This window comes from Pseudomonas sp. GW821-FHT02B10, from assembly GCF_059421865.1.
This window is the reverse complement of the sequence record NZ_JBWKVU010000006.1, coordinates 112,400-170,070: the sequence shown is the minus strand read 5'-3', so window position 1 is coordinate 170,070 and position 57,671 is coordinate 112,400. Positions and strand designations below refer to the sequence as shown.

Here is a 57,671-nt window from a genome sequence, read left to right as displayed (position 1 = left end):
GCGGTTGAACCGCTCGACCAAGGCTCGAGGCCCGGAAGAGATGTTTGGGCGTTCATCCTCACTCACTTCGCAAACCCAGGCAGGCTTAGGCTGCTGGTCCGAAGGTATCTGCTGAACAGAGGTGACCGGCACATTCAGACGCACGTTAAAACTCCATAGACAGCATTCGACAATGCCAGCCCAGACAAGCCGGCAAGAGGCCGACCGAGGAAAATGGCGCACCGTCTCGCCCCACCTGACACAATTGCAACCGTACAGCGACCCGCACCGTCATTGATCTTCGAATCGACGAAGATCAACTAAAATCAGTCAGGGATCAGCCGAATTTGGCGGGTGGGACACTGGCAATCATCAGCGAGACGTTCGCGCCTGCGCCATACCCTCGATTCTGGTGAACAAGGAAAATGCAATGAGTTCTTGTTTCATCAGTTCATCTTCTGAAACTAGATCACCAAATGCCTGTCCGAAGCGTCGATTCTACGAATTGCATCACATTTTGCAAGGCAAGGTGATGAATCATGGCGTTGCCTAATGCAAAGATTTATCGTTAAGTTCTTGATTCTAAATGGGAATTGAGCGATGCAAATTTCAAGTTTGGGTCCAGCCATCAGGCGTTACCGCAAGGTAGCGGGGCTTACTCAGGCTGAACTAGGCGAAAAAACCGGTTTTGACCCTAAAACCATCAGCCGCTTCGAAACCGGCACCTACACCCCCAGTGTGGAAGCCCTGTTCCTGCTGGCCGATGTACTCGGGGTGAAGCTGAAAGCCTTTTTCGCAGATCTGGGCGACGAAGACGAACAGCGGGCGTATCTGTTCGGTGTCATTCACAAAGCCACCCCGAAGGACCTGGGAAAGCTGATAGCAGCGGTAGACCTGGCCTTGTCCAAGCCTTAGAGCCGAGCAACACGCAGAGGAGGCAGCCCTATCGAAGCCGATAGCCTGCCTCCTCTTCATTTCCCCCAGATGACTCCTGACAGGAACTGACAGCGGCGCCCCTTAAGCTGGCATGCGCAGCCCAACCTCTCCAGGAGTCCAGATGATCGCTACCAGCACTTACCTTCTGCTTTACGTCGACAGCCCCGCCACCAGCGCCAACTTTTACAGCCGCCTGCTGGACAGGCCACCGGTCGAGCTGTCGCCGACCTTTGCCCTGTTCATTCTTGATTCGGGGCTCAAGCTCGGCCTCTGGTCCAGACAGGATGTCGAGCCAGCCACCCAAGTCACCGGCGGTGGCGGCGAACTGGCCCTGGCCGTGGCCGATAAGCAGACCGTCGACCTGCTGCACGGCCAATGGGCCGAATCCGGCGTGAACATCGCCCAGGCCCCGACCACCCTGGACTTCGGCTACACCTTCGTCGCCCTGGACCCGGACGGGCACCGGCTCAGGGTGTTTTGCCTCACCCCGGAGTGAACAGGAGCCGTACCGATAGTGCCCGGCAGTACGGAGCGGCGCCGCGCCCAGCGCCCCTCCAGCTGCATCGCCATTACGCTGCCGAGGACGATCGCCGCCCCCACGATCACTGCGCCATGCACCCGCTCATGCAGGGCCAACGCCGCCAGCAGCATGGCGATCGGCGGTATCAGGTACATGGCGATGGATGCCCGGCTGACTTCGACCCGCGCCAGCACATAGGCCCACGCCAGGTAAGCCAACGCACTGGGAAACAGCCCCAGCAGCAATACCGCCAGGTTCACCCGCCATGGCGCCTGGACCACCGCGACCGCCAGCCCCGGCCAATACAGGCTCAACAGCAAAGTGCCGGCCCAGACCATGTAGCACACGGTGGTCAGCAGGTCGTAACGCCCCGAATAGCGCCGCTGCAAAACGAAGTACAGCCCCCAGGAGAAGGCCGCCAGCAGCACCAGCAATCCGCGGGGCTCGATCGACGCCACGCCCTGGTCGCCCCAGACCACCACGACCGCCCCCAGCAACCCCAGCCCGACACAACCCCAGCGCCAGCCGCTGACCGGCTCCCTCAACCAGAAAAACGCAATCAGGGTGCTGAAGATCGGTGCCGACTGCGCCAGCACACTGGATGCCCCCGCGCTCAAACCCTGCTGGCCATAGTTGAGGCTGACGTGATGCAGGGCGATGGCGAAAAAGCCCAGCACCAGCAACCAGGGCAGATCGCGCCAGCGCGGCAGGGAGATTCTTTTCACCAGGGCGATTACCCCCATGAACAGCGAGGCAATCAGAAAGCGCAGCAACGCCAGATGGCCAGGTTCGTAGCCTTCCAGCCCAATGTGGATACCCACCGGGGAGTAGGCCCAACACAGAATGACCGCGGCGGTCGCCAGGACCAGCTTCAACGCAGGAGAGATGTTCAAGACACAGGCACTCGGCAGCACAAGAAAGGCCTTCAGTCTCCCGCCCGCCACAACTCACCACAATTAACGGATACTGAGACTAGACCTCACTGGAAATGAGTAATGGAACTGAGCCAGCTGAAGATGGTGAAAGCAGTCGCCCGCACCGGCAGCATTGCCCGGGCAGCCGAACAACTGCATTGCGTGCCTTCCAACATCACCAACCGCCTCAAGCAACTGGAAGGCGAGTTGGGCACCTGCCTGTTTATCCGCGCCGGCCGTGGGCTGAAAATCAGTCCGGACGGGGAAATCTTTCTCGGCTACAGCGAGCGCATCCTGGCCCTGGTGGATGAGGCCAAACGGGCGGTCGACCGCAAGGCCGAACCCAGCGGCATTCTGCGCATCGGCGCCATCGAATCCTGCGCCGGCGGGCGCTTGCCGCCCCTGCTGGCGGAATTCCATCAGCGCTTTCCACAAGTCACTCTGGAGCTGGTAACCGGCACCTGGTCGCAGCTGTTCGAGGAACTGCAACATCACCGGATCGATGGCGCACTGGTCGCGGTCGACACCCTCCCCCCGAAACTGGAGCGCACCGCCCTCTACAACGAGCCACTGGTGCTGGTTACCAGCGCAGACGCCGCGCCCGTGCTGAACCCGCGAGACCTGCAAGACCAGACCCTGTTCATGTGGCCCGGCGGCTGCCCTTACCGCCGCGCCCTGGAGCACTGGCTGAACGCCCATGACGTGACCGCGACCCTCATCGGCTACGCGAGCTGGGGCACCATCATCGACTGCGTCAGTGCTGGCGCCGGCATGACCCTGGCCCCGGAAGGCGTGCTCGACCGCTACACCCTGTCCACGGGGCTGGCACGCTACCGCTTCGCCGACCTGCAGCCGATCGACATTCGCTTTGTCTGGAACAAGGAAATACAACGCCACACCGCACGGGACGCGTTTGCGCAGTTGTTGCAGGAACGATTGGGGAAATGAAACGAGCGACCGGCGAGAGGCCAGATCAGGATAAAACAGAGGGGAGAATTCAGAATATTCGTCGAGGACCGACAGAAGGCGTTATGGAGGCAACCCCACCAGCCACACCCCGGCACACAATGTCACCGCTGCGGCTGCTCCCTTCCAGGCCTGACCGGGTTCACGGCTGATCGTTGCGAGGGGACCAATGGGGTCACCATAACGATGCTCACCTGACGGCGAGCCGCGCCATTGTACCTATCTGCGGCGAAGTTACAACCGCTCTGTAAAGATTAAAAAATCTGAACAGCTTCAAGTACTTGGATCATTACCCCGCTCGCTTGCCGATTCCTGTAGCCGCTGCCGCAGGCTGCGCTCGACGGCGAAGCAGTCGCCAACCATTTGTCGAGCAGCAACGAAACACCCTGTTGTCCGCCATTGCGGCCGCTGCGCGACCGATCGCAGCCTGCGGCAGCGGCTACAGGGACCGCGCATGAGCGAGATGGCAGTTTTGCGGCGAGCCGGCAGTCGATTTTTCGCTTTGTTTTGTAAGGGGTTTCCTAGAAACTCTGGAACGCCTTTGGGCGGGTTGTACCCCTGAATTTGATCGGGCAGTCTGCGGGGGTCGTTGCAATTTCAACGACCCGGATGTGGAAGTCTGGAAAAGTCATTGGTACAGCGCTCAACAGCGACTGCTGGCGTTTTATGTCCGCAGATCCGTGTTATGGCGACCATGCGTGGGGCACTTTCGAGTGCGCCGGGTTTTGGGTACCAAGGACTCCCCGGTCTTCCACACCCACGCATGGCTGCCACCCTCTCGTGTGGAAGCGAGACTGGCGGCTTTCACTTTTCAGAGAGTCGTAGGTACCCACATGAAAAAGCTCGTCCCCGACCCACCCTTCACCACCCCGCGCCGATTACGCGACCCTGAACTGGATGCGGCCAATGCCTCCCTGCTCCTGTCGCTCAACGACCAGAAACAACCGCTGCTGGCGCAACTGCAAGAAACCCGCAGCCAGCCATTCGGCCTGCATGACGCCCAGCAACGGCCGCTGTTCGCGGTGCAGGCCGGGGTGAATGCCGAAGAAGCCTTGATGCATGTCTCGCTACTGCTCAAATGCGCCGAAGAAGTCTCGGATGAAATCACCGAACAGGGCAGCGGCATCGAACGCGGGCTGATCTGGTCCATGGTGCATTCCGTGGAGATGGCTCGCGCGGTGGTCGATGCCTTGCTCGATGGCGTGCGTACCAGCCGCTGATCGCGATCCAGGGGCTTGCTTGCGATGCAGGCGACGCGGTCCAGAAGCAGACTGCGGGGATGCTATCGCGAGCAAGCTTCGCTCCTACAGAAGCAGTCGGCGGTGTCAGGTTTGTTCGAGTGCTGCGTCGGCCTTGCCGCCGGCCTGCTGGATCACCAGGTGGATGAAGTGCAGCTTGGCGATCACCGCCGGCGGCAGGATGAAGGGATAGAAATCCGGCTGGCCCATGCTGCGCGACAGTTCGTTGAGCATGCCGGCCAGTTCGATCCAGGCGTTGACAAAAGAGAGGAACGCCGGGCCGCCAGGGTGCTGCGGGTCATACAGGGTATCCAGCGGGAACGGTTGGTAGTCGAAGTCCATTTCCCGGGCGCTCATGCCGAAGCCCAGCGCGGTATCGACCGCGTCCATCATGTGCAGGTAATGGGCCCAGGTTTCCGCCCAGTCCTCCCAGGGATGCATGGTGGCGTAGGCGCTGACATAGGTCTGCGACCAATCGTTCGGCGCACCCTGCTGGTAATGCCGGTCCAGGGCTTCGGCGTAGCTTGCGCGTTCGTCGCCGAACAGCGCGCGACAGGGTTCCAGCCAATGGCTGCCTGCGATCAGGCGATCCCAGTAGTAATGCCCCACCTCATGCCGGAAGTGGCCGAGCAAGGTGCGATAGGGTTCGCGCATCTGTACCCGCACCTGCTCGCGATACGCATCGTCGGCCTCCTTGATGTCGAGGGTGATCAGGCCGTTGGCGTGGCCGGTCATGGGCGCCCTGCCCAGCAGATCGACACCGACAAAATCGAAAGCCAGGCCGGCCTCTTCATCCTCGGCCTTGGCGATCAGCGGCAAGCCCAGGCTCACCAGTTGCGCCACCAGGCGGCGCTTGGCGATTTCCACCATGCGCCAGCGCTCGGGGTTTTCCGGCACGCCAAGATCGGGAATGGTCCGGTTCAACCTGCACGCCACACACAGGGTAGCGGCGCCATGCGCAGGCAGCAGCCAGTTGCAGGCCGCCGGGGTATCGAGGTTGGCACAGCGCCGGAACAGCCCCGCTTGCGGATCGACGTCCAGCCGCCAGGTATCAGCCTCCGGCCCTGGCTGCAGCGACGACAAGCGACTCTGCTCAGGCTGATAACCCAGGGCCGCCGAACAGGCCAGGCACTGACTGTTGCGAAAGAACAGCGATTGCCCGCAGCGACACCGCCAGACCTTAGTGTTGCGGCTGTCTTCACGGACAAAGGGTGCGGCGATACGGGAACTGAGCTGTTCGAAGAAGCGGTACATGGCGATCTCTCCCTGGGCGTGCCAAGACTAGATCATGGGCAAGAGAGATTGTTCCATCGCCTTCAAGACGCTTCTGCCGGGGAACGCCATTCCGTGTAGCCGCTGCCGCAGGCTGCGATAAGGTCCGCAGGACCTTCCGGCGCCCGACAGAGCAACGCCCGCTGCGCGGTCGATCGCAGCCTTCGGCAGCGGCTACAGGGTTATACCGAGATACCGTGCTGGCCGAGGAAGCTCACGAAGGTTTCTTCGTCCAGCACCTTGAGGCCCAGCTCGTTGGCCTTGGCCAGCTTGGAGCCGGCACCGGGACCGGCCACCACGCAGTGGGTCTTGGCCGAAACCGAGCCAGCAACCTTGGCGCCCAGGCTTTCCAGCTTGTCCTTGGCCACGTCGCGGCTCATCAACTCCAGCGAGCCGGTGAGCACCCAGGTCTGGCCGGCCAGCGGCAGCCCTTCCACCACTTTCTTCTCGCTCTGCCAGTGCATGCCGAAGGCTTGCAGCTGCGCCTCGATGGCCAGCGCCCGCTCGGCGTTTTCCGCGATGTCGAAGAACTCGCGCACGGCCTTGGCCTGCTTCTCCGGCAGGGTCTGGCGCATGTCCAGCCAGTCCGCCTTGACCACACCGTCGAGGGTCGCGAACTTGTCCGCCAGCTTCTGCGCCGCACCCGGCCCCACCGATGGAATGTTCAACTTGTCGAGCATGCCACCCAGGGTGGTGCTGGCAGCGAACTCGGCACCCAGGTCGCCCTGATCCTGCAACTGCAGCCCGCACTGCTGCGGATCGAGCAGGGCACCGATCACCTGCTGGTTATGGCTGTCCTCGAAGAAGCTGTGAATCTCGTGAGCCACTTCCAGGCCGATATCCGGCAGGTAGGTCAGCACTTCCGGCAAAGCCTGCTGCACGCGCTCCAGAGAGGCCAGGGAGCGCGCCAGGACCTTGGCCGTCTCCTCGCCCACATCGGGAATGCCCAGGGCGTAGATGAAACGCGCCAGGCCCGGCTTCTTGCTGTCTTCGATGGCCTTGAGCAGCTTGTTGCTGGAGACCTCGGCGAAGCCTTCCAGATCGATGATCTGCTCGTACTTGAGCTTGTAGAGATCGGCCGGCGAACCAATGAGCTTTTCGTCCACCAGCTGTTCGATGGTCTTGTCGCCCAGCCCTTCGATATCCATCGCCCGACGGGAAACGAAGTGGATGATCGCCTGCTTGAGCTGCGCGCCACAGGCCAGGCGACCGACGCAGCGGTACACCGCGCCTTCGCTGATGGTTTCCTTGCCCTTGCTGCGCTTGATCAACTGCGTGCGCTCGACATGGGAGCCGCACACCGGGCAGGTCTGCGGGATATGCACCTTGCGCGCATTTTCCGGACGACGCTCGGCGACCACCTGCACCACTTGCGGAATCACATCGCCCGCACGACGGATGATCACGGTGTCGCCGATCATCAGGCCCAGGCGCGCCACTTCGTCCATGTTGTGCAGGGTCGCGTTGGAGACGGTGACACCCGCCACCTTGACCGGTTTCAGACGGGCCACCGGGGTCACCGCGCCGGTGCGGCCAACCTGGAATTCCACGTCCAGCAGCTCGGTCAGCTCTTCCATCGCCGGGAATTTATGAGCGATCGCCCAGCGCGGCTCGCGAGCCCGGAAGCCCAGCTCGCGCTGCGAGGCAATGCTGTTGACCTTGAACACCACACCGTCGATTTCATAAGGCAAGCCATTACGGCGCTCGCCGATATCGCGGTAGTAATCCAGGCATTCGTCGATACCCTTGGCCAGTTTCAGCTCGCGACTGACGGGCATGCCCCAGCGCTTGAGCTGCTCCAGGTTGCCGATATGGGTGTCGGCGATATCCGCAGTGACCTGGCCGATCCCGTAGCAGCAGAATTCCAGCGGGCGGCTGGCGGTGATCTTCGAGTCCAGCTGGCGCAAGCTGCCGGCCGCGGCGTTCCGCGGGTTGGCGAAGGTCTTGCCGCCAACTTCCAGCTGCGCGGCATTGAGCCGCTCGAAACCGGCCTTGGACATGTACACCTCGCCGCGCACCTCCAGGGTCGCCGGCCAGCCACTGCCGTGCAGCTTCAGGGGGATGTTGCGCACGGTGCGCACGTTGACGCTGATGTCTTCGCCAGTGGTGCCGTCGCCGCGGGTCGCGCCGCGCACCAGCACACCGTCCAGATACAGCAGGCTGACCGCCAGGCCGTCGAGCTTCGGCTCGCAGCTGTATTCCACCGCCGCCCCGCCACCGAACAGATCGCCTACCGGCAGGTCGAGCCCCTCGGTCACCCGGCGATCGAACTCGCGCATGTCGGTTTCTTCGAAGGCGTTGCCCAGGCTGAGCATGGGGATTTCGTGGCGCACCTGAGTGAAGGCCGAGAGCGCCGCGCTGCCGACGCGCTGGGTGGGCGAGTCGCTGCTGACCAGCTCCGGGTGTTCGGCTTCCAGTGCCTTGAGCTCATGGAACAGGCGATCGTATTCGGCGTCGGGAATGCTCGGCTCGTCGAGTACGTGGTAGCGATAGTTGTGCTGATCCAGCTCAGCGCGCAGCTCAAGAATGCGGGTTTCGGCGGAGGTCATGGTGTTCTCTCAAAAAGCAAAAGAGCAGCCTAGGCTGCTCAATATTTGTCTGGGTGGGCCCTTCGGCCCTATCGCGAGCCCGCTCCGGCAGGCCAAGGGTTATGCCGGAGCGGCTGGCTCGCGAAGCGCTCAGCGCTTCTGGGTCAGGGCGCGACGTTCGAATTCGACGATGCGCTGACGGTAGTGCTCGATGGTCTGGGCGGTCAGCACACTGCGCTGGTCATCCTTCAGCTCGCCATTCAGTTCCTGGGACAGCTTGCGCGCCGCAGCCACCATCACGTCGAAAGCCTGTTTCGGATGACGCGGGCCTGGCAGGCCGAGGAAGAAGCTCACCGCCGGGGTACTGAAGTGATCGATGTCGTCCAGGTCGAATACGCCCGGCTTGACCGCATTGGCCATGGAGAACAGCACTTCGCCATTGCCAGCCATGCTTTCGTGACGGTGGAAAATATCCATCTCGCCAAAACGCAGGCCGCTTTCCAGGATGTTCTGCAACAGCGCCGGGCCCTTGAAGCCGCCGGAGTCACGGCAGATCACGCTGATCACCAGCACTTCTTCGGCTTGCGGCTGGTCCTTGTCGGCGTAACCGGAAGCCTTGGTTTCATCCGGGAAGTCATCGTCGCGGCTGCTGAAGCTCGGGCCGCCGTCCAGATCCAGGTTGAGGTTCAGGTCGCCCTGTTGTGGCTCGCTGGCACGCTTGCCACGCTTGGAACCGGATTCGCGCGGTTCGCGCGCCGGCGCGCTCATCGACGGCAGGTCGTGCTCGTCGAGTTGCGGTTCCTTATGGGTATCCAGCACGCGGGGCGGGCCCAGCAGTTCGGCACTGCTGTCGTCGTCCGGCAGGTTGGACAGGCTACGATCCAGGCGGAATTTCAACTTTCCTTTGCCGCCGCGCATACGGCGCCAGCCATCAAAAAGAATACCGGCAATGACAATGATGCCGATGACGATCAGCCACTCGCGCAGACCGATTTCCATGTAATCCCGTGCCTCTATGAAAAATGCTGAAAAATAAGAGGTTTAGCAAACTGCAAACCGCTTTAAAACGTGGCGCCAACTCTATGTTCTGACTGGCCTTTTGCCCACGTATAGGAAAAATTGACATTAAACTAGCACGACCAAAGACAACTTTACACCGTCTGTCGCAACGGCTTCATTCAATATGTCGATCAGCCAGTACTCGGCACAGGTAAAAACCTCTTACTTGTCACTTACATACCGGCTGTGGTCGCCCTGATATCAGGCGTCCACCATCGCCATCGCCTCCTCGACATCCACTGCTACCAGGCGCGAACAGCCGGGTTCGTGCATCGTCACGCCCATCAATTGATCGGCCATTTCCATGGCGATCTTGTTGTGGGTGATATAGATGAACTGCACCGTCTGCGACATCTCTTTAACCAGCCTTGCGTAGCGTCCAACGTTAGCGTCATCCAGCGGGGCGTCAACTTCGTCGAGCATGCAGAACGGCGCCGGGTTCAACTTGAAGATGGCAAATACCAGCGCCAGGGCCGTCAATGCTTTCTCACCACCGGACAACAAATGAATGGTGCTGTTCTTCTTCCCTGGCGGACGCGCCATGATCGTTACCCCTGTATCGAGTAGATCTTCGCCCGTCAGTTCCAAATAAGCGCTGCCGCCACCGAAAACTTTTGGAAAGAGCGCCTGTAAACCGCCGTTAATCTGATCAAAGGTATCCTTGAAACGATTACGGGTTTCCTTGTCGATCTTGCGAATCACGTTTTCCAGGGTTTCCAGGGCTTCCACCAGATCGGCGTCCTGGGCGTCCAGATAACGTTTGCGTTCGGACTGCTGCTGGTACTCATCGATGGCCGCGAGGTTGATCGCCCCCAGGCGCTGGATGCGCGCGGCAATCCGCTCGAGTTCTTCCTCGGCCTCTTTCTCGCTGGCCTGCTCGGTCAACGTGGCGAGCACGCCCTGCAAGTCGTAACCGTCTTCCAGCAACTGGTCCTGCAAGGTCTTGCGACGCACGCTCAGGGCCTGCCATTCCATGCGCTGCTGTTCGAGCTGGCCACGGATCAACTGCGATTGCTGCTCGGCCTGGGTCCGACGTTTTTCCGCGTCGCGCAATTCGCGGTCGGCATCTTCCATGGCGATCTGCGCGCTCTTGAGCTCGACGTCGACGGTCATGCGTTTTTCGAGCAATTCCTCGAGTTTCAAGCGCAGCTCTTCCAGCGGCGCGGCGCCCTCCTCCAGGTTCAGGCTGAGCTGTTCACGCTTCTCCGTCAGACGCTCCGATTGCAGCTCCAGGCGCTCCAGGGCCTGGCGGGTGGAGTCGTGCTGAGCCTTGAGCGACCCCAGGCGCACCGCCAACTGATGAGCGTGATCCTTGTGCTGGCGCGCCTCCTGGCGCACCCGGTCCAGGCGTTCGCGCAAACTGTCGCGCTGGGCCAGCAGCAATTCGCGCTGCTCGGTGTCCAGGGCCATGCTGTCGAGGGCTTCCTGCAACTGCAGACGGGCTTCGCCCACCTGCTCGTGCTCCACAGCGCGCTGCTCGCCCAGCTCCGCCACTTCTTCATCCAGGCGCGTGCGGCGCAGGGCCAACTGCTCGGCCTTGGCCTTGCCGGCGGAAAGCCTGGCTTTCAATTCACCCTGCTGACGGGCTTCGTCCTGCAACAGGCGGCGCAGATGTTCGCGGCCGTTCTCCTGCTGGCGCTGTTGCGCACGCAGGTTCTGCAACCGGGTTTCCAGGTCTTCCACGCTGGCTTCGCGCTCGTCGCGCTCCAGGCTCAGTTGTTCGATTTCCTGGTTGCGCGCGAGCATGCCGCTTTCCGCTTCGCTGGCGCGGCGCACCCGCAGGAAATGCCGGCCGACCCAGAAGCCGTCGCGACTGATCAGACTCTCGCCGGCCGCCAACTGACCGCGCAGAGCGAGGGCCTGTTCAAGGCTTTCCACCGGCTTGACCTGGCCCAGCCACGGCGCCAGATCGACCTGAGCATCGACCTTGTCCAGCAGGCTGCCAGGCATCCGCGCGCCCTCGCCCGCCAACTGGAGCAGGCGCAGCTCGCCCTGCTCGAAGCCGGCCAGGTCGAAGCCGGCAAAATCGTCGACCAGTACCGCTTGCAGGTCGGCGCCGAGTACGGTTTCCACCGCCAGCTCCCAACCGGCCTCGACCTTCAGGCCTTCGGCCAGCCGCGGACGCTCGGCCAACTGTTGCTCCTGCAGCCATTGCGCGGCGCCGGTCCCCGGATTGAGTGCTGCCTGCTGCAAAGCCTCCAGCGAGGCCAGGCGCCCATTGAGACGCTGCAATTCGCCCTGGGCCTGCTGTTGGGCCTGGGTCGCCTGATGCAGCTCCTGGCGCAGTTGCTCCAGGCGCTCGACTTGAGCGTCTTCGCTGGCCTGCAAATCTTCCAGGGTCGCCTCGCTGGCCGCGAGTTGTTCATTGAGTTCGAGGATCGCCGCGTCTTCCGGGTCGGCGGCGAGCAACGCGCGCTCCTCCACCAGGCGCCGCTGGCGCTCGCCCAGGCGTTCCATGCTGCCTTCGAGCTGCTGGATACGCGACTGCTGCACCTCGGCCTGGCGTCGCGGTTCGGCGGATTTGAGGTTGAAACCGTCCCACTGCTCCTGCCAGCCGTGCATGGTGGTTTCGGCTTCTTCCAGGGCCGCGGCAGCCTCTTCGGCGGCGGCGCTGGTGACTTCCTGCTCGGGCTCGAGCATTTCCAACTCTTCACCGAGGGTCGCGAGCAAGGTGCGGTCGTGGCCCAGGTGGGATTCGGTCTCCTGCCGTGCACGCTCGGCCTCGCGCAAGTCGTCCTGCAACTGGCGCAAACGCTGCTGGCCGTGCTGGATGCTCTGTTCGACCCGGGCGATGTCGCCACCGACCGAATAGAAGCGCCCCTGCACTAGATTGAAGCGCTCGGACAGCTCATGGTGACCGTCACGCAGGCGTTCGATGGCGGCATCGGCATTGCGTTGCTCCGCCACCAGGGCTTCAAAGCCGACTTCCTGGTTGCCGATGATCGATTCGCGCTGGCCGACCTGCTCGTTAAGCTCCTGCCAGCGCAGTGCCGACAGCTGGGCCTTGAGCTGACGCTCCTCGCTTTTGTATTCCTGGTACTTCTCGGCCGCCTGGGCCTGGCGGTGCAGGCGTTCGAGCTGGCGTTCCAGCTCCTCGCGCAGGTCGGTCAGGCGCGCCAGGTTTTCGTGGGTACGGCGGATGCGGTTTTCGGTTTCCCGGCGGCGCTCCTTGTACTTGGAAATCCCGGCGGCTTCTTCGATGAAGTTGCGCAGGTCTTCCGGCTTGGCTTCGATCAGCTTGGAGATCATGCCCTGCTCGATGATCGAGTAGCTGCGTGGCCCCAGGCCGGTGCCGAGGAAAATGTCGGTAATGTCGCGACGGCGGCACTTGGCGCCGTTGAGGAAATAGCTGTTCTGGCTGTCGCGGGTGACCTTGCGGCGGATGGAGATTTCCGCGTAGGCCGCGTACTCGCCGACCAGGGTGCCGTCGGAGTTGTCGAAGACCAGCTCGATGCTGGCCTGGCTCACTGGCTTGCGACTGGTGGAACCGTTGAAGATGACGTCGGTCATCGACTCGCCGCGCAGGTTCTTGGCCGAGCTCTCGCCCATGACCCAGCGCACGGCGTCGATGATGTTCGACTTGCCGCAACCATTGGGTCCGACCACCGCCGCCATGTTACTGGGGAAGTTCACCGTGGTCGGGTCGACGAAGGACTTGAAGCCCGCCAGCTTGATGCACTTGAGCCGCACGCTCAGGCAACCGTCAAGGCGGCGACTACCAGGTCGCAACTGCGCCGGGCATAGGCCGTCAGCACCAGGCGGATCGTCGGCAGGTCACGGGCCAGTACGGCGGCCAGCAGTTGCTCGAACAGGTCGAGGAATTCGCTCATTTCCGCCTTGCGCTGCTCCAGGGCCAGGAAATAGGCACGGCTCATCGCCGGCTGCAGGTTCTCGACGGTTTCCTGCAGGTACGGGTTGTCGGCGAACGGGTAGGCGGCGCGCATCACATTGAAGCTGTCTTCGACGAAACTGCGGATGTCCTGGCGCTCATAGGCGGCGATCAATCGCTGCTGGATCTGCAGGAACGGCGCCATGTCGGCCTGCAGTTCCCAGCCGTTGGCCACCGAGTTGCCCAGCAGGATGTACAGCTCGCTCATCAGGGTGCACAGGCTCCGCACCTTGTGCGGAGTGAGTTCGGTCACATGGGCGCCACGACGCGGCAGGATGGCGATCAGGTGACGGCGTTCGAGGATCAGCAGGGCCTCACGGACCGAGCCGCGGCTGACATTGAGGGCCAGCGTGACCTTCTGTTCCTGAATGCGCTCCCCAGGCTTGAGCTCGCCGCGAATGATGCGTTCGGCGAGGTGGTGAGCGATTTGCTCGGCGAGGCTGTCCGGCGCCTTGAACGTCATGGTTTTCCTTCAAACTCTCAGATCGGTACAAGCGGCGCAGTGTAGCGCAATTGCTACCTCATGGCGGAGTGCCCAAGGGCCTGAATTTGGCACGGAATAAGCAAAAAGCACTGCGGCCCGGGAGGGTCAATACTGTTTGAAAGCGCGTGTTGATCGGCAAAAAATGATTTCCTGACCTTTAAGTCAGAAAATCATTGACCGAAAAGTCAGACATGACTAAATTCGGCCCCAGTCGGTTAACAACAATAATGAGTCTGCGAGGCCTTCCGTGATCCAGTTTTTACTCAACCAGGAACTCCGTAGCGAGCACACCCTGGACCCGAATCTGACGGTGCTCAATTATCTGCGCGAGCATCTGGGCAAGCCCGGCACCAAGGAAGGCTGCGCCAGTGGCGACTGTGGCGCCTGCACCGTGGTGGTCGGCGAATTGCAGACCGACGACACAGGCACGGAGCATATCCGTTATCGCAGCCTCAACGCGTGCCTGACCTTCGTCTCGTCGCTGCACGGCAAACAGCTGATCAGCGTCGAAGACCTCAAGCACCAGGGCCAGTTGCACAGCGTGCAGAAAGCCATGGTCGAATGCCACGGCTCGCAGTGCGGCTTCTGTACGCCGGGCTTCGTCATGTCGCTGTTCGCCCTGCAGAAGAACTCCGAACAACCCGACGCGCACAAGGCCCACGAGGCCCTGGCCGGCAACCTGTGCCGCTGCACCGGCTACCGCCCGATTCTCGCCGCCGCCGAGCAGGCCTGCTGCGGCAAGCAGCCGGACCAGTTCGACGCCCGCGAAGCCGAGACCATCGCCCGCCTGAAAGCCATCGCCCCCAGCGACACCGGCGAGCTGAACAGTGGCGACAAACGTTGCCTGGTACCGCTGACCGTATCCGACCTGGCCGACCTGTATGACGCCTACCCGCAAGCTCGGTTGCTGGCCGGCGGCACCGACCTGGCACTGGAAGTCACCCAGTTCCACCGCCCGCTGCCGGTGATGATCTACGTCGGCAACGTCGCCGAAATGAAACGCGTCGAGCGCTTCGACGACCGCCTGGAAATCGGCGCCGCCACCGCCCTCTCCGATTGCTACGACGCCCTCAAGGCCGAATACCCGGACTTCGGCGAACTGCTGCAACGCTTCGCCTCGTTGCAGATCCGCAACCAGGGCACCCTGGGCGGCAACATCGGCAACGCTTCGCCCATCGGCGACTCACCGCCCTTGCTGATCGCCCTGGGCGCGCAGATCGTCCTGTGCAAGGGCAACACCCGCCGCTCCCTGGCCCTGGAAGACTATTTCATCGACTACCGCGTCACCGCGCGCCAGGAAAGCGAGTTCATCGAGAAGATCATCGTGCCACGGGCCAGCGCCCAGCAGCTGTTCCGCGCCTACAAGGTGTCCAAGCGCCTGGACGACGATATTTCCGCGGTCTGCGCGGCCTTCAACCTGCGTATCGAGAACGGCGTGATCGCCGACGCCCGCGTGGCCTTCGGTGGCATGGCCGCCACCCCGAAACGCGCCAAGCACTGTGAGGCCGCGCTGCTCGGCGCCCCTTGGAGCGAGACCACCGTCGAACGTGCCTGCGCCGCCCTGGGCGAAGACTTCACCCCGCTTTCGGACTTCCGCGCCAGCAAGGAATACCGCCTGCTCAGCGCCCAGAACCTGCTGCGCAAATACTTTATCGAACTGCAAACACCGCACATCGAGACCCGGGTGACCGCTTATGTCTAATCATCACAAAGTCGAGAAGACTCAAGCCGAACTGAGCGCCCTGTTTCAACAGGACCTGGCCACCGGCGTCGGGCGCAGCGTCAAGCACGACAGCGCCGCCAAGCATGTGTCCGGCGAGGCGGTGTACATCGATGACCGGCTGGAATTCCCCAACCAGCTGCATGTGTATGCGCGCCTCTCGGACCGTGCCCACGCCAAGATCCTCAGCATCGACACCGCGCCCTGCCATGCCTTCGACGGCGTGCGTATCGTCATCACCCACAAGGACATTCCGGGGCTGAAAGACATCGGCCCGCTGCTGCCCGGCGACCCGCTGCTGGCCATCGACGACGTGCAGTTCGTCGGCCAGCCGGTGCTGGCCGTGGCCGCCCGCGACCTGGAAACCGCGCGCCAGGCGGCCATGGCCGCGGTCATCGAATACGAGGACCTGGAGCCGGTCCTGGACGTGGTCGAAGCCCTGCGCAAACGCCACTTCGTCCTCGACAGCCACACCCACCAGCGCGGCGACTCGGCCAAGGCCCTGGCCAGCGCCGAGCATCGCCTGCAGGGCACGCTGCACATCGGCGGCCAGGAACATTTCTACCTGGAGACCCAGATTTCCTCGGTGATGCCCACCGAAGACGGCGGCATGATCGTCTACTGCTCGACCCAGAACCCCACCGAGGTGCAGAAGCTGGTGGCCGAGGTGCTGGACGTGTCGATGAACAAGATCGTGGTCGACATGCGCCGCATGGGCGGAGGTTTCGGCGGCAAGGAAACCCAGGCCGCCAGCCCGGCATGCCTGTGCGCGGTGATCGCGCACCTCACCGGCCAGCCAACCAAGATGCGCCTGCCGCGGGTCGAAGACATGCTGATGACCGGCAAGCGCCACCCCTTCTATATCGAGTACGACGTCGGCTTCGACAGCACCGGGCGCCTGCATGGCATCCAGCTGGAGCTGGCCGGCAACTGCGGTTGCTCGCCGGACCTGTCGGCCTCGATCGTCGACCGGGCGATGTTCCACGCCGACAACTCGTACTACCTGGGCGACGCCACCATCAACGGCCATCGCTGCAAGACCAACACCGCGTCGAACACCGCCTACCGTGGTTTCGGCGGCCCGCAAGGCATGGTCGCCATCGAGGAAGTGATGGACGCCATCGCCCGCCATCTCGCCCTCGACCCGCTGGCCGTGCGCAAAGCCAACTACTACGGCAAGACCGAACGCAACGTCACCCACTACTACCAGACCGTCGAGCACAACATGCTCGAAGAGATGACCGCCGAACTGGAAGCCAGCAGCCAGTACGCCGAGCGCCGCGAAGCGATCCGCCGCTACAACGCCGGCAGCCCGATCCTGAAAAAGGGCCTGGCACTGACCCCGGTGAAATTCGGCATTTCCTTCACCGCCAGCTTCCTCAACCAGGCCGGCGCGCTGGTGCACGTCTATACCGACGGCAGCATCCACCTCAACCACGGCGGCACGGAAATGGGCCAGGGCCTGAACACCAAGGTGGCGCAGGTGGTGGCCGAGGTGTTCCAGGTGGAGATCGACCGGGTGCAGATCACCGCGACCAACACCGACAAGGTGCCCAACACCTCGCCGACCGCCGCCTCCAGCGGTGCCGACCTGAACGGCAAGGCGGCGCAGAACGCAGCGGAAATCATCAAGAAACGCCTGGTGGAGTTTGCCGCCCGACAGTACAAGGTCAGCGAGGAAGATGTGGAATTCCACAACGGCCATGTGCGGGTCCGCGACCAGATCCTGAGTTTCGAGGAACTGATCCAGCAGGCCTATTTCGCCCAGGTCTCGCTGTCCAGCACCGGCTTCTACAAGACCCCGAAAATCTACTACGACCGTGCCCAGGCCCGTGGCCGGCCGTTCTACTACTTCGCCTACGGCGCCGCCTGCGCCGAGGTGATAGTCGACACCCTGACCGGCGAGTACAAGATGTTGCGCACCGACATCCTGCATGACGTCGGCGCCTCGCTGAACCCGGCCATCGACATCGGCCAGGTGGAAGGTGGCTTCATCCAGGGCATGGGCTGGCTGACCATGGAAGAGCTGGTGTGGAACGCCAAGGGCAAGCTGATGACCAACGGCCCGGCCAGCTACAAGATTCCGGCAGTGGCCGACATGCCGCTGGACCTGCGGGTCAAGCTGGTGGAAAACCGCAAGAACCCGGAAGACACGGTGTTCCATTCCAAGGCCGTGGGCGAACCGCCGTTCATGCTCGGCATCGCCGCCTGGTGCGCGATCAAGGACGCCGTGGCCAGCCTTGGCGATTACCGGCACCAGCCGAAGATCGACGCACCGGCCACGCCGGAGCGGGTGTTGTGGGGCTGCGAGCAGATGCGCCAGCTGAAGGTGGCGAAGGCCGTGGAGACCAAGGCGGAACTGGCTTCCCTGTAAATCCCATCGCGAGCAAGCTCGCTCCTACAGATATCGCACCCTCCTGTAGGAGCGAGCTTGCTCGCGATGACGACATTGCAGACGACAACGTTGCAAGAGGTGAAACATGTACAACTGGATCAGCGCCCTCGCCGACCTGCAAACCCGCGGCGAACCCTGCGTGCTGGTGACCATCATCGAAGAGCTGGGTTCGACGCCACGCAATGCCGGCTCGAAAATGGTCATCAGCGCCACCCAGAGTTTCGACACCATCGGCGGCGGCCACCTGGAATACAAGGCCATGCAGATCGCCCGCGAGATGCTCGCCAGCGGCAAGCAGGATACCCACCTGGAGCGCTTCAGCCTGGGCGCCAGCCTCGGCCAGTGCTGCGGCGGGGTGACGGTGTTGCTGTTCGAACCCATGGGCCAGGTCCAGGCGCAGATCGCGGTCTTCGGCGCCGGCCATGTCGGCCGCGCGCTGGTGCCGCTACTGGCGAGCCTGCCGTGCAAGGTGCGCTGGATCGATTCGCGGGAACAGGAATTCCCCGAGCAAATCCCCCAGGGCGTACGCAAGATCGTCAGCGAAGAGCCCGTCGATGAAATCGACGACCTGCCCGCCGGCAGCTACTGCATCGTCATGACCCACAATCACCAGCTCGACCTGGAGCTCACCGCCGCGATCCTCAAGCGCAACGACTTCGCCTACTTCGGCCTGATCGGCTCGAAGACCAAGCGAGTGAAGTTCGAACACCGCCTGCGCGAGCGCGGCTTCGACAGCGGCGTGCTGCAACGCATGCGCTGCCCGATGGGGCTCGGCGAAGTCAAAGGCAAGTTGCCTGTGGAAATCGCCATCTCCATCGCCGGCGAAATCATCGCCACCTATAACGCCAATTTCGGCCAGCACAGTGCCCGCGCCGAACCCATTGCCAAACTGCTGCCGGCCTCGCGCCGCAGCCATGCCACTCATTAAAAAGCCACGAACCGAGACTGCCTCATGCCTCTGACTCGCAAAGCCTACCGTGCCGCCATCCTGCACAGCATCGCCGACCCCGCCGAGGTCGGCATCGAAGCCTCCTACGAGTATTTCGAGGATGGCCTGCTAGTGGTCGACAACGGCCAGATCAGCGCCCTCGGCCACGCCAGCGAATTGCTCGCCAGCCTGCCCGCCGATATCGAGATCACTCACTACCAGGATGCGCTGATCACCCCAGGCTTTATCGACACCCATATCCACCTGCCGCAGACCGGCATGGTCGGTGCCTATGGCGAGCAGTTGCTGGACTGGCTCAACACCTACACCTTCCCCTGCGAAAGCCAGTTCGCCGACCAGGCCCATGCCGAGGAAGTGGCGGGGATTTTCATCAAGGAACTGCTGCGCAACGGCACCACCACCGCCCTGGTCTTCGGCAGCGTGCATCCGCAATCGGTGAATGCCTTTTTCGAAGCGGCGCAGAAGCTCGACCTGCGAATGATCGCCGGCAAGGTGATGATGGACCGCAACGCCCCGGACTACCTGACCGACACCGCCGAATCCAGCTACCTGGAAAGCAAGGCGCTGATCGAGCGCTGGCATGGCAAGGGCCGCCTGCACTATGCGGTGACACCGCGTTTCGCCCCGACCAGCACCCCGGAACAACTGACCCTCGCCGGGCAATTGCTCGGCGAATACCCCGACCTGTACATGCAGACCCATATCAGCGAGAACCTGCAGGAAGTCGAATGGGTCAAGGAGCTGTTCCCCGAGCGCAAGGGCTACCTGGATGTGTACGACCACTACCAGTTGCTGGGCGAGCGCTCGGTGTTCGCCCACGGCGTGCACCTGTGCGACGACGAATGCGCGCACCTGGCGCAGACCGGTTCGGCCGTGGCCTTCTGCCCGACCTCGAACCTGTTCCTTGGCAGCGGCCTGTTCAACCTGCCGATGGCCGAGAAGCACAAGCTGAATGTCGGCCTGGGCACCGACGTCGGCGGCGGCACCAGCTTCTCGCTGCTGCAGACCCTGAACGAAGCCTACAAGGTCATGCAGTTGCAGGGCGCGCGCCTGAGTCCGTTCAAGTCGCTGTACCTGGCCACCCTCGGCGGCGCGCGCGCACTGCGCCTGGAAGAGCGGATCGGCACCCTGCAACCAGGCACCGACGCCGACTTCCTGGTGCTCGACTACAACGCCACGCCACTGCTGAACTATCGCCTGAAACAATCCAAGAGCATCGCCGAGACGCTGTTCGTGCTGATGACCCTGGGCGATGACCGCACCGTGGCGCAGACCTATGCAGCGGGCAATCTGGTGCACCAGCGCTAATCCCGGAAACGAAAAATCCCCCGCTTCATGCGCTGAGACGGGGGATTTTTTTATCTGCTGTAAACCCTGTAGGAGCAAGCTTGCTCGCGAAAAGATCGCCAAGGATGACGAGCTTTGGCAGACAGGTCGCCGCTTCGCGGCTATCGCGAGCAAGCTCGCTCCTACAGGGAGATGGCGTTACAGCTTGGCGGGAGAGCGGCCCGGCTTCTTGGTTTGCAGCAGGTGCGAGAACACCGCATGCAGGTCGTCCGAGGCGCTTTCTTCGTCGAGGTTGAGCTTGCTGTCGATGTGATCCATGTGATGCATCATCAGGGTCACCGCCAGCTCCGCGTCGCGGGCCTCGATGGCGTCGATCAACTGGGTGTGCTCATCGTAGGAACAGTGCGAACGGTTGCCGCTTTCGTACTGGGCGATGATCAGCGAGGTCTGCGACACCAGGCTGCGCTGGAAGCTGATCAGCGGAGCATTCTTCGCCGCCTCGGCAAGTTTGAGGTGGAACTCGCCCGACAAGCGGATACCGGCGCCGCGATCGCCACGGGAAAAGCTGTCGCGCTCGTCGTTGACCATCTGCCGCAGCTCGGCAAGCTGTTCGGCCGTGGCGTGCTGCACCGCCAGCTCGGTGATCGCCCGCTCCACCAGCCGGCGCGCCATGAACACCTGGCGGGCTTCCTCGACACTCGGGCTGGCCACGACTGCGCCGCGATTGGGTCGCAGCAGCACCACGCCTTCATGGGCCAGGCGCGACAGCGCACGACGAATGATGGTACGGCTGACCCCGAAAATTTCCCCCAGCGCCTCTTCGCTCAACTTGGTGCCGGGCGCCAGGCGCTGTTCGAGGATGGCCTCGAAGATATGCGCGTAGACAATATCGTCCTGGGTCCCGCTGCGACCGGCCTTGCCTGCTCGCGGTTGTTTCTTGAGGGGTTGCAACTGTTCGTTCATGGGCACTCGAGTCGGGAGAACTGCGGCGAATTGACCGTGACTGTAATACGGCACAGTGGGTCGCTGACAAGTATCGCGTAAAAACAATGGCACATTGTACACAACCCATAGGGTTTATTCGCAATAACTGTATGGTCCACAGGCTGTCGCAACGACTGTACGGCCATTTGCCGCCCTGGCTGTATTGCAATGAATGGTTACTTTTACGTTTAGGCTTGGCCCCTGCTTTCGTCACCCAACGCCCCTGCGCCGGGCTTTCGGGCGACAGATATCTTTATCAGAACAAGGAACAGTGCTCCATGTCCGACGCCTCCCTCGCGCCATTACGCCCCCTGGCCGATACTTCGCCCTCGGCCGTAGTCGCCGGCTTCATCGCCATGATGACCGGCTACACCAGTTCCCTGGTGCTGATGTTCCAGGCCGGACAGGCCGCCGGGCTGACCAGCGGGCAGATTTCCTCGTGGATCTGGGCCATCTCCATCGGCATGGCCATCTGCAGCATCGGCCTGTCCTTGCGCTACCGCACGCCGATCACCGTCGCCTGGTCGACCCCCGGCGCCGCGCTGCTGATCACCAGCCTGTCCGGGGTGAGCTACGGCGAAGCCATCGGCGCCTATATCACTTGCGCGGTGCTGGTAACCATCTGTGGCCTGACCGGCAGCTTCGAACGCCTGGTCAAGCGCATCCCGGCCTCCCTCGCCGCGGCACTGCTGGCGGGCATCCTGTTCAAGATCGGCAGCGAGATCTTCGTCGCCGCACAGCACCGCACCGGCCTGGTGCTGGGCATGTTCTTCAGCTACCTGCTGGTCAAGCGCCTGTCGCCACGCTATGCGGTGCTCGCCGCGCTGCTGATCGGCACTGCATTGGCCGGGGTGATGGGCCTGCTGGACTTCAGCCAATTCCACCTGGAAGTCGCCACGCCGGTGTGGACCACCCCGCACTTCTCCCTGGCAGCGACCATCAGCATCGGCATCCCGCTGTTCGTGGTGGCCATGACCTCGCAGAACATGCCCGGGGTCGCCGTGCTGCGCGCCGACGGCTACAACGTCCCGGCCTCGCCGCTGGTCACCACCACCGGCATCGCCTCCCTGCTGCTGGCGCCGTTCGGCTCCCACGGCATCAACCTGGCGGCCATCAGCGCGGCGATCTGCACCGGCCCCCATGCCCACGAGGACCGCAACAAGCGCTACACCGCGGCGGTCTGGTGCGGGATTTTCTACGGCATCGCCGGGGTCTTCGGTGCCACGTTGGCGGCGCTGTTCGCGGCCCTGCCCAAGGAGCTGGTGCTGTCGATCGCCGCGCTGGCGCTGTTCGGCTCGATCATCAACGGCCTGAGCATCGCCATGAGCCAGGTGAAGGAACGCGAGGCGGCGTTGATCACCTTTATGGTGACGGCCTCGGGCCTGACCCTGTTTTCCGTCGGCTCGGCGTTCTGGGGAATCGTGGCCGGCGTGCTGACCCTGGCGATCCTGAACTGGAACCAGGAATGAGCCTGTAGCCGCTGCCGCAGGCTGCGATAAGCCCGAAGGGCTTCAGCGATCTCAAGACCTTGCGCGTCCTTCGGTCGCGATCGCAGCCTACGGCAGCGGCTACAGCCCGCCCACGCGAAATCCCGGGAAACAGGCCCGAGGCATATAAAGGTTCTGCGGGGGAAATAAATAGAGAAGGCTGTACCGCGACAGCCGTGAGTCGGCGGCCCGGACGGGCCACCGACTCAGCACATCAGGCTACCGGATTGATCGAGTTTTCCGGGTACCAGACGTCCAGCAGCGGGCTGACTTCAACGCTGGTCAGCTCGGTGCGGGCCTTGAGCCAGGCTTCGACCTTGGCACGTTGCTCTTCGCTGACCGAACCGCGTTTGCTCAGGCAAACCAGGCCGAAGTCATCGCCACCAACATAGCCGAGGCCGTTGGCTTCCATCGCTTCTTTGAGGAACGCGTCGAGGAAAGCGTCAATAGCCTCTTCGGCCAGATCTTCTTTGAAATCCAGGTTCAGCTCAAAACCCAGCTCCTGAAATTCATCTACGCACAGTTTTTTGCGCAGACGGCGGGAACGGTTAGTGGCCATGGAACAATCCTCATAAGTAATAACGGGCGGCACTTTACCAGTTTAAGCAACCGATTGCCTGACTCTATGAGGGCCTTGGCCTGCCATTGGGAAAAAAATAGCGCATTAGCCCGCCGCGGCACGGCACAAGCCGCTATACCTTGGGGCATAATGCCGACACTTTCGTGACCACTGAGGGAATTTATCGTCATGCCCTCGTCTTTTCTCCCCTCGGCTGTAGGGTTTTACTTCACATGATCAAATCTTTGCGTCCACTTTTTCTTGCCGGTCTTCTTCTGCCCCTGGCCATTTCCGTTTCCGCCGCCACCGTCAACACCACCCTTTCGCCCAAGGTTCAACAGGCCCTCAAGGCCAGCAAACTACAAGACAACGCCCTGTCGCTGGTGATGATCCCGCTCAGCGGCCCGGGCACGGCCACCGTTTACAACGCCGACGTGTCGGTCAACCCGGCCTCGACCATGAAACTGGTTACCACCTACGCCGCCCTGGAAATGCTCGGCCCGACCCACCAGTGGAAAACCGAGTTCTACACCGACGGCACCCTGAGCGGCGGCATCCTCAATGGCAACCTGTACCTCAAGGGCGGCGGCGATCCCAAGCTGAACATGGAAAAACTCTGGTTGCTGATGCGCGACCTGCGGGCCAACGGCGTGCAGCAAGTGACCGGCGATCTGGTGCTGGACCGCAACTTCTTCGTGCAGCCGCAGCTGCCGCAGTTCAACGACGACGGTAACGACGAGAACAAGCCGTTCCTGGTCAAGCCCGATGCCCTGCTGGTCAACCTCAAGGCCCTGCGCTTCGTGGCGCGCAACGATTCGGGCAAGGTGCTGATTTCCGTCGAGCCGCCGATTGCCAGCATTCGCATCGACAACCAGGTCAAGGCCATCGGCGGCAAACAGTGCACCGGCAACGTGCGCTACAACCCGGTCCCACAGGCGGACGGCAGCGTCACTGTGACCGTCAACGGCCAGCTGGGCGACGGTTGCAGCTCGCAGACCTACCTGTCGCTGCTCGACCACGCGACCTACACCGCCGGCGCCGTACGCGCCATCTGGAAGGAACTGGGCGGCAGCATCCAGGGCAAGGACCGCCTGGCCGCCGTGCCATCCAGCGCCAAGGTGCTGGCCCGAGCCTTCTCGCCGGACCTGGCGGAAATCATCCGCGACATCAACAAATACAGTAACAACACCATGGCCCAGCAACTGTTCCTCAGCCTCGGCGCGCAATACCGCACCGAAGCCGATGGCGACGATGCCAAGGCGGCGCAACGGGTGGTGCGTCAGTGGCTGGCGAAGAAAGGCATCACCGCGCCGCACCTGGTGATGGAGAACGGTTCGGGCCTGTCCCGTGCCGAACGGGTCAGCGCCCGCGAAATGGCCTCCATGCTGCAAGCGGCCTGGAGAAGCCCGTACTCGGCGGAGTTCATCAGTTCGATGCCGATCGCCGGCATGGACGGCACCATGCGCAAGCGCCTGAAGCGCACCGCGATGTCCGGTGAAGCCCACGTGAAGACCGGGACCCTGAACACTGTCCGCGCCATCGCCGGCTACAGCCGCGACAGCAACGGCAACACCTGGGCCGTGGTAGCGATTCTCAACGATCCGAAGCCCTGGGGCGCGTCCTCGGTGCTCGACCAGGTGCTGCTGGATCTGTACCGCCAGCCGAAACTGGCAGACACCGCTTCGACCCTGTAAGCCGTCACTCAGGTGGCGCGAGGGCAACCTCGCGTCACCCCACTTCTGCGCCCCTGCCTACCCCATCTCTGCCTCGACCCGGTCGCGCCCAGCCTGCTTGGCCGCATAGACCCCGGAATCCGCCCGCAGCAACAGCCCGTCGGCCCCTTCGTGCTCCCGCCAGCTGGCGATGCCGAAACTGGCCGTGACAATGCCCACGCCATCGATCGGCGAGCTGCGCAGCCCGCGCCACAGCTCCTCGGCCAGGACATAGGCCCGCTGGCCATCGGTGTCCGGACACAGCACCATGAACTCTTCGCCGCCCAGCCGGCAAAACACATCCGTGCGCCGCAGACGAAGGCCGATGCGCTCACAGACGCCGCGCAGCACCATGTCGCCGATGGCATGCCCGTATTGGTCGTTGATCCGCTTGAAGTGGTCGATATCCAGCATGATCACCGCCAGGCTGCCCACCCCGCGCTCGACCCGTGCCATTTCCGTCTGCAGGCGCTCCTGGAAATAGCGGCGGTTGTGGATACCGGTCAGCGAGTCGGTGACCGACAGGGCCCGCAACTCTTCCTCGACCCGCTTGAGGTCGGAGATGTCCGACAGATAGCCATGCCACAGCACCCCGCCCCCCGCCAGCTTTTCCGGGGTCGCTTCGCCGCGTATCCAGCGCAGGCCGCGCTGTGGCAACTGCACCCGATATTCCTCGCGCCAGGGGCTGAGTTTCTTCGCCGAGGTCCAGATCGAGCCGCGCACCCGGGCCACATCGTCCGGGTGAATACGCTCGAACACCGGGTTGGCATCGCGCTGCAACTGCTGTGGATCGATCTCGTAGATGTCGCGGATGCCGTCACTGACATAGCTGAAGCTGGAATGGCCTTCGGCATCCACCTGGAACTGATAGATGGCGCCCGGTACATGGGCGCTGAGTTTCTTCAGCAGACGATCACGGGCCGCCAGCGCCTCGTGGACCCGCTTGCGTTCGGTGATATCGATACAAATCGCCAGGTGCCCGACCCATAAGCCGTGATCGTCCAGGACCGGGGTGGCCAACATGTTCACCACCAGATGGCTGCCATCGCGGCGCATCAGGGTCCACTCGCGGGTTGCCTCGCCCCGCTCTTCGGAACCGTCCACCAGCATCGCCTGGCACATCGGGATCTGCCGGCCGTAACGCTGGCTCAGGGCTTGCGCGCGCGCATTCAGCTCCGCGGGCAGGTGCAGGCTTTCCAGGGTCAGGTGGCCCACCACCTCGGCGCTGCTGTAGCCGAGCATATGTTCAGCGCCGGCATTGAAGGTGCTGATCACGCCGCGCAGGTCGGTGGCGATGATCGCCACCTGGGTCGCCGCATTGAGCACGCTGCGCAGCTGTCCGTGGGTGCCGCGCAATTCCTGCTCCCTGGCCCGCAGCTCCCCGGTGCGCTGCTCCACCAACCGCAGCGCGCGCTGCCGCTGGCTGACCAGGACATACAGCAAGGCACTGAGCAGCAGGCTCAGCAGCGTGCCCAGGACCACCTGGCTGGACACCGAAGAATGGTTGGCCTGGAGGAACACCGCGCTGGGGCGGATGTTCACCTGGTAATCATGGTCGGCCAGGCTCAGCACCCGGCTCACCGCCAGTGGGCTGTCCCCCGGGCCATTGCTCGATTCATAGAGTTTGCCGTACGACTCGGCGGTCGACAGGTCAATGATCTGCACGAACAGGTTGTCCTGACGCTGCTCGGGCAGACCATCGACCACCAACTGGCGCATGCTGATCACCGCGATCACATAACCGTAAGGCTCGGGGGTCGACATGGCCACATCGGCACGCAGGCTGACGGGAGTCGCCAGGATGATGCCACGTGCATAGGAAGGCTCGACTCCGACCAAGCGCACCGGCTGCGAAACCGCCACGCCGCCACGCCGCCGCGCCCGTTCGAGGGTGTCGCGACGCATCGGCTGGGCCAGCAGGTCGAACCCCAGGGGCGAGCCCAGCGGGCTTTGGGTCTGGCTGTAGAGCACCGGTATGTACTCATCGCGCTCGGCAGCTCGCTGCAGCTTGCCTTCGGCATTCAGGTCGGCAATGAAATACTCCGGCGCCCCCTGTTCCTGCGCCATGCGCTCGAACAGCGCACGCTCGGCACCGCTGACGCGCGGCGCCCAGGCGTAGGCCTGGGTGCGATGCAAGAGCGGTTGGGTGTAGCCGTCGAAATCCTGGCGCGAGACCGCGCCGGAATTGATGAAGAAGCGCTTGAGACCATCCAGGCGCTGCTCCTGATCTTCGAAGCGCTCTTCGATGCGGCTATAACGTTCGCTGGCCAGCAGCTGGAAACGTTGGCGCAACTGCTGCTGATACAGGTTGAGGGTCGACCAGGCCAGCAGCCCGGTCAATACACAGCCAAACAGCAATACCACTAACGCGACCAGCCAGGCCGACACGTCTTCGCTGATGAAGCCCAGGATTTTCGGGCGTACCGAGTGCAACGACATAAGCAAAACTCATAACGCCAGCGAACGTGAGCGTCACATGGGCTTGCATTGAGTTATAGCTATTCGCCACTAATTTGGCTAGAGCAAAGAGCCTTGAAAATCAAGGCTCTGTGGATCCAATCAACCTCAGCGGGCGGTGATTTTCCAGGCCCGGTGGATCTTGCCGTTACGGGCGAAATCCGGGTCGATGGTCTTGGCGGTGATCTCCTCGACGGCATAACGCGCCGCCAGGTTTTCCTCGAGCTGGAACTTGCGGAAGTTGTTGGAGAAATACAGCACGCCACCGCTGGCCAACCGGGCCATGGCCAGGTCGAGCAGTTGCACGTGGTCACGCTGCACGTCGAACACCCCTTCCATGCGCTTGGAGTTGGAGAAGGTCGGCGGGTCGATGAAGATCAGGTCGAACTCATCGCGGCAAGTCTCCAGCCAGGCCATGACATCGCCCTGCTCCAGACGGTTCTTGTCGGAGAAACCGTTGAGCGACAGGTTGCGGCGCGCCCAGTCCAGGTAGGTTTTCGACAGGTCGACGCTGGTGGTGCTGCGCGCGCCGCCCTTGGCCGCGTGCACACTGGCGGTGGCGGTGTAGCAGAACAGGTTGAGGAATCGCTTGCCGGCGGCTTCTTTCTGGATCCGCAGGCGCATCGGCCGGTGGTCGAGGAACAGCCCGGTGTCGAGATAGTCGGTGAGGTTGACCAACAGCTTCACGCCACCTTCGCTGACCTCGGTGAACTTGCCCTGGGCGCTCTGGCGTTCGTACTGCTTGGTGCCGCTCTGGCGTTCGCGGCGCTTGATCACCACCCGGCTCTTGTCGACGTTCAACGCTTGCGGAATGGCCGCCAGGGCATCGAACAGACGGGCCTGGGCCTTTTCCGGGTCGATGGACTTCGGCGCGGCGTATTCCTGCACGTGCACCCAGTCGTGGTACAGGTCGATGGCCAGGGAGTATTCCGGCATGTCGGCATCGTAGACGCGATAGCACTCGACGCCTTCGCGCTTGGCCCACTTGCCCAGCAGCTTGAGGTTCTTCTGCAGGCGGTTGGCGAACATCTGCCCGCCTTCGCTCAGGCGCGCCTGCTCGACCACAGGGGCTGGCGCCGGCGCCGGTTTGATCGGGTTGCCGTTCTTGTTGTACTGGCGCTCCTGCGGAACCAGCGGCGCCTTGTCGGCCTCAGCCTGCTCACGCTCGATCTGCCGTTGCTCCGGGGTACGCCGCTCGCCAGTGACGAACTGGTCTGGCTGCACCTTGATCAACAGCAGCTTGCACGGCAAGGCGCCGTTCCAGAACGAATACTGCTTGTGGCTGCGGATGCCCATGCGCTTGCCCAGGTCCGGCGCGCCGGTGAATACCGCCGCTTCCCAGCCCAGGCAGGCCTGACGCAGGCGCTCGCCCAGGTTCTGGTAGAGATACAGCAGGCTGGCTTCGTCGCCCAGGCGCTCGCCGTAGGGCGGGTTGCTGATCACCAGGCCTTTCTGATTCTGGTCCGGGCGCGGCTCGAAAGTCGCCACTTCGCCCTGGTAGATCTTGATCCACTCACTGAGGCCGGCGCGCTCGACGTTGTTGCGCCCTGGCTGGATCAGCCGCGGGTCGGCTTCGTAACCGCGAATCCACAGCGGCGGCTTGGCCAGGCCGGCCTGGGCCCGCGCCTGGGCTTCTTCATGCAGCTTGCGCCACAGGGCCGGGACGTGACCGAGCCAGGCAGTGAACCCCCATTGCTCGCGCTTGAGGTTGGGGGCGATGTCGGCGGCGATCATCGCTGCTTCCACCAGGAAGGTCCCCACGCCGCACATCGGGTCGGCCAGGGCGCCGCCATTGGCCGCGATACGTGGCCAGCCGGAACGGATCAGGATCGCCGCCGCGAGGTTTTCCTTCAGCGGCGCCGCGCCCTGCTGCAGGCGATAGCCGCGCTGGTGCAGGCTGTGGCCGGACAGGTCGAGGGAGAGGATGGCTTCGCCGCGATCCAGGCGCAGGTGAATGCGCAGGTCCGGGTTGAGCTTGTCGATGGAGGGACGCTCGCCGGTCGGCGTGCGCAGCCGGTCGACGATGGCGTCCTTGACCTTCAAGGCGCCGAAATGAGTGTTGTCGATGCCCGAGCCGTGGCCGCTGAACTCCACCGCCAGGGTGCCGTCCGCCAGCATGTGGTCCTGCCAGTCGACGTCATGCACGCCGTGATAGAGGTCTTCGGCGTCCTTCATCGGGAAGCGCTTGAGCACCAGCAGTACCCGGTTGGCCAGGCGCGACCAGAGGCACAGGCGGTAGGCGGTCTCCATGTCGGCCATGCCGCGCACGGCCGAGGTATGTTCGCGCGCGTCTTCAAGGCCAAGCCCGGCGGCTTCCTCGATGAGCAGGCCTTCAAGGCCTTTGGGACAGGTGAGGAAGAGTTCATAGCGATCCGACATGGGAGTTCAGGGCCTTTAGCAATAAGTGAACGGACAACGCATCGTCCGCCCGGTTTTCAATCAAGCGCTTTTCTTGAAGAGCGCTCGCGTGGCACGAATCTGTGCCGTCCCGCCCCTGCTGTTCAGCTCGCCGCTAGCGGTGACCACTGGGGTCAAAAGAGCTTAGATGCCGGGGCAGATAATAAAGTCAGCGAAACAAAAGGTCATATCTCGACCTTTCATCGAATAATACCTGAGTGCAACGGAATGGAATTCTCACTAAAGCATTAAGCCCATCATCCAGTAAGAGGCTGATCAGAGCGAGGTTTGCCTGATCAACCTGATGTAAAGCAGGCCGTTCTTATGGCCTCAACATCATTATCGTTACGTCCTTATGACAAAACGATCATTCCCTCGTTGTGACGCATTGGTTAGAAATCAACTCAGGTTGGCGCCGCAATGACGCCAACGCCACGCTCGCGACGCCGGCAGCGAGCACCAACGGCAGAAGCATTCTGCCCGGCCTCAAACGAGGCCGACGGGACATAAGACAGTCAACAAGTGAGGGAAACACCCTATGAGAAGACTTAAGCGTGATCCGTTGGAAAGAGCATTTTTGCGCGGATATCAGTATGGCGTTCATGGCAAGTCCCGTGAGCTTTGCCCCTTTACTCTACCGTCGGTACGCCAAGCCTGGATCAATGGCTGGCGCGAAGGACGCGGCGACAACTGGGACGGTATGACCGGCACTGCGGGAATCCACAGACTCAACGAACTTCACGCCGTCGGCTAAAACAGGGCACACATTCCGACACCAAAATCTGAATACGCAACGACTTAACCACGCACGTCCCATCCGGACGGCGGGCTGCGGCCCAGGGGCTCCTTTCAGGAGCCCTTTTTATTGGCCGCGCAAAAAGCCGCGGTCCTCAGCGCAACGCGGCGATCGCGTCCACCGACTCGCGAATCAGCGCCGGGCCCTTGTAGATGAAGCCCGAATACAACTGCACCAGGCTGGCGCCGGCAGCGATCTTTTCCGCCGCATGCTTGCCTTCGGTGATACCGCCCACCGCAATGATCGGCAAACGCCCGGCCAGCTCGCCCGCCAGCACCTTCACGGTGTGGGTGCTCTTGTCGCGCACCGGCGCGCCGGACAGGCCGCCCGCCTCGTCGCCATGCTCCATGCCTTCGACACCTACACGGCTCAGGGTGGTATTGGTGGCAATGACCGCGTCCATCCCAGTCTCGATCAGGGCTTGCGCCACTTCGGCGGTTTCTTCGTCGGTCATGTCCGGGGCGATCTTGATCGCCAGCGGAACCCGCTTGCCGTACTGCACTGCCAGTTCCTGCTGACGCTGGCTGAGGGCGCCAAGCAACTGCTTGAGCGACTCGCCGAACTGCAGGCTGCGCAGGCCCGGGGTGTTGGGCGAACTGACGTTGACCGTCACGTAGCTGGCGTGGGCATACACCTTGTCCAGGCAAATCAGGTAATCATCCACCGCACGCTCGACCGGGGTGTCGAAGTTCTTGCCGATGTTGATCCCCAGCACGCCCTTGTACTTGGCCGCCGCCACCCGGGCCAGCAGGTGATCGACGCCCAGGTTGTTGAAGCCCATGCGGTTGATGATCGCCTCGGCTTCCGGCAGGCGGAAGATCCGCGGCTTGGGATTGCCCGGCTGCGGACGCGGAGTGATGGTGCCAATTTCGACGAAACCGAAACCCAATTGGGCGAAGCCGTCGATGGCCGCGCCATTCTTGTCCAGGCCGGCCGCGAGGCCGACCGGGTTCGGGAAGTCCAGGCCCATGACCTTCACCGGCATCTGCGCCGGCGCCTTGCACAGCAAGCCATTGAGGCCCAAACGCCCGCCCGCGCCGATCAGGTCCAGGGACAGATCGTGGGAGGTTTCCGGGGAGAGTTTGAACAACAGCTGGCGGGCCAGGGTATACATGGGCGGGCTTGACTCGGTGGCGGCGAAATGAGGCGGCGATTATAGCCGGGCATGGGGGCCGCAGGCGAGGCACGCGGCGAAATCAGCGGTGAATGGCATATGCCTTGCACCACAACCTGCATCAGCACCCAGGCCAATGGCGGCGTGGGTCGAAAGACAAAGGCGTCGTTACCCCGCTGGCTCTGCCTGGCGCGGGTGCGACGTTTTTTTATGGAAGCTTTTTATTGAGGGCGCCACCCCATGAACGAACTCCCCGTCAGCCCGCTGGCCTGGGTCAACGGCAGCGATGCCCCGGAAAAGACCGCGATCAACCTCGGCTTCATGGCCTTGAGCGACTGTGCCTCGGTGGTGGTCGCCGCCACCCAGGGCTTCGCCCAGCCTTACGGCCTGACCCTGAACCTCAAGCGCCAGGCATCCTGGGCCAACCTGCGGGACAAGCTGGTGAGCGGCGAGCTGGATGCCGCCCACAGCCTGTACGGCCTGATCTACGCCGTGCACCTGGGCATCGGCGGGGTCAACGCCAGCGACATGGCGGTGCTGATGGGCCTGAACCAGAACGGCCAGAGCATCAACCTCTCGCGGGAGCTGCAAGCCCTGAACGTGACCACTCCTGAAGCGCTTCACCGACACGTGCACCAAAGCCGGGCAAGGCTGACCTTCGCCCAGACCTTCCCCACCGGCACCCACGCCATGTGGCTGTATTACTGGCTGGCCGCCCAGGGCATCCACCCGTTGCAGGACGTCGACAGCGTGGTGGTGCCGCCGCCGCAAATGGTCGCGCACCTGCAGGCCGGGCGCATCGACGGTTTCTGTGTGGGCGAACCCTGGAGCGCCAGCGCGGTGAACCAGAACCTGGGCTTCACCCTGGCCACCAGCCAGGCGATCTGGCCCGACCACCCGGAAAAAGTCCTCGGCTGCACCCGTGCCTTCGTCGAGCAATACCCGAACACCGCCCGGGCCCTGGTCATGGCGATCCTCGCGGCCAGTCGCTTCATCGAGCAGAGCCGCGAGAACCGCCAGAGCACCGCGCAACTGCTGAGCGCCCGCGAGTACCTCGATGCGCCGCTGGACTGCATCGAGCCGCGCCTGCTCGGCGAATATGCCGATGGCCTCGGTCACCGCTGGCAGGACCCGCACGCGCTACGCTTTCATAATGAAGGCGCGGTCAACCTGCCGTATCTGTCCGACGGCATGTGGTTCATGACCCAGTTCCGCCGCTGGGGCCTGCTGCGCGAAGACCCGGATTACCTGGGCATCGCGCGCCAGGTGCAGCAACTCGAGCTCTATCGTGAAGCCGCCACCGCCGTCGGCGTCGCGTCCTGGGGCCAGGACATGCGCAGCAGCCAGTTGATCGACGGCAAGCTGTGGGACGGTTCGGACCCGGCCGCCTATGCCCGCAGCTTCCAACTGCACGCCATGAGCGACAGCTCGCCTCTTCTCGCCAGCCGCTGACAGGAGCCCGAGACCATGTTGCGTATCCTGCTGATCAACGACACCGCCAAGAAGGTCGGTCGGCTCAAGGCGGCCCTGATGGAAGCCGGTTTCGAGGTGATCGACGAGTCGGGCCTGACCATCGACCTGCCGACGCGCGTCGAAACGGTGCGTCCGGACGTGATCTTGATCGATACCGAATCACCGAGCCGCGATGTGATGGAGCAAGTGGTGCTGGTCAGCCGCGACCAGCCACGGCCGATCGTGATGTTCACCGACGAGCACGACCCCGACGTGATGCGCCACGCCATCAAGTCCGGGGTCAGTGCCTACATAGTCGAAGGCATCCAGGCCCAGCGCCTGCAGCCCATTCTCGACGTGGCCATGGCCCGCTTCGAGAGCGACCAGGCCTTGCGTGCGCAGCTGCAGGCCCGCGACCAGCAGTTGGCCGAGCGCAAGCGCATCGAGCTGGCCAAGGGCCTGTTGATGAAGATGAAAGACTGCAACGAAGAACAGGCCTACACCCTGATGCGCCGCCAGGCCATGAGCCGCCAGCAGAAGCTGATCCAGGTGGCCGAGCAGATCATCGCCATGAGCGAGTTGCTGGGCTGAATCCCACGGCTGCGGTGCAGCTTGCCCGCGATCCGGAACACCAGGACTGCAACTCTTGGCACAAATCTGGCTATGTAATCGATACAGGTAACCAACGGCGGTTGCCCCACCTACGACAAAGACGTCGCACACCCTTCTCGCCCCAGGCGAAACGGGTTGCGGCGTTTTTTCGTTTTGGCCCCACAGCCCGGGGCCGGTGGAGCGGCCGTAATGGCGCCCCACGCAAAAGCTCATGACTCCTTTCGAGACTCTTAACAGCTGAGGTGCGCGATGAATTCAAGCTTCTGGAAATCCGGCCACACCCCGACATTGTTCGCGGCCTTCCTCTACTTCGACCTGAGCTTCATGGTCTGGTACCTGCTCGGCCCGCTGGCCGTGCAGATCGCCGCCGACCTGCAACTGACCACCCAGCAGCGCGGGCTGATGGTGGCCACGCCGATCCTGGCCGGCGCCGTGCTGCGGTTCGCCATGGGCCTGCTGGCCGATCGCCTGTCCCCCAAGACCGCCGGGCTGATCGGCCAGGTGATTGTCATCGGCGCGCTGTTCTGCGCCTGGAAGCTGGGCATCCACAGCTATGATCAGGCCCTGCTGCTGGGGCTGTTCCTGGGCATGGCCGGCGCTTCGTTCGCCGTGGCCTTGCCGCTGGCCTCGCAATGGTATCCACCACAGCACCAGGGCAAGGCGATGGGCATCGCCGGGGCCGGCAACTCGGGCACGGTATTCGCGGCGCTGTTCGCGCCCTTGCTGGCCGGTGCCTTCGGCTGGAGCAACGTGTTCGGCTTCGCCTTGATCCCACTGATCCTGACCCTGGTGCTGTTCGCCTGGCTGGCCAAGAACGCCCCGGAACGGCCCAAGGCCAAATCCATGGCCGACTACTTCAAGGCCCTGGGCGACCGCGACAGCTGGTGGTTCATGTTCTTCTACAGCGTGACCTTCGGCGGTTTCATCGGCCTGGCCAGCGCCCTGCCCGGCTACTTCAACGACCAGTACGGCCTGAGCCCGGTCACCGCCGGCTACTACACCGCCGCCTGCGTGTTCGGCGGCAGCCTGATGCGCCCGCTGGGCGGCGCGCTGGCCGATCGCTTCGGCGGTATTCGCACCCTGCTGGTGATGTACAGCGTCGCGGCGGTGTGCATCGCCGCGGTCGGTTTCAACCTGCCCAGCTCCTACGCGGCCCTGGCCCTGTTCGTGTGCACCATGCTCGGCCTGGGTGCGGGTAACGGCGCGGTCTTCCAGTTGGTGCCACAACGTTTCCGCCGCGAGATCGGGGTGATGACCGGGCTGATCGGCATGGCCGGCGGCATCGGCGGTTTCGCCCTGGCCGCGGGCATGGGCGCGATCAAGCAAAGCACCGGCAGCTATCAACTGGCCCTGTGGCTGTTCGCCAGCCTGGGCGTGCTGGCCTGGTTCGGCCTGCACGGGGTGAAACGCCGCTGGCGGACCACCTGGGGCTCCGCCGCTGTCACCGCGGCGCGGGTCTGAGCCGTCCATGAGCCTGCGACTGAGCCACGCCCAGGCCAGCGCCATCGGTCCGCGCGCGGAGAACCAGGACGCCTTGCGCCTGGTCACCCCGGCGCCGACCCTGGCCGCCAGCAAGGGCCTGCTGTTCGCCATCGCCGACGGTGTCAGCCAATGCGCCGATGGCGGCCTGGCCGCGCGCTCGACCTTGCAGGCGCTGGCGCTGGACTACTACGCCACCCCGGAAACCTGGGCCGTGGCCCAGGCCCTGGAACGCCTGCTGCTGGCGCAGAATCGCTGGTTGCAGGCCAACGGCGGCGGCCAGCCGCTGCTGACCACCGTCAGCGCCCTGGTGCTGCGCGGCCGGCGCTTTACCCTGGCCCATGTCGGCGATTGCCGGGTCTATCGCTGGCATGCCGATCAGTTGCAACGCATCAGCGACGATCATGTCTGGGACCAACCCGGCATGCAGCATGTGCTCAAGCGTGCCCTGGGCCTGGACCAGCATCTGGTGGTGGATTTCCTCGATGGCGAGCTGCGGGAAAACGAAAGTTTCCTGATGCTCAGCGATGGCGTCTGGGCCACCCTGGGCGACACCGCCATCGCCGCGATCCTGCGCGACCAGCCCGACCTCGACAGCGCAGTGCAGACCCTGGTCAGCGCCGCGCACCTGGCCGGCAGCCAGGACAATGCCAGCGCCCTGCTGGTGCGGGTCGAAGCCCTGGGCGAAAGCTCCATCGGCGACGCCCTGATTCACTTGCAGCAATGGCCACTGCCGCCGCCCCTCAAGCCGGGCCAGCACTTCGAAGGCTGGCAGGTCGTCGAAGTGCTCGGGCACAGCCAGCAATCCCTGCTGTACCGCGTGCTCGATGCGCAACAACAACCCTGGCTGCTGAAAACCCTGCCCGGTCATCTGCACGACGATCATCAGGCCGGGCAATCGCTGCTGTCAGAGGAGTGGTTCCTGCGCCGGGTGGCCGGCCGGCACTTTCCCGAAGTGCATGCCGCGACCAGCCGCCAGCATCTGTATTACGTGATGCGCGAATACCCGGGGCAGACCCTGGCCGAGCATCTGCAACAACATGGCCCCTTGCCGCTGGCACAGTGGCAGGACCTGGCCGAGCGTCTGCTGCGGGCCGTGGGCCTGCTGCACCGCCGGCAGATCCTGCACCGCGACATCAAGCCGGAAAACCTGCTGCTCGGGGACGACGGCGAACTGCGCCTGCTGGATTTCGGCCTGGCCTATTGCCCCGGCCTATCCGAGGACCAGGCGCACCTGCTGCCCGGCACCCCGAGCTATATCGCCCCAGAGGCTTTCAACGGCGTGGCGCCGACACCGCGACAGGACCTGTACGCGGTGGGCGTGACCCTCTACCACTTGCTGACCGGGCATTTTCCCTACGGCGAAATCGAAGCCTTCCAGCGCCCGCGCTTCACCACCCCGGTCAGCGCCAGCCGCTATCGCCCGGACCTGCCGGACTGGCTCGAACAGAGCCTGGAACGCGCGGTACAGGCCGATCCGGCCCAGCGTTATGAAACCGCCGAAGAGTGGTTGCTGGTGCTGGAACAGGGCGAGCGCCGCAGCCTCAGCGTGCGCCCCAGACCGCTGCTGGAACGCGAGCCCTTGAAAGTCTGGCGCACCCTGGCGCTGGTCTCGCTGTTGCTCAACCTGCTGTTGCTGTACCTGTTCCTGCACCACTGACCTCACCATTCTCCTGTAGCCGCTGTCGCAGGCTGCGACCGGCACCGCAGGGGCCGCAGAACCTGACGAAGCGGTTTTACCCGCAGGTAGGGGATGCCGCCTTACGCCGGCTACGCCGTCGATCGCAGCCTGCGGCAGCGGCTACAGGGATAGTGCTGCGCGCGCCAGAAACGGGCAAGACGCTTTGAATCGGTGCAGAAAATCCTCCCTGCTGGCCAGAGGCAGGCTTTCAGCCCCGCTGAAACCGCCATTGGCGGAACTTGGCACAACCGCTGCATTAACTCTCCCAACAGCACATACGACCCGGCCTTCAACGACGAAGGATGGGTTTTCCCGAGAGAACGGGACCGGACAAAGGCGTCCTGCCAGGCAACTGGCGGGACGCCTTTTTTGTTTGCGCAACGTTTATCGAGCCAGGCCCGGCATGCCCGACGGCCTGTCTACGCGGAGAGCGAAATGAACAAACTCAAGCTGGTGATGATCGGCAACGGCATGGCCGGGGTCCGTACCCTGGAAGAGCTGCTCAAGCTGAGCAATGAGCTGTACGACATCACGGTCTTCGGCGCGGAACCCCACACCAACTACAACCGCATCCTGCTCTCCCCGGTACTGGCCGGCGAACAGACCTTCGAAGAGATCGTGCTCAACGACCTGAGCTGGTACCTGGACAACCACATCAAGCTGCTGCTCAACCGCAAGGTGGTGCAGATCGACCGGGTCAAGCGCCGGGTGATCGCCGAAGACGGCAGCGAAGCCGAGTACGACCGCCTGCTGATCGCCACCGGCTCGACCCCGTTCATCCTGCCGATTCCCGGCAACGACCTGCAGGGCGTGATCGGCTACCGCGATATCGCCGACACCCAGGCGATGATCGACACTGCCAAGACCCACAAGCACGCAGTGGTCATCGGCGGCGGCCTGCTCGGCCTCGAAGCCGCCAACGGCCTGATGCTGCGCGGCATGGACGTGACCGTGGTGCACATCGGCGAATGGTTGCTGGAGCGCCAACTGGACAAGACCAGTGGCCAGCTGCTGCAAACCGCCCTGGAAAGCCGCGGCCTGAAATTCCGCCTGAGCGAACAGACCCAGGCCCTGCACGACGCGGGCAATGGCCGGGTCGGCTCGGTGCAGTTCAAGAACGGCGACATCATCCCCGCCGACCTGGTGGTGATGGCCGCCGGCATCCGGCCCAATACCGAGCTGGCGGAAAAAGCCGGGCTGCCGTGCAGCCGCGGGATCCTGGTCAACGACACCCTGCAGACCTACGACCCACGCATCTACGCCATCGGCGAATGCGCCAGCCATCGCGGCATCGCCTACGGCCTGGTGGCGCCGCTGTTCGAACAGGCCAAGGTCTGCGCCAACCACCTCGCTCAACTGGGCTTCGCCACTTACAAGGGCTCGGTGACCTCGACCAAGCTGAAAGTCACCGGCATCGACCTGTTCTCCGCCGGCGACTTCATGGGCGGCGAAGGCACCGAGACCATCACCCTCTCCGACCCCATCGGCGGCGTGTACAAGAAGCTGGTGATCAAGGACGACATCCTGGTCGGCGCCTGCCTGTATGGCGACACCGCCGACGGCGGCTGGTACTTCCGGCAGATCCGCGAGAACCACGCTATCGGCGAGATCCGCGACCACCTGATGTTCGGCGAGAACGCTTTGGGCGATGTCGGCCACCAGGGCCAGGACAAGGCCATGAGCATGGCCGACAGCGCCGAAGTCTGCGGCTGCAACGGCGTGTGCAAGGGCACCATCGTCAAGGCGATCCAGGAGCACGGCCTGTTCAGCGTCGACGAGGTCAAGAAACACACCAAGGCCGCCAGCTCCTGCGGCTCCTGTGCCGGCCTGGTGGAACAGATCCTGATCAACACCGTGGGCGGCGCGGCCGACGTCAAGCCGAAAAGCGAGAAAGCCATCTGCGGCTGCAGCGACCTCAACCACGGACAGATCCGCCAGGCGATCCGCGAACAGCACCTGCTGACCATCGCCGGCACCATGAGCTACCTGAACTGGCGTACGCCCAACGGCTGCGCCACCTGCCGCCCGGCGCTGAACTACTACCTGATTGCCACCTGGCCGGGCGAAGCCAGGGACGATCCGCAATCGCGCCTGATCAACGAGCGGGCCCACGCCAATATCCAGAAAGACGGTACCTATTCGGTGGTGCCGCGGATGTGGGGCGGCGTCACCACCCCCTCCGAACTGCGGCGCATCGCCGACGTGGCGGACAAGTACCAGGTGCCGATGGTCAAGGTCACCGGCGGCCAGCGCATCGACCTTTTGGGTATCAAGAAGCAGGATTTGCCCGGGGTCTGGAAAGACCTGGACATGCCCTCCGGCCACGCCTACGGCAAGTCCATCCGCACCGTGAAAACCTGCGTCGGCAGCGAGTTCTGTCGCTTCGGCACGCAGAACTCCACCCAGCTGGGTATCGAGCTGGAGCACGACCTGTTCAACATGTGGTCGCCGCACAAGGTCAAGCTGGCGGTCTCCGGCTGCCCGCGCAACTGCGCCGAGGCCGGGATCAAGGACGTCGGCATCATCGGCGTCGACTCGGGCTGGGAGATGTATATCGGTGGTAACGGCGGGATCAAGACCGAGGTCGCGGAGTTCTTCGTCAAGCTGAAAACCGCCGACGAAGTGCGCGAATACAACGGCGCTTTCCTGCAGCTGTACCGCGAGGAAGCCTTCTACCTGGAGCGCACCGTGCACTACCTGCAGCGGGTCGGCATGGCGCACATCAAGCAGGCCATCATCGAAGACCCGCAACGGCGCAAGGCCCTCAACGAGCGCCTGCAATTCTCCCTGTCCTTCGAACAGGACCCGTGGAAGGAGCGCCAGGAACAGCCGCAGCTGAAAAAAGAGTTCGAGCCGATCCGCGTCAAGCAACTGGAGGTGCTGCCATGAACTGGCTAGATATCTGCGCCCTGGACGAGATCAACGCCCTGGGCTCGCGCATCGTCAACGGCCCCAGGGGCGATATCGCGATCTTTCGCACCAGCGACGACGAAGTCTTCGCCCTCGACGACCGCTGCCCGCACAAGGGCGGGCCGCTGTCCCAGGGGCTGATCTACGGCAAGACGGTCGCCTGCCCGTTGCACAACTGGCAGATCGACCTGGAGTCCGGCGAAGCGCAGGCGCCGGATATCGGCTGCGCCCATCACCATCTGGCGCGGGTGGAAAACGGCCGCGTACTGCTGGCCCTGCGGGATGCCGGCTGATGAACCGACAGACGACCGCCTCGACCTGCTGTTACTGCGGCGTTGGCTGTGGCGTGCTGATCGAGCACGACGGCGAACGCATCCTCGGCGTCGGTGGCGACCCGAGCCACCCGGCCAACCACGGCAAACTGTGCAGCAAAGGCTCCACCCTGCACCTGACCGGCGACCTCGCGGCCCGCGCCCTGTATCCGGAATTGCGCCTGGGCAAGGCCCTGGCGCGCAGCCGCACTGACTGGGACACCGCACTGGAACACGCGGCCAACCTGTTTGCCGAAACCATCGCCGAACACGGCCCGGACAGCGTGGCCTTCTATATCTCCGGGCAATTGCTTACCGAGGATTACTACGCCTTCAACAAGCTGGCCCGGGCCCTGGTGGGCACCAACAACATCGACAGCAATTCGCGGCTGTGCATGTCCTCGGCGGTGGTCGGCTACAAACGCAGCCTGGGCGCCGACGCCCCGCCCTGCAGCTACGAAGACCTCGAACTGAGCGATTGCGTGATGATCGTCGGCAGCAACATGGCCTACGCCCATCCGGTGCTGTTCCGCCGCCTGGAGCAGGCCAAGCGCCTGCGGCCGCAGATGAAAGTGATCGTCATCGACCCGCGGCGCACCGACACCTGCGACCTGGCCGATTTGCACCTGGCGATCCTGCCCGGCACCGATGTCGCGCTGTTCCACGGCATCCTGCACCTGCTGCTGTGGCAGGACTGGATCGATCGCGACTTCATCCAGGCGCATACCGAAGGCCTGGCCGAGCTAAAGAACCTGGTCCACGACTACACCCCGCATATGGTCGCGCAGCTGTGCGGCATCAGCGTCGAGCAACTGCGCCAGTGCGCCGAATGGGTCGGCACCTCGCCGAGCTTCCTGTCGCTGTGGTGCATGGGGCTGAACCAGTCCAGTGCCGGCAGCGCGAAAAACAGCGCACTGATCAACCTGCACCTGGCCACCGGGCAAATCGGCCGCCCCGGGGCCGGCCCTTTCTCCCTCACCGGCCAACCGAATGCCATGGGCGGCCGGGAAACCGGCAGCCTGTCGAACCTGCTGCCGGGGCACCGGGACGCCGCCAACCCAGAGCACCGGGCTGAAGTCGCGGCCTACTGGGGCGTCGAGCAATTGCCGGCCAACCCCGGCCTGACCGCGATCGAGCTGTTCGAACAGCTGCGCGGCGGCAAGATCAAGGCGCTGTGGATCGCCTGCACCAACCCGGCGCAGTCGCTGCCCGACCAGAACGCGGTGCGAGAAGCCTTGCTGGCCTGCCCGTTCGTGGTCCTGCAGGAAGCCTTTCGCACCACCGAGACCGCGGCCTTTGCCGACCTGCTGCTGCCCGCCGCCAGCTGGGGCGAGAAGGAAGGCAGTGTGACCAACTCGGAACGGCGCATCTCCCATGTGCGCCGCGCCGTGGCCGCACCGGGCGAAGCACGCCCGGATTGGGCCATCACTCTGGACTTCGCCCGGCGCCTGGAACAGCGCCTGCGTCCGCAACAGCCCAGCCTGTTCGCCCTGGATACGCCTGCCCAGCTGTTCGATGAGTACAAACTGCTGACCCGCGGCCGCGACCTGGACCTTTCCGGCATCAGTCACGCGCTGATCGACCGTATCGGCCCGCAGCAATGGCCCTTCCCCGCCGGCGCCGAACAGGGGACGCCGCGGCTGTACGTCGACGGCCGCTTCCCCACCGCCAGCGGGCGGGCGCACTTCGTCAGCGACCCATATCGCGCGGCCAAGGAACAGCGGGATGCGCGCTTCCCCCTGACCCTGATCACCGGCCGCCTGCGAGATCAATGGCACGGCATGAGCCGCACCGGCACCGCGGCCCAGCTGTTCGGGCACGTCAGCGAAGCCGTCCTCAGCCTGCACCCGGACGAACTGCGCCGGCAGAACCTGCAAGCGGGTGACCTGGTCTCGCTGAAAAGCCGGCGCGGCAACGTGATAGTCGCAGTAGCGGATGACGACAGCGTGCGCCCGGGCCAGGCTTTCCTGCCGATGCATTGGGGCGATCGGTTTCTCAAGGGCGGCGTCAATGCCGTGACTCAGCCGGCGTTCGATCCACTGTCCAAACAGCCGGAACTCAAGCACAGCGGTGTACGCCTGGAGCCGGTCCAGTTGCCGTGGCAATTGTTCGCCCTGATCGAAGGCGACGTGCAGCGGCATTTCGAAGCCCTGCGCCCGCTCTGTGAAAGTTTCGCCTACGTCAGCCTGAGCCTGGCCGGTCGCGAACGCCCCGCCCTGCTACTGCGTGCGGCCAATGCCGAGGCACCGGCGCCGCAACTGCTCAAGGACATCGACCAATTGCTGGGGCTCAACGAAGGCCCGGTGCTGGCCTATGACGATCCTCGGCGCTCTATCGGCAAGCGGGTTCGCATCGAACAGGGGCGGATCACCGCCATTCGCCTGGCCGGTGAAACCCTCGCCCGGCACTGGCTGCAGAACCTGTGGCTGGAAGGCAAGGCCGATGAGCAACTGCGCCGCTGGCTGCTGGCGCCGATGAGCGCACCGCCAGGGGCGGCCGGGCTCGCGTCGAACGGCAAGACCTTGTGCAACTGCAAGAACGTCAGCCAGAGCGCGGTCTGTGCCGGGATCTCCCGCGGCCTGGACCTCGATGGCCTGAAACAGGAGCTGGGCTGCGGCACTCAATGCGGCTCCTGCGTCCCCGAAATCAAACGTCTGCTGGCCAGCTCGGCACAGCCCGTCGCAATCCCCCTGTGAGGAAACAAACATGAGCGCAAAAGTCTGGCTGGTGGGTGCGGGCCCTGGCGATCCTGAACTGCTGACCCTCAAGGCCGTGCGCGCCCTGGGCGAGGCGGATGTGGTGCTGATCGACGATCTGGTGAATCCGGCGGTGCTGGAGCACTGCCCCCGGGCACGGGTTATTGCCGTGGGTAAACGCGGAGGCTGTCGTTCGACACCCCAGGCGTTCATTCATCGGCTGATGCTGCGCTACGCCCGGCATGGCAAGTGCGTGGTACGCCTCAAGGGCGGCGATCCGTGCATCTTCGGCCGTGGCGGTGAAGAAGCGCAGTGGCTGCTGGAACGTGGCGTCGAGGTGGAACTGGTGAATGGCATCACGGCCGGCCTGGCGGGAGCTACCCAGTGCGGTATCCCGCTGACCCTGCGCGGTGTCGCCCGTGGCGTCACCCTGCTGACGGCCCATACCCAGGACGACAGCATCCTGAACTGGCAAGCCCTGGCACAAAGCGGTACGACGCTGGTGATCTATATGGGGGTGGCAAAACTGGGTGAGATCCGTGAACAGCTGATCGCTGGCGGCCTGGCGCCGCAAACCCCGGTGGCCATGATTGAAAACGCGTCCCTGCCCGAGCAACGGCTGTGTCGGAGCGATCTGCACGCCATGCAGGACGATGCCCATGCCTTCCAGCTGAAAAGCCCGGCCATCCTGGTCGTCGGCGAAGTGGCCGCTTGCGGTGCACAACTGCCCGCCCTTTCCGAAGCGGCCCTGGCGGCGGCATTCTCGGCCTGACTCCAGGCGCTTTCATCAAATCGCGGACAAAGAAAAACCCGGCCTAGGCCGGGTTTTTCAAAGCTGCAAGCTACAGATTACTGAGCTTGTTGAGCTTGTGCTTCAACCTGCGCTTCTACGCGACGGTTTACAGCGCGGCCAGCTTCAGTTGCGTTGTCAGCAACTGGGCGGGACTCACCGTAACCAACGGATTGAACGCGGCTCGACTCAACACCGTACTGGCTGGTCAGAACTTGCTTAACGGCGTTTGCACGACGCTCAGACAGTTTCTGGTTGTAAGCGTCAGGACCGACGGAGTCAGTGTGACCTTCAACAACGGTGGTGGTTTGTGGGTACTGCTTCATGAAGTCAGCGAGGTTCTTGATGTCAGCGTAGCTGTTAGGCTTAACGACCGACTTGTCGAAGTCGAACTTCACGTCCAGCTCAACACGAACAACTTCAGCAACCGGAGCTTCTGGTTCTGGAGTTGGCTCTGGAACTGGAGCAGGAGCTGGAGCAACCTTGCCAGCGTTGCCGCCGAAGTTCACACCCAGACCAACCAGAGCGGAGTAGTCCCACTTGCCGTTGTCCATTGCGTAGTCGGCTTCAACGCCGGCACGAGCGAACAGGTTGTCGGTGAAGTAGTACTTAACACCGGTACCGATGATAGCCAGGGTCGACTGGTCGCGACCGCTGTGGCCGTCAGCCAGGACGTTGGTACGGCTCTGGTGACCGAAACCACCGGAAACGTATGGACGCAGGGAGTCCACGCCAGCTTGACCGAAGTGGTAGGTAGCCAGCAGGCTGCCGGTGTCACCTTTGATCTTCTGGTTGCCAGTGCCGTCGTTCGAACGGGTGTGGTTGGTTTTGTCGTAGTTCAGGTCCAACGACAGGTCATCGGTCAGGAAGTAGCCGATACGAGCGCCTGGGTTGAAGCCGTCTTCGATGTGCTTAACGCTGTCGTTGTACTGTTTTTTGTAAAACAGTTCACCCTCGACCGCGCCTTGGCCTTGCGCCAGAACGCCGAACGAAGTCACGGCAACAATAGAACCAATGGCAATGCCCAAGGTGTTTTTCAGTTTCATCCGTTAAATCCCCATCTGGTGATTGTAAAGCAGTCCCACATACCGGGGGACAACTCGGCGGTAAGTCTATCAGAACTTACCTAGACGTAAGAGATATTTGCGCCGAACTAAGTTTCAGCAATGCCTGCAAATTTCTCACGCAATTTATCAAGCGCACGCTTGTACCGCATTTTCGTAGCACTCAACCCCATGTGCATGATGTCTGCGATCTCCTGAAACTCCAGCTCTGCGACGAATCGTAGCACCAGAATCTCCCGATCGATCGGGTTCACATGCACCAACCAGCGGTCAAGTCCGCCCTTTTCCTCAGGTTTCGGCGCCTTATCTTCAGACGCTTCCTCGAGGGGATCAAGACTTAACGCATCCATCAAGCGACGTTTCCGCCGTTCTTTCCGATACTGCGTGATGCATTCGTTGTACGTGATGCTATAGAGCCATGTCTTGAACTTCGATTTCCCCTCGAAGTTCTTGAGGCCATACAGCACCTTCAACATCACCTCCTGACAGACATCGTCAGCATCACGATCGTTCCCTAAATAACGTGCACAAACGTTGAAGAGGGTTCGCTGATAGCGTCGCATCAACTCTTCATACGCACGCGTTACGTGAAACAGCTCCGTGTGCGAGCGCGCAACCAACTCCTCGTCAGAGAGCTCACGGGGGTCATAGCGCGTGGATAGCGATTGGGCTTTATTCAAAACGAGTCGGGCCGACAGTCAGGTCAATGTCCACCGCAGCCCAGACACGGGCATTTTGCGGCGGCATACATTAGCAGGGTTTGCCGGGTTAGCGGCTACTTACATGCTGCTCCAGCAGGATCCGATTGGAGAGCGAGACCAACTCGCCCTCATCGGTCAGCAGTGTAGTCTTAACCGTGCCGATCTCCTCGATCTGCCCTTCGACCTCGCCAACTCGCACTTGTTGCCCAACCTGATACAACTCACGCACATAGATTCCCGCAAGAATCTGACCGGCAATATCCCGGCTTCCCAACCCCATGGCCAAGGCAACAGCCAGACCAACGGTAATCAAAACGATCACGATCACATGGTTGAGCAGGTCGGTTTTGACCTCCAACTGACTGATCGCAACGGAAATACTGATGATGATCACCAGGCCCTGGGCGATTCGCCCCAGGCCACTGGCGTAATCCAGACCGACCCCTTCGGCCGCTCCGCGCACCAGCCCATTGGCCAATTGCGCCAGCAATACCCCCACCAACAGCACCAGCGCGGCCCCGAAAACCTTCGGTAAATACAACGCCAGCATGTCGAGCGTAGCCGAAACCCGCTCCAGGCCAAGGGATTCTGCAGCAGAAACCAGAAAAATCAGTAATACGAACCAATACACGATTTTACCGATCAAGGTAGAGATCGGTACCTGCAAGCCCGCGCGGGACAGCAGTTTGGTCAAACCGGTACCGCCCATCAAACGGTCCAGGCCCAGCTTGGCGAGCAACTTGGAAAGCAGGGTATCAAGCAGTTTGGCAACCACAAAACCCAGCAGCAGCACGACCAACGCGCCAAACAGATTGGGAATGAAGTTCGCTACCTTGGTCCACAACGCAGTCATCGCAGTGACGAGGCTCTGAGTCCAGAGATCAAGTTCCATATTCAATCAGCCTTATCAGCAGTGCGAGCAGTAGGTTTACGACGGGAAACCGGCGAGATATGGGCCGATCCGTTATTCAGAGCAATCATCAGCGCCGGCAACCAGCGGCCGAGCAGGCTGAACAGATCGCCCGCCCCCACCTGCCGGTTGGCGGTTTTCAGTACGCGGCCCAGGCACGCATCGTCGTCCCGGGTGGACGGTGTGGCCTTGAGCATGTCACGCAACGACTGTTCAAACGGATCGTGCATACGCACCTCTCGATATGTCAGTGAAAGACGCGATCAAAATTCCTTGGGTCACATAGTTCATGATCAGACCCAGCGCAAACGTCGGAATAACCACCACTGTCCCAGCGCGACCAGCGCCATCAACAGGCAGGCCACCAGAAACCCGTAGGGGCTGTTGGAAAGCGGAATGCCTCCCACGTTGATCCCCAGCAAGCCGGCCAGAAAACTCATCGGCAGAAAGATCCCGGTGATGATCCCGAAGCGAAACATGATGCGGTTCATGCGCACGCTCAGGCGCCGGTCTTCGGCCTCCAGCACAAGCCCCACACGCTCTCGGGTCAATTCGAGCTCTTCCAGGTAGCGGGTCAGGCTGTTGTTCAATTCGTTCCAGTAATCGCCATCGTCATCGGCGAACCAAGGCAGCCTGATGCGGCTGAGCTGACCGAAAATATCCCGCTGCGGAGCGAGGAAACGCTTGAGTCCGGCAGCCCGTCGACGAATCTGCAGAATGTTGCTGTGCTCGGGGGTATACCGTTCGTCGGCATCCAGTTTTTCTTCCTCGGCATCGACCACTTCCGACAGGTCGCTGACCAGGTCCTGCACTTTATGGGTCAGGTACTCAGCCATATAAAGGATGAGTTCGGAGGCGGTTTTCGGTCCCTTGCCTTCGCCCAGTTGCACCAGCAGCTCATCGGTCGCGCGCAATGGCCGCAGGCGCAGGGAGATCACTCGCTGGGCCGAACCGAAGATGCGTACCGAAACCATGTCCTCCGGCTCGGCGCCGGGGTTGAGGTTGATGCCGCGTAAAAACAGCAAGAACTCGGAGTCCGGCAGCGCCAACAGGCGCGGCCGGGTGTTTTCTTCGAGTAGGAGGTCACAGCTGAACTCGCTCAGACCGCTGGATTTACGCAGCCAGGTCTGGGTCTGCGGATGGCTGCGATCCCAATGCAGCCAGAGGCTCTCATGGGCTTGCAGCTGCAAGTCGTCCAGTTCAGTTCGGGCAATCGCACGCGCACCACCTTTACCGTCCAGCACCAGGGCATGTACCAGCCCCCATTGCGCGTTGTCTTCCTCGAACATCCTCATCCCTTGCTTGGTCGACTGCTTATTCGGGCATTTTCAGCGGGCTTGGCGAAACGATTACGCCATTGTTGTCGGCATAGACATATTCGCCCGGACGGAACGTCACCCCGGCAAAAGTCACCGCCACGTTGAGATCGCCAATGCCGCGCTTGTCGGTTTTCATCGGGTGACTGGCCAGCGCCTGAACGCCCAGGTCGGTTTGCGCGATGACATCGACATCACGTATGCAACCGTAGATCACCAGCCCTTCCCAACCGTTCTTCGCCGCCTTCTCGGCCAGCATGTCGCCCAGCAACGCACGGCGTAGGGAGCCGCCACCGTCGACCACCAGCACCTTGCCGTGGCCCTTGAGCTCGACCTGTTCCTTGACCAGCGAGTTGTCTTCGAAGCATTTGATGGTCACTATTTCGCCGCCGAAGGAGTCGCGGCCACCGAAATTGCTGAACATCGGTTCAACCACCTGTACCAGATCCGGGTAGGCGTCGCACAGGTCGGGAGTGAGGTAATGATTCATCGAGAAACTCCTGTAGTGGAAAGAACACGTCGCGGTGTCGGAATTCGCAGGGTTCATGCTGAGTGATACGAGGGCAGACGGAGAATGTTTAACATTTCAGCTAGCCCTCACCATACGCCAATTTCAGCAGGCTCGACGGCACGGACAGAATGCTTTACCGGCGACCGAATGTGACCAAAACCGCTCAACGCGTCATATCTTAGCCGCAAGCGCATCGGAACGAAATGCTCTTGTCAGAGCCTTCTGAACTCAACTGGCGGCAGCCAGTTCGGTGCCCGACGCCAACAACGGGTTCTGCTGATCCTTCAACCAACGCGCGACCAAAGGCCAGACTTCGGCCTGGGCGGCTTTGCTCACCAGCATCTCCACATGGCCGAAATTGCCGCTGAACCCTTGTTCGCGCCCCAGGCAGACAAACTGCTTATGCTCGGAACTCAACTGGTCAAACAGCTTGCGACAAGCCCAGGTCGGATCCTGATGATCCCCGGCCGCGCTCACCGCCAATACCGGCAGCGAAACGTCGGACAAGCCGGCCCACCAGTCCTTCTGCCCATCGCCGAAACGCCCGAACAGCCCGTACCAGCGCATGCCTTCCAGGGCCAGGCCAATGGGCTCGTCCTCGGGACCGCGCTTGAGTCGCGAGCCGGACAACTGGGCAAAACGCTTGAGAATGAAACGACCGCCCCACTCCACCGCCGGGATTTTCAATGGCCAATAGGTGCGGCTGACCTGACAGCCGAACAGCGCCGCCGACGCCACTGCCGGCTCTCCCAGGTACTGGCCGCCCAAGGCCGCCGCCAGGGTAATGCCGCCCAGGGAATGACCGATCCAGTGCGGAACCTGGCCGCTTTGTTCCCGCACGAAGGCGCCGATGGCGGGCAGATCGTATTGCGCATAGTCGGCGACGCGATTCTTGCGGTAGTCGGCATTGCGTCGCGACAGGCCGTGACCGCGCATCTCGGGGATCCATACATCGAAGCCCATGCGCGCCAGATACGCGCCCAGGCCGATGCCCTTGGGCGAATACCAGAAACGCCGATTGGAGAAGCTGCCGTGCAGCAGGATCACCGGCACGCCACGGGATTCGGGCCCATCCGCCATCCCCAGGCGGGTAACGGCCAGCTCGACCGTAGCGTCCGGGCTGTTGCCGGGCTTCAGGCGGTAGACGTCTTCACTCAGGTCGCCTCGACGTTCGGCACTGATCAAGGCGACGGGAAACAGGTTGCTGCTGCTTTGCATAATGCTCTTGCACAAAAAAGGGCGGCTTCCAGATGGAGCCCGCCCTACTTGAATCTCAAAGCACCGGCCAGCCCGAAGGCTGGCCGGTGCTTCATTCCGCTTAGACCGCACCCTGCCCCTCGGCCAGGAAGAACCAGGTTTCCAGTACGGAATCCGGGTTCAGCGAGACACTTTCGATGCCCTGTTCCATCAGCCACTTGGCCAGGTCCGGATGGTCGGACGGGCCCTGTCCGCAAATACCGATGTATTTGCCGGCCTTGTTGCAAGCCGCGATGGCGTTGGCCAGCAGTTTCTTGACCGCCGGATTACGCTCGTCGAACAGGTGCGCGATGATGCCCGAGTCGCGGTCCAGGCCCAGGGTCAGCTGGGTCAGGTCGTTGGAACCGATGGAGAAACCGTCGAAGAACTCGAGGAACTCTTCGGCCAGGATCGCGTTGGAAGGCAGCTCGCACATCATGATCACACGCAGGCCGTTTTCACCGCGCTTGAGACCGTTTTCGGCCAGTAGATCCACCACCTGGCTGGCTTCGCCCAGGGTGCGGACGAACGGCACCATGATCTCGACGTTGGTCAGGCCCATGTCGTTGCGCACGCGCTTGAGGGCACGGCATTCGAGCTCGAAGCAGTCCCGGAAGGCTTCGCTGATGTAACGCGAAGCACCGCGGAAGCCCAGCATCGGGTTTTCTTCTTCCGGCTCGTAGAGCTTGCCGCCGATCAGGTTGGCGTATTCGTTGGACTTGAAGTCCGACAGGCGCACGATGACTTTTTTCGGCCAGAAGGCCGCAGCCAAGGTGCTGATACCTTCAACCAGCTTGTCGACATAAAAACCGACCGGCTCGTTGTAACCGGCGATACGCTTGTCGACGCTGTCCTTGATTTCATGGGGCAGGCCGGCGTAGTTCAGCAGCGCCTTGGGGTGCACGCCGATCATGCGGTTGATGATGAACTCCAGGCGGGCCAGGCCCACACCGGCGTTCGGCAGTTGGGCGAAGTCGAAGGCGCGGTCCGGGTTGCCAACGTTCATCATGATCTTGAACGGCAGCTCCGGCATGGCGTCGACGGAGTTTTTCTTCACGTCGAAGCCCAGCTCGCCTTCGAAGATGAAACCGGTGTCGCCTTCAGCGCAGGACACGGTCACGCCCTGGCCGTCCTTCAACAGTTCGGTGGCATTGCCGCAACCGACAACCGCTGGAATCCCCAGCTCGCGCGCAATGATCGCGGCGTGGCAGGTACGGCCGCCACGGTTGGTGACGATGGCGCTGGCGCGCTTCATCACCGGCTCCCAGTCCGGGTCGGTCATGTCGGATACCAGCACGTCGCCGGCCTGGACCTTATCCATCTCCGACACGTCCTTGATGATCCGCACCTTGCCGGCGCCGATGCGCTGGCCGATGGCGCGACCTTCCACCAGCACGGTGCCGGTTTCCTTCAACAGGTAACGTTCCATGACGTTGGCCTGGGTGCGGCTCTTCACGGTTTCCGGACGGGCCTGGACGATGTACAGCTTGCCGTCGTCGCCGTCTTTGGCCCATTCGATGTCCATCGGGCACTTGTAGTGCTTCTCGATGATCATCGCCTGCTTGGCCAGCTCGCTGACTTCGGCATCGGTCAGGCAGAAACGCGCGCGATCGGCCTTGTCGACGTCGACGGTCTTGACCGAGCGACCGGCCTTGGCTTCGTCGCCGTAGATCATCTTGATCGCCTTGCTGCCCAGGTTGCGGCGCAGGATGGCCGGGCGACCGGCTTGCAGGGTGCCCTTGTGGACGTAGAACTCGTCCGGGTTCACCGCACCTTGAACGACGGTTTCACCCAGGCCGTAGGCGCCGGTGATGAACACCACGTCACGGAAGCCCGACTCGGTGTCGAGGGTGAACATCACACCGGCGGTACCGGTTTCCGAACGCACCATGCGCTGCACGCCGGCAGACAGGGCGACCAGCTTGTGGTCGAAGCCCTGGTGCACGCGATAGGAAATGGCGCGATCGTTGAACAGGGAAGCGAAGACTTCCTTGGCGGCGCGAATGACGTTCTCGACGCCACGGATATTGAGGAAGGTTTCCTGCTGGCCGGCGAAGGAAGCGTCCGGCAGGTCTTCGGCGGTGGCCGAGGAGCGCACGGCCACGGCCATGTCAGGGTTGCCCGCGGACAGTTTGGCGAACGCGGTGCGGATTTCGCTATTCAGTTGCTCGGGGAATTCGGCTTCCATGATCCATTGACGGATCTGCGCGCCGGTCTTGGCCAGGGCATTCACGTCATCGACGTCCAGGGCGTCGAGCGCGGCGTGGATCTGGTCGTTAAGACCGCTCAATTCGAGAAAATCACGATAGGCCTGGGCCGTCGTGGCAAAGCCTCCAGGGACGGATACACCGGCGCCTGCAAGGTTACTGATCATCTCGCCCAGGGATGCGTTCTTGCCCCCCACATGCTCTACATCATGGACGCCGAGCTTATCGAGGGAAACTACGTACTCTACCAAGGTGATCTCTCCACTAACTGTGTTGGAAAAGCTCAGAAGCCGGCTGCTCGGGGGAGCGCTTGCCAGCTGTATGGCCTGGACCTGGAAAATAAGTGAGAATGCGGGCCATTGGAGGCCGGCAAATCGCGCCTATCATATCCAAGATTCGTCACTAGCTTAAGGCCCAAGGTGCAAATGAAACGATCTGCTTTCTTTATCTCCGACGGTACCGGCATCACCGCTGAAACCCTCGGCCAGAGCCTCCTGGCGCAGTTCGAAAACATTACCTTCAGCAAAATCACGCGGCCGTATATCGACAGCGTAGATAAAGCGCGGGCCATGGTACAACAAATCAACATCGCCGCCGAAAAGGACGGATTTCGCCCGATTATCTTCGACACCATCGTCAATCAGGACATCCGTGAGATCCTCGCGACGTCCAATGGTTTCATGATCGACATCTTCTCGACCTTCCTCGCCCCCCTGGAGCTGGAGTTGAGCGAGCACTCGTCGTATTCGGTCGGCAAGTCCCATTCCATTGGCGGCAACTCCAACTATATGGAGCGGATCGAGGCGGTGAACTTCGCCCTCGACAACGACGACGGCGCCCGCACCCACTACTACGACAAGGCCGACCTGATCCTGGTCGGCGTGTCGCGCTGCGGCAAGACCCCGACCTGCCTGTACATGGCCATGCAGTTCGGGATCCGCGCCGCCAACTACCCGCTGACCGAAGACGACATGGAACGCCTGCAGCTGCCGACGGCCCTGCGCGCGCACCAGCACAAGCTGTTCGGCCTGACCATCGACCCCGACCGGCTTACCGCCATCCGCAACGAGCGCAAGCCCAACAGCCGTTATTCGAGCTATGCCCAGTGCGAGTTCGAAGTGCGCGAGGTGGAAAACCTGTTCCGCCGCGAGAACATTCCGCACATCAATTCCACCCATTTCTCGGTGGAAGAGATCTCGGCGAAGATCCTCGTGGAAAAAGGCGTCGAGCGGCGCTTCAAGTAGCGTTATCTGACCAATAGAAGGCTATCGCGAGCAATCGAGCATCGACCGGCCGCTCCTACATGGCTTACAAGATCTTGTAGGAGCGGGCTTGCTCGCGATCAGACCAACGGTCCGTCCTGCCCTCAAATCACCAACAGGTCCACGAACCGGTGCACCGCCGTGGCTTCCAGCTGCGCCTGGTCCTTGCACAGGGCAAAGATCTGCGCTGAACGCTGGGCCGTGAAGCGGGTGGCCAGGTTGGCCTTGAACTTGTCTTCCAGCAGCGCAATGCCTTCGGCGCGACGCCGGCGATGGCCAATCGGGTATTCCACCACCACCTGCTCGGTGCTGGAGCCATCCTTGAAAAACACCTGTAGCGCATTGGCGATGGAGCGCTTGTCGGCCTCCAGGTACTCGCGGGTATAGCGCGGCTCCTCGACTATCTGCATCTTCTCGCGCAACTGATCGATGATCGGATGGGCGGCATGGAAGCTGTCTTCATAGTGCTCGGCCACCAGGTTGCCGAACGCCAGCGGCACGGCGGTCATGTACTGGATGCAATGGTCGCGGTCGGCGGCGTTGGCCAGCGGGCCGACCTTGGAAATGATGCGGATCGCCGATTCGTGGGTGGTGATGACAATCCTGTCGATCTCGTGCAGGCGATTGCGCACCAGCGGGTGCAGGGTCACCGCCGCCTCGCAGGCGGTCTGCGCATGGAACTCGGCCGGGAAGCTGATCTTGAACAGCACGTTTTCCATTACATAGCAGCCGTACTTCTGCGACAGGCTGAAACGGCGCTGGTCTTCGGGCTTGAGCGCCAGGTCCTTGTTGGTGTGGCTGAACAGCACGTCGTAGAAGCCCCACTGCGGCGCGCTCAGCACTCCCGGGATGCCCATCTCGCCACGCAGGGCGATATCCGCCAGGCGCACGCCACGGCTGGTGGCATCCCCCGCCGCCCAGGATTTGCGCGAACCGGCGTTCGGTGCATGCCGATAGGTACGCAGCGCCTGGCCATCGACAAAGGCATGGGACAGCGCCGCCAGCAACTGCTCGCGGTTGGCCCCCATCAACTTGGCGGTGACCGCGGTCGAAGCGACTTTCACCAGCAGCACATGGTCGAGGCCGACCCGGTTGAAGGAGTTTTCCAGGGCAATCACCCCCTGGATCTCATGGGCCATGATCATGGCCTCGAGCACCGCGCGCATGGTCAGCGGCGCCTCGCCATTGGCCACGCGTTTTTGCGACAGGTGATCGGCCACGGCGAGAATGCCACCGAGGTTGTCGGAAGGATGGCCCCACTCGGCGGCGAGCCAGGTGTCGTTGTAATCCAGCCAACGGACAATGCAGCCGATATCCCAGGCCGCCTTGACCGGGTCCAGGCGCAAGCGGGTGCCCGGCACCCGCGCGCCAAACGGCACGAGCGTGCCCTCGACGATGGGCCCAAGGTGCTTGGTGCACTCGGGAAAGCGCAGGGCCAGCAAGCCACAGCCGAGGGTGTCCATCAGGCAGTTGCGGGCGGTATCCAGAGCCTCGCGGGACTCGATCCGATAGTTCAGAACGTAGTCGGCGATGTCCTGCAGGACCTGGTCGTAATCGGGGCGTTCGTTCAGATCAACATTGGCGCTCATGGGCAGTTCACTCCATCAAGGGTTGGGTTGCATCCTCAAGGTCAGGCTGATCGGGTTATTTTTTTATTCACCCCATTGTAGGAGCGAGCTTGCTCGCGATGACGGATGGATTGTCGACATCGATGTCGACCGTGGCATCGCTATCGCGAGCAAACTCGCTCCTACAGGGGCCGTTTATGATTTAGAACGCGTCGCCAGGCACACGTACCCAGCCTTCCATCAAGACCCGCGCGCTACGACTCATGATGGCCTTGGTCACGCTCCATTCGCCGTTGTCCTGCACGGCTTCGGCGCCGACGCGCAGGGTCCCCGACGGGTGGCCGAAACGCACCGCGCTGCGCTCTCCGCCGCCGGCCGCCAGGTTGACCAGGGTCCCGGGGATCGCCGCCGCGGTGCCAATGGCCACCGCGGCGGTGCCCATCATCGCGTGGTGCAGCTTGCCCATGGACAGCGCGCGCACCAGCAAATCGACATCCGCGGCCTGCACCGCCTTGCCGCTGGAAGCCTGGTAGTCCGCCGGCGGCGCGACAAAGGCGACCTTGGGCGTGTGCTGACGCTTGGCCGCTTCATCCAGATTCTGGATCAGCCCCATGCGCAGCGCGCCGTGGGCGCGGATGGTCTCGAACATCGCCAGCGCCTTGGGATCGCCGTTGATATCGCCCTGCAGCTCGGTACCGCTGTAGCCGATGTCGCGGGCGTTGATGAAGATGGTCGGGATCCCGGCATTGATCATAGTGGCCTGGAAAGTCCCGACACCCGGCACCTCCAGGTCGTCCACCAGGTTACCGGTGGGGAACATCGAACCGCCGGCGCCCTCTTCCTCGGCCGCCGGGTCAAGGAACTCCAACTGCACTTCGGCCGCCGGGAAAGTCACCCCGTCCAGCTCGAAATCGCCGGTTTCCTGGACCGCGCCGTTGGTCATCGGCACATGGGCGATGATGGTCTTGCCGATATTGGCCTGCCAGATGCGCACCACCGCCACGCCGTTCTGCGCAATGCGCTCGGCATCCACCAGGCCGCTGCTGATGGCGAAGGAACCGACCGCCGCCGACAGGTTGCCGCAGTTGCCGCTCCAGTCGACGAAAGGTTTGTCGATGGACACCTGGCCAAACAGGTAATCCACGTCGTGGCCGGGCTTGATGCTTTTCGACAGGATCACCGTCTTGCTGGTGCTGGACGTGGCGCCGCCCATGCCGTCGATCTGCTTGTCGTACGGGTCGGGGCTGCCGATCACCCGCAACAGCAAGGCATCGCGGGCCGCGCCCGGCAGCTGCGCCGCCTCGGGCAGGTCTTGCAGGCTGAAGAACACACCCTTGCTGGTGCCGCCCCGCATGTAGGTGGCGGGAATCTTGATTTGCGCTACGAAAGCCATGAGTTCTCGGTCCTGATAAAGACCGAGGGCGGCGCCTTGCGGCCCGCCCCCGGTACGTCACTTAACTGGCGACAGCCGATTCGAGGAAGTCCTGGGCAAAGCGCTGCAACACGCCGCCCGCTTCGTAGATCGACACCTCTTCGGCGGTGTCGAGCCGGCAGGTCACCGGCACCTCGACCCGCTCGCCGTTCTTGCGCTGGATCACCAGGGTCAGCGTAGCGCGCGGCTTGCGCTCGCCCACCACGTCGAAGGTTTCGGTGCCGTCGATGCCCAGGGTCTTGCGGTCGGTGCCCGGTTTGAACTCCAGCGGCAGCACGCCCATGCCCACCAGGTTGGTGCGATGGATGCGCTCGAAGCCTTCGGCGGCGATGGCTTCCACCCCGGCCAGGCGCACGCCCTTGGCCGCCCAGTCACGGGACGAACCCTGGCCGTAGTCGGCGCCGGCGATGATGATCAGCGGCTGCTTGCGCTGCATATAGGTTTCTATGGCTTCCCACATCCGGGTGACCTGACCTTCCGGCTCGATCCGCGCCAGCGATCCCTGTTTGACCTTGCCGCCTTCCTGGACCATTTCGTTGAACAGTTTCGGGTTGGCGAAGGTCGCGCGCTGCGCGGTCAGGTGGTCGCCGCGGTGGGTCGCGTAAGAGTTGAAGTCCTCTTCCGGCAGGCCCATTTTCGCCAGGTACTCGCCGGCCGCGCTGTCGAGCATGATGGCGTTGGACGGCGACAGGTGATCGGTGGTGATGTTGTCCGGCAGCACCGCCAGCGGGCGCATGCCGGTCAGGCTGCGCGCCCCGGCCAGGGCGCCTTCCCAGTACGGCGGACGGCGGATGTAGGTGCTCATCTCACGCCAGTCGTACAACGGCTCGACCTTGGGCCCGGTGTCTTCGTGAATGGCGAACATCGGGATGTACACCTTGCGGAACTGCTCGGGTTTCACCGAAGCCTTGACCACCGCATCGATCTCTTCGTCGCTCGGCCAGATGTCCTTGAGGCGGATTTCCTTGCCGTTGGCGTCCAGGCCCAGCACGTCCTTCTCGATGTCGAAGCGGATGGTCCCGGCAATCGCATAGGCCACCACCAGCGGCGGCGATGCAAGGAACGCCTGCTTGGCGTAGGGATGGATGCGCCCGTCGAAGTTGCGGTTGCCCGACAGCACCGCGGTGGCATACAGGTCGCGGTCGATGATTTCTTTCTGGATCACCGGGTCCAGCGCGCCGGACATGCCGTTACAGGTGGTGCAGGCGAAGGCCACGACGCCAAAGCCCAATTGCTCCAGCTCGCTGGTCAGGCCGGCTTCGTCCAGGTACATGGCCACGGTCTTGGAACCCGGTGCCAGCGACGACTTGACCCAGGGTTTGCGGGTCAGGCCGAGCTTGTTGGCGTTGCGCGCCAGCAGGCCGGCGGCGATCACGTTGCGCGGGTTGCTGGTGTTGGTGCAGCTGGTGATGGCCGCGATGATCACCGCGCCATCGGGCATTTGCCCCGGCACCTCTTCCCACTGACCGGCGATGCCCTTGGCCGCCAGGTCGCTGGTCGCCACCCGGGCGTGGGGGTTGCTCGGGCCCGCCATGTTGCGCACCACCGAGGACAGGTCGAACCGCAAGCCGCGCTCGTACTGGGCACTTTTCAGGCTGTCGGCCCACAGGCCAGCCTGCTTGGCATAGGTCTCGACCAGCTGCACTTGCTCGTCTTCACGACCAGTGAGCTTGAGGTAGTCGATGGTCTGCTGGTCGATGTAGAACATCGCCGCGGTAGCACCGTATTCAGGGGCCATGTTGGAGATGGTCGCGCGGTCGCCCAGGGTCAGCGCCGCGGCGCCCTCGCCGAAGAACTCCAGGTAGGCGCCCACCACCTTCTGCTTGCGCAGGAATTCGGTCAGCGCCAGCACCATATCGGTGGCGGTGATGCCCGGTTGCAGCTTGCCGGT

At 62.9% G+C, this 57,671-nt stretch carries 42 protein-coding genes and 1 other RNA gene (1 of these 43 cut by a window edge); 20 read left to right on the top strand and 23 right to left on the bottom strand.

All coding sequences use genetic code 11. The annotated features are described in order from the left end of the window. Positions 1-579 precede the first annotated feature (579 nt). Positions 580-894, top strand: a complete 315-nt coding sequence (locus AC07VU_RS15745; RefSeq protein WP_007922376.1) for a helix-turn-helix domain-containing protein — start codon at positions 580-582, stop codon at positions 892-894. 142 nt (positions 895-1,036) lie between these two features. Further along, positions 1,037-1,411 carry a VOC family protein gene (locus tag AC07VU_RS15740; protein ID WP_150049889.1) on the top strand — a complete coding sequence of 125 codons (375 nt, stop codon included), beginning with the start codon at positions 1,037-1,039 and terminating at the stop codon, positions 1,409-1,411. Here the strand turns inward: AC07VU_RS15740 and AC07VU_RS15735 are convergent. Next, on the bottom strand, positions 1,345-2,328 hold the full coding sequence (locus AC07VU_RS15735) for a DMT family transporter (protein ID WP_457275965.1): 984 nt from the start codon (positions 2,326-2,328) through the stop codon (positions 1,345-1,347). The genes AC07VU_RS15740 and AC07VU_RS15735 overlap by 67 nt on opposite strands. A 102-nt stretch (positions 2,329-2,430) precedes the next feature. Between AC07VU_RS15735 and AC07VU_RS15730 the strand changes: the two genes are divergently transcribed. Beyond that, positions 2,431-3,297: a LysR family transcriptional regulator gene (locus AC07VU_RS15730; protein ID WP_457275964.1), complete on the top strand. Its 867-nt coding sequence runs from the start codon at positions 2,431-2,433 to the stop codon at positions 3,295-3,297. 93 nt (positions 3,298-3,390) lie between these two features. Here the strand turns inward: AC07VU_RS15730 and ffs are convergent. Further along, positions 3,391-3,487: signal recognition particle sRNA small type (gene ffs, locus AC07VU_RS15725), an RNA gene on the bottom strand. A gap of 661 nt (positions 3,488-4,148) precedes the next feature. Between ffs and AC07VU_RS15720 the strand changes: the two genes are divergently transcribed. Next, positions 4,149-4,535, top strand: a complete 387-nt coding sequence (locus tag AC07VU_RS15720; RefSeq protein ID WP_009042944.1) for a DUF6124 family protein — start codon at positions 4,149-4,151, stop codon at positions 4,533-4,535. Between the two features lie 105 nt (positions 4,536-4,640). Here AC07VU_RS15720 and AC07VU_RS15715 read toward each other — a convergent pair whose 3' ends face one another. The 5 genes from AC07VU_RS15715 to AC07VU_RS15695 all read right to left on the bottom strand — a co-directional run bounded on the left by AC07VU_RS15715 (position 4,641) and on the right by AC07VU_RS15695 (position 13,764). Next, a complete protein-coding gene (locus AC07VU_RS15715; RefSeq protein ID WP_457275963.1) occupies positions 4,641-5,807 on the bottom strand; it encodes a zinc-binding metallopeptidase family protein in 1,167 nt (388 codons plus the stop codon). 200 nt (positions 5,808-6,007) lie between these two features. Beyond that, positions 6,008-8,374, bottom strand: a complete 2,367-nt coding sequence (ligA, locus tag AC07VU_RS15710) for an NAD-dependent DNA ligase LigA (RefSeq protein ID WP_495030115.1) — start codon at positions 8,372-8,374, stop codon at positions 6,008-6,010. A 129-nt stretch (positions 8,375-8,503) separates the two neighbouring features. After that, positions 8,504-9,352, bottom strand: a complete 849-nt coding sequence (zipA, locus tag AC07VU_RS15705) for a cell division protein ZipA (protein WP_009042941.1) — start codon at positions 9,350-9,352, stop codon at positions 8,504-8,506. 261 nt (positions 9,353-9,613) lie between these two features. Further along, on the bottom strand, positions 9,614-13,102 hold the full coding sequence (gene smc, locus AC07VU_RS15700; protein ID WP_277588222.1) for a chromosome segregation protein SMC: 3,489 nt from the start codon (positions 13,100-13,102) through the stop codon (positions 9,614-9,616). 2 nt (positions 13,103-13,104) lie between these two features. Next, on the bottom strand, positions 13,105-13,764 hold the full coding sequence (locus AC07VU_RS15695) for a GntR family transcriptional regulator (RefSeq protein WP_007922360.1): 660 nt from the start codon (positions 13,762-13,764) through the stop codon (positions 13,105-13,107). Positions 13,765-14,032: 268 nt separating this feature from the next. Between AC07VU_RS15695 and xdhA the strand changes: the two genes are divergently transcribed. From xdhA to guaD, 4 genes are all read left to right on the top strand, one after another. Then, a complete protein-coding gene (xdhA, locus tag AC07VU_RS15690) occupies positions 14,033-15,487 on the top strand; it encodes a xanthine dehydrogenase small subunit (protein ID WP_495030114.1) in 1,455 nt (484 codons plus the stop codon). Next, positions 15,480-17,879, top strand: coding sequence for a xanthine dehydrogenase molybdopterin binding subunit (xdhB, locus tag AC07VU_RS15685; RefSeq protein ID WP_495030113.1), 2,400 nt, complete (start codon positions 15,480-15,482; stop codon positions 17,877-17,879). The genes xdhA and xdhB overlap by 8 nt, the downstream gene beginning before the upstream one ends. A 106-nt stretch (positions 17,880-17,985) precedes the next feature. Next, complete coding sequence (xdhC, locus tag AC07VU_RS15680) at positions 17,986-18,828, top strand: xanthine dehydrogenase accessory protein XdhC (RefSeq protein ID WP_009042936.1); 843 nt, start codon at positions 17,986-17,988, stop codon at positions 18,826-18,828. 24 nt (positions 18,829-18,852) lie between these two features. Then, complete coding sequence (guaD, locus tag AC07VU_RS15675; RefSeq protein WP_495030112.1) at positions 18,853-20,157, top strand: guanine deaminase; 1,305 nt, start codon at positions 18,853-18,855, stop codon at positions 20,155-20,157. Between the two features lie 177 nt (positions 20,158-20,334). On the opposite strand, the gene AC07VU_RS15670 is transcribed toward guaD, so the two are convergent. Further along, positions 20,335-21,099, bottom strand: coding sequence for a GntR family transcriptional regulator (locus AC07VU_RS15670; protein ID WP_007932193.1), 765 nt, complete (start codon positions 21,097-21,099; stop codon positions 20,335-20,337). Between the two features lie 299 nt (positions 21,100-21,398). Here AC07VU_RS15670 and AC07VU_RS15665 point away from each other — a divergent pair, with 299 nt between their 5' ends. Continuing rightward, positions 21,399-22,589, top strand: coding sequence for a benzoate/H(+) symporter BenE family transporter (locus AC07VU_RS15665; RefSeq protein WP_277588219.1), 1,191 nt, complete (start codon positions 21,399-21,401; stop codon positions 22,587-22,589). A gap of 232 nt (positions 22,590-22,821) precedes the next feature. Here the strand turns inward: AC07VU_RS15665 and AC07VU_RS15660 are convergent, their stop codons facing one another. Further along, a complete protein-coding gene (locus AC07VU_RS15660; protein ID WP_007932191.1) occupies positions 22,822-23,166 on the bottom strand; it encodes a YggL family protein in 345 nt (114 codons plus the stop codon). A gap of 233 nt (positions 23,167-23,399) precedes the next feature. Here AC07VU_RS15660 and dacB point away from each other — a divergent pair, with 233 nt between their 5' ends. Next, on the top strand, positions 23,400-24,860 hold the full coding sequence (gene dacB, locus AC07VU_RS15655; protein WP_495030111.1) for a D-alanyl-D-alanine carboxypeptidase/D-alanyl-D-alanine endopeptidase: 1,461 nt from the start codon (positions 23,400-23,402) through the stop codon (positions 24,858-24,860). Positions 24,861-24,917: 57 nt separating this feature from the next. Here the strand turns inward: dacB and AC07VU_RS15650 are convergent, their stop codons facing one another. Together AC07VU_RS15650 and rlmKL are read right to left on the bottom strand one after the other, a co-directional pair. After that, on the bottom strand, positions 24,918-27,317 hold the full coding sequence (locus tag AC07VU_RS15650; protein ID WP_495030110.1) for a sensor domain-containing diguanylate cyclase: 2,400 nt from the start codon (positions 27,315-27,317) through the stop codon (positions 24,918-24,920). Positions 27,318-27,443: 126 nt separating this feature from the next. Then, positions 27,444-29,714, bottom strand: coding sequence for a bifunctional 23S rRNA (guanine(2069)-N(7))-methyltransferase RlmK/23S rRNA (guanine(2445)-N(2))-methyltransferase RlmL (gene rlmKL, locus AC07VU_RS15645; protein WP_007932188.1), 2,271 nt, complete (start codon positions 29,712-29,714; stop codon positions 27,444-27,446). 556 nt (positions 29,715-30,270) lie between these two features. Here rlmKL and rmf point away from each other — a divergent pair. Then, positions 30,271-30,486 carry a ribosome modulation factor gene (rmf, locus tag AC07VU_RS15640; RefSeq protein WP_002553055.1) on the top strand — a complete coding sequence of 72 codons (216 nt, stop codon included), beginning with the start codon at positions 30,271-30,273 and terminating at the stop codon, positions 30,484-30,486. Positions 30,487-30,622: 136 nt separating this feature from the next. Here rmf and AC07VU_RS15635 read toward each other — a convergent pair whose 3' ends face one another. Further along, on the bottom strand, positions 30,623-31,642 hold the full coding sequence (locus AC07VU_RS15635; protein WP_274306043.1) for a quinone-dependent dihydroorotate dehydrogenase: 1,020 nt from the start codon (positions 31,640-31,642) through the stop codon (positions 30,623-30,625). Positions 31,643-31,882: 240 nt separating this feature from the next. Between AC07VU_RS15635 and AC07VU_RS15630 the strand changes: the two genes are divergently transcribed. From AC07VU_RS15630 to cobA, 8 genes are all read left to right on the top strand, one after another. Then, the gene (locus tag AC07VU_RS15630; RefSeq protein WP_495030109.1) at positions 31,883-33,094 is read left to right on the top strand and encodes a CmpA/NrtA family ABC transporter substrate-binding protein; all 1,212 of its coding nucleotides are present in this window, start codon (positions 31,883-31,885) and stop codon (positions 33,092-33,094) included. Positions 33,095-33,109: 15 nt separating this feature from the next. Next, positions 33,110-33,685: an ANTAR domain-containing response regulator gene (locus AC07VU_RS15625; RefSeq protein ID WP_007932173.1), complete on the top strand. Its 576-nt coding sequence runs from the start codon at positions 33,110-33,112 to the stop codon at positions 33,683-33,685. Positions 33,686-33,955: 270 nt separating this feature from the next. After that, entirely contained in the window at positions 33,956-35,167 is a 1,212-nt protein-coding gene (locus AC07VU_RS15620) for a nitrate/nitrite transporter (RefSeq protein ID WP_495030108.1), read from the top strand. A gap of 7 nt (positions 35,168-35,174) precedes the next feature. After that, complete coding sequence (locus AC07VU_RS15615; RefSeq protein ID WP_102678796.1) at positions 35,175-36,845, top strand: bifunctional protein-serine/threonine kinase/phosphatase; 1,671 nt, start codon at positions 35,175-35,177, stop codon at positions 36,843-36,845. Positions 36,846-37,301: 456 nt separating this feature from the next. Further along, a complete protein-coding gene (gene nirB, locus AC07VU_RS15610) occupies positions 37,302-39,755 on the top strand; it encodes a nitrite reductase large subunit NirB (RefSeq protein WP_495030107.1) in 2,454 nt (817 codons plus the stop codon). Beyond that, a complete protein-coding gene (gene nirD, locus AC07VU_RS15605) occupies positions 39,752-40,069 on the top strand; it encodes a nitrite reductase small subunit NirD (protein ID WP_007927531.1) in 318 nt (105 codons plus the stop codon). The genes nirB and nirD overlap by 4 nt, the downstream gene beginning before the upstream one ends. Further along, positions 40,069-42,783 carry a nitrate reductase gene (locus tag AC07VU_RS15600; protein WP_277588212.1) on the top strand — a complete coding sequence of 905 codons (2,715 nt, stop codon included), beginning with the start codon at positions 40,069-40,071 and terminating at the stop codon, positions 42,781-42,783. Before nirD ends, AC07VU_RS15600 begins: the two co-directional genes overlap by 1 nt. Before the next feature lie 10 nt (positions 42,784-42,793). After that, positions 42,794-43,555 carry a uroporphyrinogen-III C-methyltransferase gene (gene cobA, locus AC07VU_RS15595; RefSeq protein ID WP_274306038.1) on the top strand — a complete coding sequence of 254 codons (762 nt, stop codon included), beginning with the start codon at positions 42,794-42,796 and terminating at the stop codon, positions 43,553-43,555. Between the two features lie 77 nt (positions 43,556-43,632). On the opposite strand, the gene AC07VU_RS15590 is transcribed toward cobA, so the two are convergent. The 8 genes from AC07VU_RS15590 to ppsA form a co-directional block, all read right to left on the bottom strand. Next, positions 43,633-44,619 carry an OmpA family protein gene (locus tag AC07VU_RS15590; RefSeq protein ID WP_007927525.1) on the bottom strand — a complete coding sequence of 329 codons (987 nt, stop codon included), beginning with the start codon at positions 44,617-44,619 and terminating at the stop codon, positions 43,633-43,635. Between the two features lie 107 nt (positions 44,620-44,726). Further along, entirely contained in the window at positions 44,727-45,317 is a 591-nt protein-coding gene (sigX, locus tag AC07VU_RS15585; protein WP_009042922.1) for an RNA polymerase sigma factor SigX, read from the bottom strand. 88 nt (positions 45,318-45,405) lie between these two features. Continuing rightward, the gene (locus AC07VU_RS15580; RefSeq protein WP_053260260.1) at positions 45,406-46,230 is read right to left on the bottom strand and encodes a mechanosensitive ion channel family protein; all 825 of its coding nucleotides are present in this window, start codon (positions 46,228-46,230) and stop codon (positions 45,406-45,408) included. A 2-nt stretch (positions 46,231-46,232) separates the two neighbouring features. Then, complete coding sequence (locus AC07VU_RS15575) at positions 46,233-46,478, bottom strand: hypothetical protein (RefSeq protein WP_007927518.1); 246 nt, start codon at positions 46,476-46,478, stop codon at positions 46,233-46,235. 63 nt (positions 46,479-46,541) lie between these two features. Beyond that, positions 46,542-47,537, bottom strand: a complete 996-nt coding sequence (locus AC07VU_RS15570; protein WP_009042920.1) for a zinc transporter ZntB — start codon at positions 47,535-47,537, stop codon at positions 46,542-46,544. A 25-nt stretch (positions 47,538-47,562) separates the two neighbouring features. Beyond that, a complete protein-coding gene (rraA, locus tag AC07VU_RS15565; protein WP_009042919.1) occupies positions 47,563-48,054 on the bottom strand; it encodes a ribonuclease E activity regulator RraA in 492 nt (163 codons plus the stop codon). 249 nt (positions 48,055-48,303) lie between these two features. Next, entirely contained in the window at positions 48,304-49,293 is a 990-nt protein-coding gene (locus AC07VU_RS15560) for an alpha/beta fold hydrolase (RefSeq protein ID WP_277588210.1), read from the bottom strand. 100 nt (positions 49,294-49,393) lie between these two features. Continuing rightward, positions 49,394-51,769: a phosphoenolpyruvate synthase gene (gene ppsA / locus AC07VU_RS15555; RefSeq protein ID WP_101337263.1), complete on the bottom strand. Its 2,376-nt coding sequence runs from the start codon at positions 51,767-51,769 to the stop codon at positions 49,394-49,396. 174 nt (positions 51,770-51,943) lie between these two features. Between ppsA and ppsR the strand changes: the two genes are divergently transcribed. Then, positions 51,944-52,762, top strand: a complete 819-nt coding sequence (gene ppsR / locus AC07VU_RS15550) for a posphoenolpyruvate synthetase regulatory kinase/phosphorylase PpsR (RefSeq protein ID WP_007927505.1) — start codon at positions 51,944-51,946, stop codon at positions 52,760-52,762. Between the two features lie 122 nt (positions 52,763-52,884). Here the strand turns inward: ppsR and prpD are convergent, their stop codons facing one another. The 3 genes from prpD to acnD form a co-directional block, all read right to left on the bottom strand. Continuing rightward, positions 52,885-54,369: a 2-methylcitrate dehydratase gene (prpD, locus tag AC07VU_RS15545; protein WP_277588209.1), complete on the bottom strand. Its 1,485-nt coding sequence runs from the start codon at positions 54,367-54,369 to the stop codon at positions 52,885-52,887. A 181-nt stretch (positions 54,370-54,550) separates the two neighbouring features. Beyond that, the gene (prpF, locus tag AC07VU_RS15540; RefSeq protein ID WP_457275945.1) at positions 54,551-55,741 is read right to left on the bottom strand and encodes a 2-methylaconitate cis-trans isomerase PrpF; all 1,191 of its coding nucleotides are present in this window, start codon (positions 55,739-55,741) and stop codon (positions 54,551-54,553) included. 61 nt (positions 55,742-55,802) lie between these two features. Continuing rightward, positions 55,803-57,671, bottom strand: the 3' portion of a protein-coding gene (gene acnD / locus AC07VU_RS15535) for a Fe/S-dependent 2-methylisocitrate dehydratase AcnD (RefSeq protein ID WP_495030106.1). It continues 726 nt past the right edge of the window; 1,869 of the gene's 2,595 nt are visible here — the last part of the coding sequence; the start codon falls outside the window, past its right edge; the stop codon is at positions 55,803-55,805.

What these genes read in the sequence shown, in the direction of transcription:
- AC07VU_RS15745 (WP_007922376.1), top strand. Translation starts at nt 580, where the DNA reads ATGCAAATTTCAAGTTTGGGTCCAGCCATCAGGCGTTACCGCAAGGTA.
- AC07VU_RS15740 (WP_150049889.1), top strand. Translation starts at nt 1,037, where the DNA reads ATGATCGCTACCAGCACTTACCTTCTGCTTTACGTCGACAGCCCCGCC.
- AC07VU_RS15730 (WP_457275964.1), top strand. Translation starts at nt 2,431, where the DNA reads ATGGAACTGAGCCAGCTGAAGATGGTGAAAGCAGTCGCCCGCACCGGC.
- AC07VU_RS15720 (WP_009042944.1), top strand. Translation starts at nt 4,149, where the DNA reads ATGAAAAAGCTCGTCCCCGACCCACCCTTCACCACCCCGCGCCGATTA.
- AC07VU_RS15715 (WP_457275963.1), bottom strand. Translation starts at nt 5,807, where the DNA reads ATGTACCGCTTCTTCGAACAGCTCAGTTCCCGTATCGCCGCACCCTTT.
- ligA (WP_495030115.1), bottom strand. Translation starts at nt 8,374, where the DNA reads ATGACCTCCGCCGAAACCCGCATTCTTGAGCTGCGCGCTGAGCTGGAT.
- zipA (WP_009042941.1), bottom strand. Translation starts at nt 9,352, where the DNA reads ATGGAAATCGGTCTGCGCGAGTGGCTGATCGTCATCGGCATCATTGTC.
- AC07VU_RS15695 (WP_007922360.1), bottom strand. Translation starts at nt 13,764, where the DNA reads ATGACGTTCAAGGCGCCGGACAGCCTCGCCGAGCAAATCGCTCACCAC.
- xdhB (WP_495030113.1), top strand. Translation starts at nt 15,480, where the DNA reads ATGTCTAATCATCACAAAGTCGAGAAGACTCAAGCCGAACTGAGCGCC.
- xdhC (WP_009042936.1), top strand. Translation starts at nt 17,986, where the DNA reads ATGTACAACTGGATCAGCGCCCTCGCCGACCTGCAAACCCGCGGCGAA.
- guaD (WP_495030112.1), top strand. Translation starts at nt 18,853, where the DNA reads ATGCCTCTGACTCGCAAAGCCTACCGTGCCGCCATCCTGCACAGCATC.
- AC07VU_RS15670 (WP_007932193.1), bottom strand. Translation starts at nt 21,099, where the DNA reads ATGAACGAACAGTTGCAACCCCTCAAGAAACAACCGCGAGCAGGCAAG.
- AC07VU_RS15665 (WP_277588219.1), top strand. Translation starts at nt 21,399, where the DNA reads ATGTCCGACGCCTCCCTCGCGCCATTACGCCCCCTGGCCGATACTTCG.
- AC07VU_RS15660 (WP_007932191.1), bottom strand. Translation starts at nt 23,166, where the DNA reads ATGGCCACTAACCGTTCCCGCCGTCTGCGCAAAAAACTGTGCGTAGAT.
- dacB (WP_495030111.1), top strand. Translation starts at nt 23,400, where the DNA reads ATGATCAAATCTTTGCGTCCACTTTTTCTTGCCGGTCTTCTTCTGCCC.
- AC07VU_RS15650 (WP_495030110.1), bottom strand. Translation starts at nt 27,317, where the DNA reads ATGTCGTTGCACTCGGTACGCCCGAAAATCCTGGGCTTCATCAGCGAA.
- rlmKL (WP_007932188.1), bottom strand. Translation starts at nt 29,714, where the DNA reads ATGTCGGATCGCTATGAACTCTTCCTCACCTGTCCCAAAGGCCTTGAA.
- rmf (WP_002553055.1), top strand. Translation starts at nt 30,271, where the DNA reads ATGAGAAGACTTAAGCGTGATCCGTTGGAAAGAGCATTTTTGCGCGGA.
- AC07VU_RS15635 (WP_274306043.1), bottom strand. Translation starts at nt 31,642, where the DNA reads ATGTATACCCTGGCCCGCCAGCTGTTGTTCAAACTCTCCCCGGAAACC.
- AC07VU_RS15630 (WP_495030109.1), top strand. Translation starts at nt 31,883, where the DNA reads ATGAACGAACTCCCCGTCAGCCCGCTGGCCTGGGTCAACGGCAGCGAT.
- AC07VU_RS15625 (WP_007932173.1), top strand. Translation starts at nt 33,110, where the DNA reads ATGTTGCGTATCCTGCTGATCAACGACACCGCCAAGAAGGTCGGTCGG.
- AC07VU_RS15620 (WP_495030108.1), top strand. Translation starts at nt 33,956, where the DNA reads ATGAATTCAAGCTTCTGGAAATCCGGCCACACCCCGACATTGTTCGCG.
- AC07VU_RS15615 (WP_102678796.1), top strand. Translation starts at nt 35,175, where the DNA reads ATGAGCCTGCGACTGAGCCACGCCCAGGCCAGCGCCATCGGTCCGCGC.
- nirB (WP_495030107.1), top strand. Translation starts at nt 37,302, where the DNA reads ATGAACAAACTCAAGCTGGTGATGATCGGCAACGGCATGGCCGGGGTC.
- nirD (WP_007927531.1), top strand. Translation starts at nt 39,752, where the DNA reads ATGAACTGGCTAGATATCTGCGCCCTGGACGAGATCAACGCCCTGGGC.
- AC07VU_RS15600 (WP_277588212.1), top strand. Translation starts at nt 40,069, where the DNA reads ATGAACCGACAGACGACCGCCTCGACCTGCTGTTACTGCGGCGTTGGC.
- cobA (WP_274306038.1), top strand. Translation starts at nt 42,794, where the DNA reads ATGAGCGCAAAAGTCTGGCTGGTGGGTGCGGGCCCTGGCGATCCTGAA.
- AC07VU_RS15590 (WP_007927525.1), bottom strand. Translation starts at nt 44,619, where the DNA reads ATGAAACTGAAAAACACCTTGGGCATTGCCATTGGTTCTATTGTTGCC.
- AC07VU_RS15580 (WP_053260260.1), bottom strand. Translation starts at nt 46,230, where the DNA reads ATGGAACTTGATCTCTGGACTCAGAGCCTCGTCACTGCGATGACTGCG.
- AC07VU_RS15575 (WP_007927518.1), bottom strand. Translation starts at nt 46,478, where the DNA reads ATGCACGATCCGTTTGAACAGTCGTTGCGTGACATGCTCAAGGCCACA.
- AC07VU_RS15570 (WP_009042920.1), bottom strand. Translation starts at nt 47,537, where the DNA reads ATGTTCGAGGAAGACAACGCGCAATGGGGGCTGGTACATGCCCTGGTG.
- rraA (WP_009042919.1), bottom strand. Translation starts at nt 48,054, where the DNA reads ATGAATCATTACCTCACTCCCGACCTGTGCGACGCCTACCCGGATCTG.
- AC07VU_RS15560 (WP_277588210.1), bottom strand. Translation starts at nt 49,293, where the DNA reads ATGCAAAGCAGCAGCAACCTGTTTCCCGTCGCCTTGATCAGTGCCGAA.
- ppsR (WP_007927505.1), top strand. Translation starts at nt 51,944, where the DNA reads ATGAAACGATCTGCTTTCTTTATCTCCGACGGTACCGGCATCACCGCT.
- prpD (WP_277588209.1), bottom strand. Translation starts at nt 54,369, where the DNA reads ATGAGCGCCAATGTTGATCTGAACGAACGCCCCGATTACGACCAGGTC.
- prpF (WP_457275945.1), bottom strand. Translation starts at nt 55,741, where the DNA reads ATGGCTTTCGTAGCGCAAATCAAGATTCCCGCCACCTACATGCGGGGC.